Below are 56024 nucleotides of genomic sequence, written 5' to 3'. Positions count from 1 at the left end.
TAGCTTTTCCATAGCCCACACCAACTAAACCTTTTCTATTTCCAACGATAACTAAAGCAGTAAATCTAAATCTTCTACCACCTTTAACAACCTTAGTAACCCTGCCGATATCGACGATTACTTCTTCAAATTCTTCTCTATTATATTTTTCCATCGATCTTCCTTTTGGGTTATAGTTTGATTCCGTTTTCTCTTAGTGCTTCAGCTAAAGCTGCAATCACACCATGGTATAAATAACCATTTCTATCAAACACTGCTTCTTCTATGTTTTTAGCTTTTAAAACTTTTGCAAATTCAGCTGCTATTTTTTTAGCGCCTTCTTTATTTGCTTTAACACCAATTTTTCTTCCATCTACTGCTGCTAAAGTTACTGCTTTAACATCATCGATAGCTTGGATATATAAAGTTCTGTTTGATTTGAAAACAGAAACTCTTGGAAGAGCTTGTGTTCCTGAAATTTTTGCTCTAATTCTTTTTTTTCTTTTAATTCTTAAAGATATTTTTCTTTTTAATACATTTGCTCTCATATTCTATCCTTACTTCTTAGATGTCTTACCAGCTTTGCGGATAATACGCTCATCTGAATATTTAACACCTTTTCCTTTGTAAGGCTCAGGTGGTCTAAATTCACGAATTTGAGCAGCAACTTGACCTACCACTTGTTTATCACTACCTTTGATAATAACATTGTTTTTATCAACAGTAATTTCTATGCCTTCTGGAATAGCATAGTTGATAGGATGAGAAAAACCTAAAGCAAGTTCAAGAACTTTACCTTTTAACGCAGCTTTATAACCAACACCGTTGATTTCTAAAGTTTTGCTAAAACCATCAGTTAAACCGATGATGATGTTTTGAGCTAAAGCTCTATAAGTTCCCCAATAAGCTCTACTTTGTCTATCTTCACCTTTAGGAGAGAAAAGAATTTGTCCTTCTTTAATCTCAACATTAACATTTGCTTTTGTATCAAGCTCTTTTGCTAAATTTCCTTTTTTGAATTTTAGCAAGTTACCTTCTAATTTTACTTCTACTCCACTTGGAATAGCAACTGGTTGTTTACCTATACGAGACATTCATTTTTCCTTTTTACTTGTCTACGATATGACTACTTTATAAGAATGGATACCGAATACCATAAAAAGTAGAAACTCTTACCAAATAGTACATAAAACTTCGCCGCCAACGCCCGCTTTGTAAGCTTCGTCGTTAGCTAAAACACCTTTTGAAGTGCTTACTACGATAGTACCATAACCGTTTTTAAATCTTTTGATCTCATCTTTGCCTTTATAAACACGACGACCAGGTTTAGAAATACGCTTAACTTCGTTAATTACGCTTTTACCTTTTTCATCGTATTTTAAAACTACATTGATGAATTTCTTTTTATCCTCTTCAATAACATTAAAGCTTTCAATATAGCCTTTAGCTTGGAAAATTCCAAGTAAAGCTTCGATAACTTTAGAATGCAAAAGTTGAGTAGTTTCTAATCTTCTCATCCCTGCATTTCTAATTCTTGTTAGTGAATCTGAAATTAAATCATTTATCATGGTTCTTTCCTCTTACCAACTTGCTTTTTTAAGACCAGGAATTAAACCTTCATTTGCCATTTTTCTTAAGCAAACTCTACAAATTCCAAAATCTCTATAAACTGAATGTGGTCTTCCACAAATTTGGCATCTAGTATACCCTCTAACGCTAAATTTAGGTTTGCGGGCAGCTTTTGCAATCATTGATTTTTTAGCCATATTACTTTCCTTTTGCAAATGGCACGCCAAATAATTCTAATAATTTTTGTGCCTCTTTATCTGATTTTGCTGTTGTAACGATAGAAATGTTCATACCATGAGTTCTTAAGATTTTATCATATTCAACTTCTGGGAACATTAACTGCTCATCTAAACCAAAGTTATAGTTTCCTCTTCCATCAAAACCATCTCTTGGAAGACCTCTAAAGTCTTTAACACGAGGAAGAGCTATAGTAATAAGCTTATCTAAGAAAGCATACATATTGTCTTTTCTTAATGTTACCATTACACCTACTGGGAAGCCTTCTCTCACTTTAAAACCAGCAACTGATTTTTTAGCTTTTGTGATAACTGCTTTTTGTCCAGCGATCAATGAAATAGTATCTGCAACATTTTGTAATACTTTTTGATCTTTTGCTAATTCCCCAGCACCTACACTGATTACAACTTTTTCAATAAAAGGAATAAGCATAGGATTTTTGATGTCAAATTCTTTTACTAAAGCAGGTTTGATATTTTGATCATATTTTTCTTTCAATCTCATCATCTTATTCTCCTGCCTTTGCTACATTTGAAATATCCATTGGCATTTCTTTATTGATAAAACCGCCGTTTGGATTTTTATCACTTGGCTTAACAGCTTTTTTAGCGATTTTACAACCCTCAACAATTACTTTATTTGTTTTAGGAAATACTGCTAAAACTTTACCTGTTTTACCTTTGTCATCGCCTGCGATAACTTTTACCATATCATTCTTTTTAATTTTTAATTTCATTACAACACCTCCGGTGCTAGTGAAACAATTTTCATAAAGCCACCATATCTTACTTCACGACCTACTGGTCCAAAAATACGCGTTCCGATAGGCTCTCTTTTAGCATCAAGAATAACTGCTGCATTTTCATCAAAACGAATTAAAGAACCATTATCTCTATGAATTTCTTTTTTAGTTCTAACGATAACTGCTTTTACTACTTGACCTTTTTTAACTTTACCATTTGGTAGAGCTTTTTTTACAGATGCAACGATTACATCACCAACAGTAGCGTATCTTCTTTTACTACCACCTAAAACCTTAATACACATTAATTCTTTTGCACCGCTATTATCAGCAACTGCAAGCCTAGTAAAACTTTGAATCATTACTCAACTCCTGCTGATACTATAGTTTTTAAGCGAAATGATTTTCTCTTAGAAAGTGGTCTACATTCAATAGCAACTACAGTATTTCCCACTTTAAGTTCATTTCTTTCATCATGAATTAAATATTTTTTAAAGCGTTTTACGATTTTTCTGTATTTTGGGTGAACCACTTTTCTTTCAACCAAAATTGTTGCTGTTTTATCTCCAGCAATTTGAACAACAACGCCTTGAATTTCTCTTTTAAATGCCATTTTCTATCCTTATTTTAAAGCGCTAATTGCAGTATTGATTCTAGCGATGTCTTTTTTAACTTCGCTAATCTCTTTAGGATTAGTTAGCTGCATTGTTTTTAGCTTTTGTCTTAAAGTAAATAAAAGCACCTTTTTTTCTTTTAGCATTGTTGCAAGCTCACCTGCTGTTTTATCTTTAATCTCAGTATATTTCATTTTGGCTCTCTCTTGTAACAAACTTAGTTTTAAATGGCAATTTGTGCATCGCTAAAGTTAAAGCTTGTCTTGCCATTTCTTCATTAACCCCTGCCATTTCATAAATGATACGACCTGGTTTAATGTTCATTACCCATTCCTCAACTGCACCTTTACCTTTACCCATACGAGTTTCTAAAGGTTTTTTAGTTAGAGGTTTATCTGGGAAAACTCTAATCCAAGTTTTACCTTGTCTTTTTACAAAACGAGTTAAAGCAATACGAGCTGCTTCGATTTGACGTGAATTAATACGGCCAGCTTCAGTTGCTTTTAGGGCAAAATCACCAAAAGTAAATTCAGTCCCTCTGTTGGCATAACCTCTGTTACGCCCTTTCATCATTTTACGATATTTTGTTCTTTTTGGCATTAACATGATTATTTACCTCTTCTTGCTCTTCTAGTTTTTTTAGCTGGAGCGTTTTCTTCGGTTTTTTCAGGTTGAACACCCTTTTGTAAAACTTCACCTTTGAAGATCCATACTTTAATACCTATATTTCCATAAGTAGTATGTGCTTCTGCAAAACCATAATCGATTTTTGCTCTTAAAGTGTGAAGTGGAACACGACCTTCTAAGTACCATTCAGTTCTTGCCATTTCAGCACCACCTAAACGGCCTGAAACTGAAACTTTAATCCCTTTAGCACCTGCTTTTTGCGCTCCTTGAATTACTTTTTTCATTGCTCTTCTAAAAGCAATTCTTTTTTCAAGTTGAGTAGCAACACTTTCAGCTGCAAGCTGAGCTGAAGCACCTGCTTTTCTTTCTTCTTTGATATTGATATTAACTTCTTTTTTGATTAAATCTTGAAGTTCTTTTCTTAAAATATCAACATCACTACCTTTTTTACCAATAATAATCCCTGGTCTTGCAGCTACAACAGTTACTCTTAATTTTTTCGCTGTTCTTTCTACAAGAATTTGGCTAATTCCTGCATAATAAAGTTTTCTTTTTAAGAAAGTTCTGATTTTATAATCTTCACCAATATTTTCTGCTAAATTAGCTTTTGTAGGAAACCATCTTGATTCCCAATTTCTATTAATTCCTAGTCTTAAACCAATCGGATTTACTTTTTGTCCCATATTAGCTTTCCTTTTTCACTGATGCTTTTTTAGCTTTTGTAGTTTTTTCAGCACTTGCTTCTACTTTACTAACTTCTACCAAAATGTGTGAAGTTGGCTTTCTAATACGACTAGCACTTCCTCTAGCTCTTGGTCTAAATCTTTTTAAAACCGCACCAGCATCAACACGACAACTTGAAACAACAACTTCATTTGCTTCAAATCCGCCATTTGCTACAGCACTTGAAATAGCATTTGCTATAAATTTAGCACCTTTATTTGGCATAAATTTCAAACTAGCTAATGCAAGCTCTGCATTCATACCTTGAACTTCTCTAGCAATCAATCTCGCTTTAGTTGGAGATAATCTTATGAATTTAATTAACGCTCTACTCATAAATCTCCCTTACTTACCTATTTTTTTCTGAACAGAGCCTTTGTGACCCTTGAATGTTCTAGTAGGTGCAAATTCACCTAATTTGTAACCGATATGATTTTCAGTAACATATACTGGGATAAAGCTTTTTCCATTATGAACATTAAAAGTTAAACCTATCATATCAGGTATAATAGTGCTGCGTCTTGACCAAGTTTTAATTGGCTTACCATCGTTAGCTTTTTTAGCAGCGATGACTTTTTTCATTACATGGTCATCAACAAAAGGACCTTTTTTTAGTGACCTAGCCATCTTACTTTCCTTTTCTTCTTGAAATTATTAGCTTATCGCTAGCTTTTTTACGGCGAGTTTTAGCACCTTTAGTTGGTTTACCCCATGGAGTAACTGGATGACGGCCTGAATTTTTCTTACCTTCACCCCCACCGTGCGGGTGATCAACTGGGTTCATCGCAGAACCTCTTGTTTGAGGACGAATACCTCTATGGCGATTTCTACCAGCTTTACCAATAGTCACGTTTGACCATTCTTCATTACCAACTTCACCGATACTTGCCATACATTCAGCTAAAACTTGTCTCATTTCACCACTTGCAAGTCTTAAGATAACGTATTTTTCTTCTTTACCCATTAATTGAGCATAAGCACCTGCTGAACGGATCATTTGACCGCCTTTGCCTGGTTTTAACTCGATATTGTGTACGATAGTACCCACTGGGATATTTCTTAATTTCATTGCATTACCTGGTTTAATGTCAAGTCCGCTTTCAGCAGCACAAACAACATCACCAACACTTAAACCTTTTGGTTGTAAGATGTATCTTTTTTCACCATCTCTATAAGAGATTAATGCAATACGACAATTTCTGTATGGATCGTACTCGATTGCTTCAACTTTACCTTCAATACCAAATTTTCTTCTTTTAAAATCTATAATTCTGTAAAGTTTTTTAGCACCTGCTTCTTTATGACGGCTTGTGATTCTACCATTATTGTTACGACCTGCATGAGCTGGAAGTTTTACAAGTAATGAACGTACACTAGCTTTTGCTGTGATATCATCAGAGCTTACACCTGTGATATATCTTCTACTTGGAGTATATGGTTTATAAGTTTTAATTGCCATCTTATGCCTCCGAACTTTCTAAGCTCACACCTTCTGGTAGCTTAACATAGAATTTTTTAAAGCTATTTCTTTGACCTTCACGACCTCTAAAACGCTTTACTTTTCCATCCATTTTTAAAGAATTAATTCTTACTGGAGTTACACCAAAATATTCTCTTAAAACTTCTTTTAGACCATTTTTAGTCATTTTTGGAGAAGTTTGAATAACTACAACACCTTGCTCTTGAAGGTTTAAGCTTTTTTCAGTGTAAAGTATTGTTTTTATATCAGTAATATCTGCCATTTTAACCCTCTTTTACGATAGATTCAAGCGCTGCTTTTTCAATGATAACAGCATTAAATACAGATACTAAATAAGCATTTACTTCGCTAATATCAACTACATAGCAATTTGCTAAGTTTCTAAAAGCAAGAAGTGTTTTTTCATCTAGTAAATCTTTTACAATTAAAGCATCTTTTAAACCAAGCTTTTTAATAACTGCATTTGCATCTTTTGTTTTACCGCTTTCAATGCTTAAACTATCTACTGAGAATAATGCATTGTTTTGTGCTTTATCAGCCAATGCTCTTTCAAGCGCTAAGCGTTTTTGTTTTTTATTAACTTTTTGGAAATAGTTACGATTGTTTGTAGGACCAAATGCCACAGCACCACCAACCCAAACATTCGTTCTTGTTGAACCTGCTCTTGCACCACCACGACCTTTTTGTCTCCATGGTTTTTTACCACCACCGCTTACATCGCTTCTACCTTTAGTATGAGCTGTGTTTGCTCTAAGGCTAGCAAGATAAGATTTTACATATAAATAAAGGTTGTGAGGATTAACTTCTGCATATTTTGCTGGAAGATCGAGTTCACTAGCTTTTTCAAATTTATCATTTAAAACAGTTACTTTACTCATTTTGCAATCCTTATTTTACCCATAGCACCATTAAATCCTGGTACTGCACCTTTTACTACTAAGATGCCATTTTCTTCATCAAATGAAACTACTTCATTTTTAACAGTAACTTTTACATTACCATAGTGACCCGCCATTTTCATACCTGGTTGAACACGACCTGGCCATTCGCGGTTACCGATTGATCCGTGACGTCTGTGGAATCTTGAACCGTGACTTGCAGGACCTCCGGCAAATCCGTGTCTTTTAACAACCCCACTATAACCTCTACCTTTAGAATTAAAGCTTACTTTTAAAATAGAAGCTTCTTTTAAAGGATTAAGATCAATATCACCTGCTTCTGTATTTGCTACTTCTAAAGAAGCAAATCTATTATATTCAGCTGAAAGATTGTATTTTTTTTGCTGACCTGCAATGCATTTATTATTTGCTTTGCCTTTTACATAAGCAACCAAAGCTTTTCCATTTTCTACTTCACATACTTTAGTTTGAACAAGTTTAAGTAAGGTTACAGGAATGCTTGGTGTGCTGATTGTTCTACTCATACCAATTTTTTCTACAATGTATTCCATATTCTATCCTTATTTACCCATAGCTCTTACTTCAACATTGACCTCTGGAGCCAAGTCAAGCTTAGTGAGTGAATCTACTGTATCTGGAGTAGCTGCTACAATATCAAGCATACGAGCATGAATTCTCATCTCAAATTGTTCGCGTGAATCTTTATTGATGTGTGGAGATTTCAAAACTGTGTATCTTTTGATTTTTGTAGGCATTGGCACTGGACCTCTGATGTCAGCACCTGTTCTTTTAACAGCTTCTACAATTGCTGCAACTGTGCGATCTAGAACTCTGTGGTCATAAGCTTTTAGCTTAAGCCTGATTCTTTCCATATTTTTTCCTTTGTAAAGAACTCGTTAGACCCATAAGAATCTAACCACCATATAAAATGATGTTGAGATTATATAAAAACATATTTTGCTATGTCAAGAAATTTATGCATTTTTTTTAATTATTTTCCTTTTTAAAAGGATAAAAATTAAATTTTATAAATTTTACAAGATTTTTTATACATTAAGAAAATCTAAGAAAAAATATAGTATGATTTCAAAATCTAAAGGGGCATTAGCTCAGCTGGGAGAGCACAACGCTGGCAGCGTTGGGGTCAGCGGTTCGAACCCGCTATGCTCCACCATTTAGTATAAAGAAATCTATGAAATCACTACAATTTTTTTACGATAATTACCCAAAATTTCAAAAATTTGATGAAAGAAAAATTCAAATCCAAACCCATAAAAACATCATCATAAAAGGTGGTTTTGCAAGTGGTAAGAAAAATTTGATTTTAAATTTTTTGTCTTTATATAAAGCAGAAAATATACTCTTTATTGATTGTGATGATTTAAAATTTCAAGCAAATGCTTTAATAAATTTAAATTCGTTTTTAACTTATAATCCACAAATTAAATTTCTAGCACTTTGTAACTTTACTCATGATTTTGACTTTGCTAGTTTAAAACATCTTAATTTGCAAATCATAATAAGCGTTTGTGATAGTAATTTTTGCTTAGATCAGTTTGAAGAACTTCATTTAGATTATTTAGACTTTGAAGAATTTTTAAGCCTAAACAAAAAATATGCTGACACTAAAACCATGGTAAGTTATTTTTTACACACAGGACGCAATGTGATTTTAAATCACAACTTTAACACAAACTCATCATACTTAAAAAGCTTTTATACCCCATTAGAGCTTACTATACTCAAACAAATCGCCTTAGAACTTGGGAGTGAATTTAGCGTTAATGAGTTATTAAAAACCCTAAAAAACAGTATAAAAATTTCCAAAGATACCTTATATAAAAGCATAGAAAAACTAGAATCAAACTACACTTTGTATTTTGTAAAAAATCTTGAAAAGAATTTAAAAAAAGTATATTTTTGGGACTTTTCACTAAAAAATTCTCTAAGCATACAAAAAGACTTTAGTACTTTGTTTGAAAATTTAATTTTAAGTGAGTTGTTTAAATTTAAACAAGAAATTTTTTATACTAAGCATTTTGATTTTTACTTACCAAGTCTTAAAAATGCATTTTTATGCTCACCCTTTAAAGATAAAGATTTACTTAGCTTAAAAGTCAAAAAAATCCTTAGTAAAAATCAACTTGCACTTTCGACTATTTATATCATCACGCTTTCACAAAGAGATGAGTTTTTCGTTGAGGGGGTGCGCGTGATGATTTTACCTTTTGATGAGTGGGCTTTGGGTAATTAATCAAACTCATCAAGCTTATATTGCTCGATGATAGATAAAATAAGCTTAGTGTAATTACTTTTAATCTCTGAATATTTTTCTAAGTGGCTTGCCGCTTCTTTACCATCAAGTTTTTCATTTTGATTTATAGCATCCCACCGCCAAGCTCTAAATTCCTTATAAGCATCGTGGCGATTTAAATTAAGCAAGTATGAATCCACGCTTTCTTGCAAGCTATCAAATATACGAATTTTATGAGTTTTACCCTCGCCTCTTTCCTTTGGCACTAAACCTTTTTCACCCCAAGTCCATTCTCCAAATAAATTATTTGCCTCTTTAGCAAAACGACTTGTACCAGTTGCACTTTCAATAATAGCTTGAGCTATAGCTAAAGACTTCGGTACCTTTTGGACACGCATTTGATATTCTTTGTGATCATATAAATTTTTAACACGGTATTTTTCTTTTAAAGACCATAATTTTTGCACAGCATTAGTATTTAGCTTTCTAAAATTATTTTTTATAGCTTCTTTAAAGAAAAATTCTATAAATTCTTTTTCCTTTTCTATCTCTTTAAAAGAAATATCCAATAAAGCATTGATTTTTTTGATAAAAACCTCACGCTTTTCTTTTATACTTAAAGCATAATATTGCTCATCAAAACCTGCTATAAATTCAGCTTTTAAAAATAAAACACTACTAAGCAAAATTATAATCAGCTTCAAAACAGCACTTTACCTTTCCTCTAAAAAATATTTGATCTTCTTCTAATCTAAAATACAAACTTTCATTACTTTTTGGCTTTACCAAAATATCATCTTTTACCTCTTGATTTAAATACGCTAGATAAAAACAAGCCCCCATACCCGTACCACAAGCTAAAGTCTCATCTTCTACCCCGCGTTCATAAGTTCTAACTCTTATAAATTCATCATCTTCTACTTTAGCAAAGTTAACATTTGCATTGTATCTTTTACGCACTTCTTTGCATAAATTTACATCAAATTCGTTTAAATCATCAACAAAGGTTACTATATGCGGAACACCAGTATTACAGCCTTGCCAAATTCTACCTTTATACTCAAAAGCTTCTTTAATATCCTTTACCCCGCTAAGTTTGATTTCAACTATATCATCATCAACAAAAGATTTTATAAGTCCTGCACCGGTTAAGAAATTTAAATATTGAGATTTTTTCAAATAATGATGAGCAAAATGAGCTGCTGCGCGTGAGCCATTACCGCACATACTTGCCTTGCTCCCATCACAATTATAAAATTCCCATTCAAAATCATATCTATCATGAGGCACAACTACTATAAGCCCATCAGCGCCTATGCCTTCATAACGATTACAAAGAATTTTAGCTAATTCGCTACGATCTTTTTTTTCACTATCTGCAAACACCACAAAATCATTCCCGCTAGCACAGTACTTGTAAAATTTCATTTTTCAACCTTTAAAGTGTGTTTTAAAAAATTTAGCACATTTTTCTCAAAATTTTCATAACCTGAGGTATTTTTTATCACAAAATCTGCTTTTTTTAGTTTTTCTTCTATATCAAGTTGTAAATTAATTCTTTTTAAAGCTTCGTTTTCATCTAAATTATCTCTTTGCATTAATCTTTGAAGCAAAAGTTCTTTTGGAGCATAAATTAATATACTTTTTCCTAAATTTTGATAGTGATTGTTTTCAAAAAATAAAGGCAATTCTATAAAAAAAGCCTTGTTTTTTTTATCTAAAATTTGAGCTTTTTGTAAAATAACTTCTTTGATTTTAGGATGTAAAAAATCTTCTAGCTTTTTTTTAGCATTTAAGTCATTAAATACAATAGTTCCAAGTTTTTTTCTATCTATTTTTCCTGCTATGATTAAATCATCGTTATCAAAAAGCTTAGCTATGGAATTTGCATTTTCATTTAAAAGCTCATGAGCTATCACATCTGCGCTTAAAGTATCAAAACCCAAATTTTGAACTATTTTTATAAAGCTTGACTTTCCACCCGCTATACTTGAAGTTACAAAATAAGCATTTTGCATAATTTAGCCTTAAAACATTTTTAGTTAAAATACCTTTTAAATTCTTAAAGGAAGATAAATGAATATAAGCTATGAAGATGCGGGCGTAAGTATAGACAATGGCAATGCTTTTGTAGAAGCAATCAAGCCTTTAGTAAAAGAAACTTTTAATGAAAATGTTTTAGGTGGCATAGGCTCTTTTTCAGGTGCTTTTGCTATGCCAAGTGGTTTTAAAAATCCTGTTATGCTAGCAGCAACTGATGGAGTGGGCACGAAGTTGCGTCTTGCTATTGATAGTCAAAAATTTGACACCATAGGCGAGGACTTAGTAGCAATGTGTGTGAATGATTTAATTTGTAATTTTGCTACACCTTTGTTTTTTCTAGACTATTATGCAACTGCAAAATTAGATGTAGAAGTAGCTAAAAAAGTCGTAGCAGGAATTGCTAATGGTTGTAAAAAAGCAAATTGTGCCTTAATAGGCGGAGAAACTGCTGAAATGCCTGGAATGTATCATAGCAATGATTTTGACTTAGCAGGTTTTTCAGTGGGTATGGCCGAAAAAGATGAAATCGATAGAAGAAATTTTGTAAAAAATGGAGATATTTTACTAGCTCTACCTAGTAGCGGGCTTCATTCTAATGGATATTCTTTAGCTAGAAAAGTACTATTTGAAGCACAAAAGCTTAAGTTTGATGATAAAATAGAGGGTAAAAATTTAATCGATATTTTACTTGAACCTACAAGAATTTACGTAAAAGACTTTTTAAAATTAAAACCATTCATCAATGCACTAGCTCATATAACAGGTGGTGGTTTAGTAGAAAATTTACCTAGAGTTTTCCCAAGAGGAATAGGCGCAATTATTAGAAAACATCATCTAAAAACTCCTGAAATTTTTTACCAAATAGGCCAAAGTGTAGAAGAGGCTGAAATGTATAGAAGCTTTAATATGGGTGTGGGTTTAGTTATGGTGGTAGATCCATCTAATGTAGGAAAAGTTTTAGAAAGCTCAGATGCTTATGTAATAGGCGAAGTTGTATTAAATGAAGGGGTAATACTAGAATAATTCAACTCCCCAGAGCTTACTTAACACACATTAAGCTTAAAAGCATTAAAGCAATAAACTAAAGCTTTAAGCTTAATGTCTTAGAGTTTGCCTAATAAGGAGTTTTAATTTTAATTTAACATACTACTTAAAAGATATAAACTAATATACCTTAAACTATTACTAGATTATTTTTTTTCAAATCTTTTTTTGTTGTTTTGTAATTTTATTTCAAGCAAACTCTGGGCAATTAATTAAACACTAAGCCTTAAAAGGCTTAGTATATTTAGAATATAAAATCAAATTGCAAATACCCTGTATGAGAATGAGCATTGTTTGCAAAAGTGCCATTATAGTTAAATGACATATCTAAATCTTTTGCTAAAGAAAAGATTAAAGATGCACCAGCATATTGATAAGTTCTTGGTAAATCTAAAGTTTCACTTGCTTTTAAGTTTGCAAAGTTTACTCTTGAATCTACTTCAGGATTGAAGTTAATTCTTGCACCTGCTTCAAATGAAGTGCTAATTTGTGGGTGCCATTGATTAAACCATTTAATTGATGCTGTACTTGAGAAAAGATTTAATTTACTTTCATAATATCTTTCATGATTTAACGCACCTTCTCCATGCATACTAAATGCTTTTGTGAAACCACCTTCATAGTTTAATGATACTTCAGGTGTAATAACATTATTGATACCATCTAAATAAAAATTCATACCAGTACCTATACTTGCTCCATAACCATAAGTATCTGTATTACCATTAGCTTCTTTTTTTCCTTTATCGATGAATTTTTGTACATCATTTTTAGTATAAGCTACTTTAGTATGTGCTTTAACGAAAGCTTCTTTCATTTCATCTTCTAATAAAAGATTAGAATATTTCAAACCTGCATAAACTGTTTGCATTTTTAAAGAGAAATAATCTTTAGTATCCATATTAGCTTCTTCAGTTCCTAAATAAGCTCCTAGCATACCTATATCTCTTAAGGTATGAAAACCTGCTACTATACCTTTAGTATGTCCTTTAGAATAATCACTTGTTCCTAAAAGTTTAATACTATTTGATGAAAAATATGGCAATACAAAGCCATGATAATGTTCATCTGTGCTAAATCCCACTAAGTCTTTGTTTTTCTTATGATCATGTACTCTTGCATGTTTATATGCCATTCTTGAAGCATCATCCATTACAGTATCAATAAAGAATGATCTCATTATATAGGTATTAACTAAAGTTTGAGCCATAACAGAACCCACACCAGCACTTACATCAGCTAAGGTTTTATAAGTTCCTGAAATTGGATCATAAACTAAATTTAATAAATCATTGTTTGAACCAACATTACCAGGTTTACCTACTCCACCGCTACCGCTTGTATTATTATTAACTATATTATCAGGATTGATAGGTTTAGTTGCATCATAGTTTGGAGATGAAGTATCTACTGTGATATTGTCTATATTTGTAGAACCACTACCACTACCACCTACATTAATAACCCCATCAAAGCTACCATCTTCATTTGGCTGAACCACCCAATCACCTACATTTACATTACCACCACCATTATTAGTGATGTGATTACCATTGCTATCAGGTTTAACTGTACCTTGGTTATCTATGTTAATATCATTATTACCATTATTAACTATACCACCACCTATATTACCATTAGAACCATTTGAGATAGAAGTATTACCACCGTTTTCCCCTACAGTGATAGATCCACCTAATTCTCCATCATTTTTAATATCTAAATCACCATTGTTATTTTCAATAGAACCGCTGATAGAACCACTATTATTAATTGAGCCTAATTCTCCATCATTTTTAATACTACCACCTATATTACCATTACCGCTATTAGTGATATTACCCACAGAAGAACCTGATCCTACACTCACATCACCAGTGATTTGTCCATTGCCATCATTGACAATCTCTTCTACCTTACCACCTTCTTCTACTTTAATATCTCCACTAACTTCACCATTGCCACTATTTACAACCCCACCTACACTAGATTCTTTACCTATAGATATATTTCCTGTGATTTTTCCAAAATCACTATTAAAGATATTACCTACTTTCGATCCATTATTAACGCTAACATCACTGCTAATAAGCCCATTACCAGCATTAGAAATATTAGTAACTTCACTATTATTATCAACTTTAATACCACCTGAGATTTGTCCTTGTCCAGCATTTATAATATTTCCAACTATACTTTTATTGCCAACGCTAACATCACCAGTGATTTTACCAGTAGAAACTCCATCAGCATAAAAAGAATTTGCTAAAGTACCATTGATGATATTGCCAACTTTAGAGCTATTATTTACACTAACATTACCAGTGATTTCTCCACTTCCTGCATTGATGATATTACCTATCTCACTTGAGCTATCTACGCTAATGTTTCCTGTGATTTTTCCTGAGCCTGAATTGACTATACCAGCTATGTATGATTTATCTGTTAATTCTATAGAACCATTAATATTTCCTGTGCCTATATTATTAATATTTCCAAAAATTTTAGATTCATCGCTTAATTTTATAGAACCTTCTATTTGACCATTACCTTCGTTAATAAAATCTCCTATCATAGAAGCTTTATTTTTTAACTCTGTATCACCATAAATAATACCATTATCAGTATTTCTTATAGCAGCACCATTAGCATTATAATACATCATACCATTGCTTTCGGATGTTGCGGCTATGGTTCCACCATCTAGCTTAATACCACCTTGTTTATTAGTATTACCTAATGTTCCTTTATTGATAATACCACTACCGCCTGCTAGGGTTCCTGTTACAGTAATATCCTGTGTTAGTTTTTGCTTAGCTCCTATATAAAATCCAGCTGTACCACCACTAACTAAACCACCTAAATTGATTTTACCGATTTGGTAAGCATTTTTAGTATCGCTTAATACAATTCCATATCTTCCTGCTTGAATGGTACCTGTGTTTGATATATTATCTATAGTCATTGCAGATATATTAGCATTTGTTCTGCCATCTGAAAAAACAATACCATCGCGCTTTGCTATAATAGTTCCTGAATTATTAATGGTTTTTACATGGATTGAAGCATTAGTCCCCCAGCCTATGTCATGCAACTCAATACCATTACTTCCCGCATTAATAATACCGGAGTTGTCAATATTTCCTATTGTGACTCCTGAATATACTTTAATACCAGTAGTACCAGCTTCGATAGTGCCAGCATTTTTTATAAGATCTCCTTTAGCATAACGACCACCTCCAGTCCATGACATTCCAATACCTTCACCATTAGACTTAATAACACCATTTTCTTCATTTATAATAGTTTTAACTTCTGAAACAGAAGCCATTCCAGCAGATTTACCATCAATAAGACCTGAATTTGAAATTTGCTCAGTATTTCCTATAAAATAAATACCATATCCATTTGCAGAAGCTATAGTTCCTTTATTGTCTATTGTATTTACAGCACCACTATCGATTTGAATACCATTGCTACTACCACTTATAGTCCCACTGTTTTCTAAATTTTGCAATGTAGCACTATTAACTTTAATACCATGACTTCCATTAATAGTACCAGTATTTTTTAAGTTAGATATAGTAGTTCCACTTGCTATATTAACACCAACTCCACCTGTGGATTTAATAGTTCCACCATTAGTAAAATTAGTTATAGTAGTATTACCCAAATATATTGCTTCACCATTCCCTGATTGTATTAAACCTGAGTTTTCAAATTTTTCAATTGTTGATTTGTTGCTACCATTACCCCAAACAGTAATAGCAAATTTATTATTTCCATCACCTATTGTTCCACTATTGGTAAAATCTTTAATACTAGCACCATTTTGATTGTTTTGTCCTATATTAATTGCAGCACCATTTGATACTCCACCATTAACATTACCTGCATTATTGATAGTTACATTAGTAGCGCCTTGACTTACATTGATAGCGTTATTGTTATTATTAGTATTTATACTACCATCACTTGTAATAGTTAAAGTGCCACCATCTGTACCACTTATAGTAACACCATTATTAACAGCACTCCCTATATTACAAATTGTACTATTACATCCACCACCACTAATACTTTTAGAATTTTTTACTTGTTTGTTGTTATTGTTTGTAGTGCTTTTAGCTTTAGTGATAGTAATACTACCATTAGAAGCTTTATCACCTATAGTTGTTATACTAGCATTAGCACAAGTTGCTAAAAAAGATATAGTTGCTAAAGATAAGAAGGTTTTCTTAGTAAAAGAAATATTGTTTGATGTTTTTAAAGAGGATATGCTTGATTGAGAATTCTCAATTCCCCCCCCCCGTGAAATTTAACATTAAAACTCCTTTTGGAAATTAAAATTTGCGTAATAGTAATAAAAAATAATAAATTTTTTATAAATTTATATTATATATACATTAAAGATTTTTATAATTTATGGTTTTTTTGATAGATGAATTTAAAAGACATTAGGCTTATTTATCTTTTGTAAAATCTCTTAAATTTGCATAAATTTTCATACAAACATACTAGAGTAATAGCCTAAAGGCCATCACTCTAAATTTATGCAAAATACCAAGCTATTAGGATATTTAAAGCCATTCCTACAAGCAACATAGGAGTAGATCTTTTAACAATGGCTATAGGATCTAATTTTGCAAAGCCTGCTAAGGCTAAAATTCCACCCGATATCGGCGAGGCAGCACGCCCCAAACAAGAAGCAATCTCAAGTGGCAAAGCTAGCGAGATAGGATTAATCCCTAGTTTTTGAGCAATATCTGGAGCAAGTCTTCCAAAAGCATTAAAAGCAGCAATCCCACTACCCATAATCACACTTGCAAAATACACAATAAAGCTTAAAACTATAATAGTAAGCAACACAGCAGAAGCTCCCATAGAAGAAACTGCTAAGGCTAAATGTTCTATACCTTTTAACGCTTTAATACCTTCTGCAAAAATAGAAGCTGCAATGATAATACAAACAACACTTACAAAAATTTCTGCCATAGCTTTTAGTATCACCATCAAATCATCTGCAAGTTTTTTTGCGTCTTTATGTCTAGCATACTCTAAAATAAAAACCAAACTTATACTTAAAAAATTGGCGCTCACCACATCTAGCTTCACTTTATATCCATATAAATTTGCAAAATAAGCACCAAATAAAAACACTATAGGAAGCCAAGGCAAGAAAATATAAAATAAAGGACAATTTGGGTTTTTTATTTCCATATGTTCGATATTATCCACAACGCCTTTTGCTAAGTCTTTTTTATCCATATAACTATAATAAAACGGAATAAGCAAAGCTATCACAACAACATAAGCTATAACAGGATAAATTTGGTATTCAAAAAACATAGCAACAACATTTTCAATACCTACCATATCTGCTAAATTTATAGAATTTCCATCTTTAGGACCATAATCAAGTGCAATTAATGATAAAACCGATACAGCAGTGATAGGACGAATTCCTATGGCGATTAAAACAGGATAAATCGAAGCAAGCAATAAAAGTAACAATCCTGTGTAACTTGAAATAACTATTTTTAAAGCCATACCCACTACAAAAGTTCCACTTAAAACTAGGTATTTATTTTTAATCTTGCCTAGTGGTTTATTTGCTACAAAAGCTAACTTTGCCGAAGCATTAATGTGCTTCATATAAGCTGCAAAACCTGCAACAGACATTATAATAAGCCCCACACCAGCTAAATTTGTCTTAAAAGTTTGAGTTACAAAACCAAAGACATCAAAAACAGGATTTCCTAAGCTTTGTTTTAGCACAGACTCACCAGTCGCTAAAGAAATGATGATTAAGATAATAATACCTGAGAGAAAAAAAGTAAAGATAGGATTGTATTTTTTAAGAATAAAATAGGCTACTAAAAATACACAAAATAAAGTAGCCACGACAGAAAGAAAAACCTCCATAAAATCTCCTAATTTTTGTATTTAGTCTATTTTACGGGGTTTTTCTTAAAAAAACTTGATTATTTTACAGGGTGAAGTTCATTTGCATAAAAGCTTACTGAGTTCATGCCTTCTTTAATAGCCCATTCATAAGCTTTTGCTACAAATTCCCAGTTAATGTGCGCGTAGAATTTTTCTAAATACGCAGGGCGCGCATTGCGGTGATCTACATAGTAAGCATGCTCCCATACATCAACTACTAAAAGCGGAACTTTACCTTCAGTGATAGGTGTAGCAGCATTGCTTGTAGCTACTAATTCTAATTTTTGATTTTGAGTGTTATAAACTAACCAGAACCAACCAGAACCAAATACCCCTGTAGCTCCTTTAATAAACTCTTCTTTTAAATTTTCCATAGAGCCAAAGTCTTTTTCAACTGCTGCTTTAAACTCAGCACTCAAAGAACAGCCACAGCCACAGCATGTTTTTGGCTTAATGCAATCAAAATAAAAGTCATGATTATACACTTGAGCAGCGTTGTTAAAAACTCCACCATTTGAGTTTTGTATGATATAAACTAAATCTTTTCCCGCAAATTCAGTATCTTTGATAAGATTGTTTAGGTTATTTACATAAGTTTGATGGTGTTTGCCATGATGAAATGCAAAAGTTTCTGCACTTAAAAAGTCTCCAAAAGCGTCTGCTTCATAAGGTAGTTTTCTTAATTCAAACATATTGTTCTCCTTTTTTAAATTTATGGATATTCTAACATAGTTAAATTAAAAAAGACTAAATGAGTCTTTATTTTTCAAAAAGTATTACTTTGCCTTGCTCTAAGCTTTTTGCTACATCGATAATGCGTTGATTTTTACTACCTTTAAATTTTAAAGATAAGTCTTTTTGCTCTAAAATAAACTTCCCATCTATCAAAACATCAGCTAAGATAAGCAATTCTTTTTTTGATTTTTCTTCTAATAACTCTTCATAAGTAAAGCCTGTATATATGGTAAGATCAAGCCCTAAAGCCTTAATGTGTTTTGCTAGAATGCTTAAATTTTTTGCTTGCATAAAAGGCTCTCCACCACTAAAAGTAACACCTTGAAGCAAAGGATTTTTACAAATCTCATCATATAAACTCGCTAAATCTTGCAAATATCCTTTGTTAAAATCGTGCGTTTGTGGGTTATGACAGCCTTTGCAATGATGAGGGCAACCTTGAGTAAAAATCACATAACGCAAACCATAGCCATCGACTATGGATTCTTTTATAACACCAGCTAATCTAAGAAAAATCGTGTTTAATTCTTGCATGAACTTCAGCTTTTTTAGCGTCATTAAAACGATCAAGCGTTCCTACTAAATAGCCTGTGATTCTTCTTATGCGTTCAAATTTAATATCATCTTCTTTTCTATGGCACTTTGGACAAAACTCATCTATCACACCACTATAACCACACACTGGATCCCTATCTAGCGGGAAATTAATCGAGCCATAACCTATATTGCTTTCTTTCATACATTTTATAATGCGTTCAAAACTTTCTAAATTCTTACTCACATCGCCGTTTAATTCCACATAAGTAATATGCCCGCCATTATTTAGCTCATGATATGGGGCTTCTATTTGAATTTTTTCATATATGCTAATAGGAAAATCTACAGGAATATGAAAAGAATTGGTATAAAAATCTTTATCGGTTATGCCTTTTAAAATGCCGTATTTTTTTTGATCTAGCTTTAAAAATCTTCCACTTAAGCCTTCAGCCGGGGTAGCTATGAGTGAAAAATTAAGCTTATCTTTGAGTGCTTTTTCATCGACAAATTCACGCATAAAACGCACGATTTGTAAGCCAAGTTCTCTTGCTTCTTGGCTTTGTCCATGATGAGAACCTATCAAAGCTATTAAACTCTCACAAAGTCCTATATAACCTATAGCCAAAGTCCCATGTGCTATGATTTTTTCTACGCTATCATTTTCTTTTAAAGTATCTGAATCTATCCAAATTCCCTCGCCCATTAAAAATGGGAAATTTTTAATCTTTTTTAGACTTTGAATTTTATATCTATGAAGTAATTGCTCATACACAAGCTCTAATTTTTCTTTTAAAAGTGAGTAAAAAAGCTCTAAATTTCCTTTAGCTTCTATAGCTAAACGCACAAGGTTTATACTGGTAAAGCTTAAATTTCCCCTACCGCTTGTGATTTCTTTACTCTCATCATAAACATTTGCCATAACCCTAGTTCTACAACCCATATAAGCTACTTCACTATTATAATCGCCCTTTTTATAATATTTTGCGTTAAAACTTGCATCTAAAAAGCTAAAATTTGGAAAAAGTCTTTTAGAAGCACATTCTATAGCAAGCTTAAAAAGCTTGTAGTTTGGGTCTTTTTCATTATAATTAACACCCTCTTTTACTTTAAAAATTTGCACAGGGAAAATTGGTGTTTCGCCATTTCCTAAGCCTTTCATCGTGGCTTTGAGTAAATTTTCTATCACCATTTGCCCTTCAAAAGATATATCGGTGCCATAATTTAGCGTGCTAAAAGGCACTTGGGCTCCTGCTCTTGAATTCATAGTATTAAGATTATGCACTAAAGCCTCCATAGCTTGAAAAGTCGCATCTTGGGTTTGCTTTAATGCTCTTTTATAAGCATAAGCATTTGCTTGCTTTAAAAAATTCTCATCACTATTTAAATCAAGCCTTAAAAGCTCTTTGAAGCATTCTTTTTCGCTAAAAGCTTGAAAATTAGCATTTTTAAAGCATTGCTCATCTAAACTTTGTTCTAATTTTATTTCAAAAAAAGCATTTATAGCCTTTTTATACTCTTTTTGAAAAGTCTTTGCCACGCCTTTTGCCATAGCAAAATCAAAATTGGGTATAGACTGGCCTCCATGCATTTCATTTTGATTAGCCTGCAAGGCAATGCAAGCTAAAGAAGCATAAGATCTGATATCATTTGGCTCACGCAAGCTTCCATGTCCTGTGCTAAAACCATTTTCAAAAAGCTTTAATAAGTCTATTTGACAGCAAGTTTGTGTTAGCATATAAAAGTCTTTATCGTGTATGTGTATATCGCCGTTTTTGTGTGCATTTGCGATATGTTTTGGTAAAATACACTCATCTACATAGTATTTTGCGCCTTCTGAGCCATATTTTAACATCATACCCATAGCGCTATCTGAATTAATATTTGCATTTTCTCTTTTTAAGTCAGCTTCTTTAGAATCTTTAAAAGTTAAATCATCATATAAACTTAGCAAATCATAGCTACCATTGCGAATTTGTGCTCTTTTTTGGCGATATAAAATATAAGATTTTGCAGTATTGACTAAGGCATTTTTGATTAAAACTTCTTCAACTTTATCTTGAATTTGTTCTACTTGTATGTGTTTTTCATCCAGTAAAGCTACAACCTCATCGCAAAGTTTATCTAAAAAATCATTATTTAATTTTTCATCTGTGGAATTTATATTGGCTTTGAAAATAGCATTTTTGATTTTAAAAATATCAAATGCAACTTGGCTTTTATCTCTTTTTATAATAAATTTTATTCTCATGGAAATTTTCCTAAAAAATAATCTCTAAGCACTATAAAATAGCACTTTTAAAAGATAAGTTTAGTACAAAAACTTGATGAAAAACTTAAAGAAATAAAAGAAAAATTCACACAAAAAATGTGTGAATTTGATTATTTTAACTCCACGCCTTTTACAGCATAAAGTTTATCAATACCACGATTTCCAAACATTTTATCAGTATTACAATCTCTTTGGATATTCCACTCATCTAGCTCGTGGTGAAAATTTTTACAATTATGGAAAAGATAGGCCATGGTAATTACATTTTGCACATCCCAGCTTGCCACATTATGCTCATACGCATGGCAGTTTTCAAAACAATGTGCCATTCTGATTACATTAGAGGTTTTCCAGTGCAATAAAGAATGATTAAATTTAACACAATTAAAAAACATATAAGACATATCTTTTAAATTTTGTGTATTCCACTTTGATAAGTCTTTGTTGAAATTTTTGCAGTTAAAAAACATACTTGCCATATTCTCGACATTTGAAACATCCCAGCGTGATAAGTCTGCATTAAAACTTTCACAACAATAAAACATATAAGACATATCTTTAGCCTTAGATACATCCCAACGCTCAATACCCAAAAAATCTTTTCTAGTAGAACAATAAAAAACGAATGAAAAATCTTCTATCAAAGAAACATCAATATCTCTTAGAGAAATTCTTTCATTGTGCACCAAATTCATCAACTCATTTTTGTTTTTAACTTTATACATTTTGTCCCTCCTTTTTGTATATTTTAAAAAACAAGTGTGAAGTCAATATAAATTTAATGAAATTAAACAAAAGATTTGGAATATTAATAATTATTAATTTAAAATTAACTTAATATAAACATATATTTACAAAATAATAAATAATTATAAATAAATAGATGAATTTTGATAAAAAATGAAAAAAATAATACTGTGGAGAAAAATATAGAGTGGTGACCCATACGAGACTCGAACTCGTGTTACCGCCGTGAAAGGGCGATGTCCTAACCGCTAGACGAATGGGCCAATTTGCAGTTTGAAGACAAAATTATAGCAATTTTTACTTAATAATTATTTAAGACATCAAAAAATGCCTTAAATATCTATTTCTATCCCTACAGGAGCATGGTCTGAACCAAAAATATCATCTCTTATAAAGGCATTTTTGAGCTTATCTTTTAAGCCATTAGAAATGAAAAAATAATCAATCCTCCAGCCTACATTTCTTTCTCTTGCTTTCATTCTATAACTCCACCACGAATACTTTTCTTTAATATCACCATTTATATGTCTAAAAGTATCTACAAAGCCTAATTTTAATAAATCATCTATCCAAGCACGCTCAATCGGCAAAAAGCCTGAAGTTTTTTCATTAGCTTTTGGATGAGTTAAATCTATCTCACGGTGAGCAGTATTTACATCTCCACAGATAATAATTTCTTTACCTTCTTTTAAAAGCTTATCTAAATACACTAAAAAATCATTATAAAATTTCATTTTAAAGTTTAAACGCTCTTCATCTTTTTGACCATTTGGAAAGTAAATATTAAACAAAACTACATTTTTGAAACTATGTTCTAAAACCCTACCCTCATCATCATCAAAAAATTCACATTTTTTGACTTCACTATCAAAATTACACAAACTCATTACACCAGAATACCCTGCTCTTTTAGCACTATTTGAATACATATGTTTAAAAGGATATTCATAAATTCTTTTTGGAAATTTATCCTCGTGTGCTTTGATTTCTTGAAAACCTATAAAATCGATTTCTTCTTTTTCAATCCAATCCAGTGCGTTTTTATCACAAATTGCCCTTAGGCCATTTACATTCCATGATAATAATTTCATAAAATACCTTTACCAATCTTCTTTTGTTGCTATTTTATATGCGATTTATTAATTTTATTCAAATAGACTAAGTTTTTATTTTATTCCAAAGGAAAAAAATGCACCTAAAACTTTCATGGACAAAATTTACCCTGCTTAATACGATTTTTATCATGGCGTTTAATTTCCCGTTGTTTGAGTTTGTATATGAAAAGATAGATCAAAACACTATGCTTTTTAGTGTGTTTTTTGGAATTTATTTTTTCTTGGTTTTGGGTGTTTTATCTTTGGTATATTTTCCCTATATCACCAAAATTTTAAGCATATTTTTACTTAGCACTTGTGCTATTTGTAGTTATTTTGTTAGCAATTATGGGGTTTTAATCGATGATCATATGATACAAAATGTCGTTGAAACAGACAATAGGGAATTTTTTTCTTATTTTAATTTTTCCTTTGCTTTGTATATTTTAGTCTTTGTGATTTTTCCTAGTTTGCTTGTGATTTTTACTAAGATTGATTATCAAAGATATTTTTTCAAAAAAAGTGTATTATTTTTGACTTCTTTGGTGTTTTGCTTTGCTTTAGTGGCTCTTAGCTCAAAAATACTTTTGCCTTTTTTAAGATCACACAATATCGTTAGAATGTATAATTTGCCATTTTACCCAATATACTCAAGCATAGAATTTACAAAGAAAAAGCTAGCAGGTAAAAAAGAACTAACTATCATTTCAAATGATGCAAGTTTAAAAGATACCAATACAACTAAGCTTATGATTTTAGTCATAGGTGAAACTGCTAGAGCGAGTAATTATTCTTTAGGTGGATATAGTACAAATGATACGAATTTTTATACCAAAAATGAGCCAAATTTAGTGTATTTTAACGATGTAAGCTCATGTGGAACGGCTACTGCAAGAAGTTTGCCTTGTATGTTTTCAAGACACAAAAGAGTAAATTTTGAAGATGGATTATACGAAGAAAATGTTTTAGATATCTTGCAAAAGGTTGGAATACAAAGTGTTTGGTTTGGTAATAATTCAGGGGGTTGTAAAGGAAATTGCGATCGTATAAAACACAAACTCATTGCAAAAGACTATGATGAAAGCTTACTTGAACTTGTAAAACAAGAACTTGAAAATGCAAATTCAAATAAAATCATCGTTGTACATTTACAAGGCTCACATGGGCCAACTTACTACAAACGCTATCCAAATGCATTTAAAAAATTTATGCCAACATGTGATACAAACGAGCTAAATACCTGCTCACACGAACAAATCATCAACACCTATGATAATACTTTACTTTATACAGACTTTATTATAAAAAGCCTTATAGATATGCTTAAGCAAAATCCTACCAAAGAAGCTTCTTTACTTTATTTATCAGATCATGGGGAGAGTTTAGGTGAAAATGGAATTTATCTTCATGGTATGCCTTATTTAATAGCGCCAAAAGATCAAAAACACATACCGATGATATTTTGGAGTAAAGATAGCAAATTAAGCCAAGATTTACAAAGCAAAAAAGACTATAAACTTTCTCAAGATAATCTTTTTTCAAGCTTACTGGGGTATTTTGGTGTAAATAGCAAAGAATATGAGGCAAATTATGATATATTTAGCAAAAATTTAAAGGAAAATCCTTAATGAAGCCGAAATATTCTTTATTTAAAAATGCAAGCTATGCCTTTAGTGGAATTAAATTTTTACTCCAAGATGAAATGGCTTTTAGGATAGAATTTGCCATTATTTTACCTTTGATTTTTGCAAGCTTATTTTTACCTGTGAGTTTTTTAGAGCATTTTGTGCTTGTATTTGTTTTGGTACTAATTTTAATTGTAGAAGCGCTAAATTCTGCTATAGAAGCTTGCGTGGATCTTTGCACGAGCGAATTTCACATCTTAGCTAAAAAAGCAAAAGATTGTGCGAGTGCTGGGGTGTTTTTTAGCGTGGTTTTAGCTATAATTACTTGGAGTTTTATTCTTTTTGATTTGGTTAGAGAATGGATGATAAAGTAAAAACGCTATGCGCAAAAATCTTTGGTAAAAAACGCTTTGAAATTTTAGAATTTTTAGCCCTTCATGCTAATGAAGATGGCTTTGTCTTTGCAAACATAGAAGAACTTTCTAAACAACTAAACATCAGCAAACCAACCATCATTTCTACTTTTAAATTTTTAGAAGAAAAAGCTTTGCTTGAAAAACTCAAAAACGGCTTATATAAACTCAAATAGGAGATAAAATGACACTTAAAAACCCTTTGGATATGCATTTACATTTACGCGATGAAAGCATGCTTGAACTTGTAGCTCCATTTAGCGCAAAAGACTTTAAAGCAGGGGTTATCATGCCAAATTTAATCACCCCACTTACCGAAACAAATGCATTAAAATCTTATAAAGAACGCATTTTAAAAGCGTGTAAAAATGAAGATTTTACGCCTTTGATGACTTTATTTTTTAAAGACTATGATGAGCAATTTTTAGAAAAAATCAAAGATGAGCTTTTTGCCATAAAACTTTATCCTGCAGGTATCACTACCAACTCAGATAATGGAATTTCAAGCTTTGATATAGAAAAGTTAAAACCCACATTAAATGCTATGAGTGAGCTTGGACTGCCTTTGCTTGTGCATGGAGAAACAAATGATTTTGTAATGGATAGAGAAGCAAATTTTGCTAAAATTTATGAAAAATTAGCTAAAAACTTTCCAAAATTAAAAATCGTAATGGAGCATATTACCACTAAGGTTTCATGTGATTTGTTAGAAGATTATGAAAATTTATACGCAACTATCACTTTACACCATTTGATGATAACGCTTGATGATGTAGTGGGCGGTAAGATGGATCCGCATTTATTTTGCAAGCCTATTGCAAAACGCTATGAAGACAAAGATGCTTTATGTGAGCTTGCTTTTAGCGGTTATGAAAAGGCTATGTTTGGAAGCGATAGTGCACCTCATCCATTACACACTAAAGAATGCTGTGGGTGCGCAGCTGGTGTATTTAGTGCGCCAGTGATTTTACCTGTATTGGCTGAACTTTTTGAAAAACACTCAAATGAAGCAAATTTACAAAAATTTATTTCAGATAATGCTTGTAAAATTCATAATCTTAAATTTGAAAAAGATAAAATCATCACTTTAGAAAAACAAGAATGGCAAGTAGCGCAAAAATACGGTGATGTAGTGCCATTTATGGCAGGAAAAACTTTAAATTTCAAGGTTATTTAGCCTTGAAATTTAATTAATAATCAGAAGTTTTATCTTAGCTTCTATAAGCTCTTCTACCTCATCTTTTACAAAGCTTTCTAACTCTTGTTTATTTGCATTAACACCATTCATACTCAAATGCCACAAAGCATTTTCTATCGCACTTTCTTTATCTCTTTTTACCACTCTAGTTTCGTTAAAAACTTCATACTCATAAGGGATATTTTGCGCATTTAAAAAACTTTGTAAGTCACTTTCATAAAAACCTTTAAAATGCGTATTAAAATGCTCAAATATAGGATCTAAAAAGCTACTTTTACGCCTACTTGCCCAGCCTAAATACACCTTTTTAGAAGCTAAGCTTAAAAAAGCTTTATAGTCTTTTTCATTTTGCAAAGCAGGAGACATACTTAAAAAGGCTAAGTCAAATTTCGTGTTATTGTTTTTATAAAAGTTTTCAAAATCTAAATTTAAAGTTTTTACATTTGATATAGCATGAGTTTTTGCATCTTCTTGTAAAATTTCAAGCATAGCACTAGAGCTATCTACACCCAAAATACTTTTTGCTTTTTGTGCTAAATGCAAAGTCCAAACACCACTCCCACAGCCTATATCTACCACGCTTTTATCTTGTAAAGATCCAAGTCTTGAGAAAGTAGCTTTTTGAATTTCGTTTAAACTAGGATTATACCTTGCGTAGCTTTTTGCTTTTTTATTCCATAAATTCATCTTCACTCCTTATTTTTTCTAATATAGTATAATATTTTTTTGTTTTTAGAAAGGAAAATTATGCGTGTATTGTTTTTGTGTTTGATTTCATTTTTAAGTATATATGCCAAAGATTTGGTAAGTGTTAGTATAGCTCCACAAGCTTACTTTGTAAAGCAAATTGCCAAAGATACTTTAGATATTAATATAGTCATACCACCTAATGCAAATGAGCATACTTTCGAATTTAAACCAAGTGGTATTTTAAAACTTGAAAAAAGCGATATTTACTTCACAGCAAATTTAGAATTTGAAAAAATTTGGATTTTAAAACTTAAAGATAATCTCAAAAATACCAAAATCATCTCTACTCAAAATGGTATTGATTTTATACCTTTGCAAGAGCATGCACATGAAGGACACCATCATCATGGAGATGACCCTCACACATGGCTTGATCCACTTTTAGCAAAAACTCATGCTAAAAATATCACTTTAGCACTTATAGAACAATACCCGAAAAATAAAGCATTTTATGAGCAAAATTTAGAAAATTTCTTAAAAGAAATGGATGCATTAAATTTACAAATACAAGCTTTATTTAAAAATGCAAAAAACAAGCACTTTTTAGTCTATCATCCATCTTGGGGGTATTTTGCCAAAAGATATCATCTAAGCCAAATTCCTGTTGAAATAGAAGGAAAAGAACCTAAACCAAAAGACTTAGCTAAGCTTGCAAAACTCATACAAAAAGAGCAAATAAAAGCTATTTTTGTACCAAAAGGAGCTAATAACAATACCATTAAAGCTATGGCAAGTAATTATAATCTTAAAATCATAGAACTTGATCATTTGCCAAGTGATTATAAAAATGAGCTTTTAAAAGATGCAAAAAATATAGCAAGCGTTTTACAATGATAAAAATCAATATTAAAAATTTAAACTTTTCATATAATCAAGATGAGGTTTTAAAAAATATCAACCTAAACTATGAAAACAAAGACTTTTTAGCCATAGTAGGGCCAAATGGCGGGGGCAAATCTACACTTTTAAAACTCATACTAGGCTTACTAAATAGCCATAAAAACATAAACTTTGAAAACTTAAGTTTAAAAGATATAGGTTATGTCCCACAAAATACTTTAGCTAATCCAAACTTTCCAGTACGCGTGCTAGAAGTGGTGATGATGGGAAGGGTGGATAAAAAATTCTTTGGTTTTTATACCAAAAAAGATCAAGAGCAAGCCTTGCTAGCCTTAGAAAAAGTAGGTATGAGAAATTTTTGGGATAAAAAAATCAACGAACTAAGTGGAGGTCAAAGACAAAGAGTTTATATAGCAAGAGCTCTAGCAAGTGAATGCAAACTTTTAATCCTTGATGAGCCTACTGCAAGTATAGATACTAAAGGCTCTGTGCAGATTTTTGAGCTTTTGAAAAAATTACACGAAAGCGGGGTTGGCGTGATAGTAATATGCCATGATTTAAATGTAAGCTTAGCTTATGCAAATAAAATCGCGTATTTAAATAAAGAATTATTCTTGCATGAAAACACCCCTGAAAAAAAGGCACATTTACTAGCGCATTTAAGCCAAAATCACACGCATTTTTGTGATGTGGAGCTTAGCTTGGAGCAGTGTTGCTGTGAAGGAAAAAACCATGCTTGAACTTTTATCTAGCTCTTTTATACAAAATGCTTTTTTGGCTGCATTTTTAACTAGCATTGCTTGTGGGATTATGGGGACTTTGATCATGATCAACCGCTTAAGTTCTATGGCAGGAGGCATTACACATGGGGCTTTTGGGGGTATAGGTATAGCATTTTATTTTGGTTTACCAGTACTTGTTAGCACGAGTTTATTTACTCTTTTTTTAGCCTTGCTTGTAGCGTTTTTAGTACAAAAATATCCTTTTAGAAGTGACAATATAGTCGGTGTTATATGGGCTTTTGGAATGGCTGTTGGTATCATACTCATAGACTTAACCCCTGGGTATAATGGTGATTTAATGGGGTATTTATTTGGTAGTATTTTGTCTGTACCTACACAAGATATAGTTTTATTTGCAGTGATTGATGTGATTTTTATCATTTTAGTATTGCTTTTTTATCGTCAATTTGAAATTCTAAGCTTTGATAAAGAATTTGCAAGCTTAAGAGGGGTTAAAACCAATCTTTTTCACTATCTTTTAATCGCGATGATGGCTTTTTGTATCGTTATAAGTATCAAAGTAGTAGGACTTATACTTGTGATAGCTTTACTTAGCATACCTGCATTTATCGCTGAGAGTTTTTCTAAAAAGCTTGGTCAAATGATGATCATCTCTACACTTTTGAGCATAAGTTTTTGCGTGATAGGGCTTTTTGTGAGTTTTTATTATAATCTTGCAAGTGGAGCTTGTATTATAGCAAGTGCTTGTATAGCTTTTGTGCTTTATCTTTGTTTTAGTGCTTTTTTAAAGAAAAGTTGAAATTTACTTTTACTTTAAAATGCTATTTTCATGCACTCTTAAAAAACTAGCAAATTTTGGCTTGCCATTTTTGGTTAAGCCATTGTATTTAAAAGTGATGATAGCACCAACTGGCGGAGGGTTTAAGCGATCGCTTTCTTTAAAACCTGAGCCTATTTTAAAACTTACTTTTTTACCCTCAATCACTGCTTCACAAAGTAAAGATCCCATTTTACCTTCAAATTTTCCTTTACCTTCTAAATGCTTTTTTACAACACATTCTGTATCATCAAAAGGTTTTAGTTTAAAAGCATTGCTTGATCTTTTCTTTTCATAAGGTGCGTTGTTTAATCTTATGATCACGCCCTCGCCTTTATGCGAAATGATATCTTGGTAAAATTGCTTTAAATGATTTTTATCTTTAACGCGAATTTGTGGGATGATTTTTATAAAATCATTTGGATTTTTAGCCAAATACTTTTTTAAAATCTCTAATCTTGCTTCTAAAGTACAAGGATCAAGTTTAAATTCCTCACAAGCATTTGGCACATCAAAGACATTATAACTTACTTTTTGCCAAAGCTTTTCATCAGGATTTTCTTGGCGTATTAAAGATGAAATTTCTTCAAAAGAAGCTCTTTTTATCCAAAGTTCTCCATCTAACTCAAATTTAGGAAAGTTTTTTGTGAAAAATAAAGGAAGTTTTATGGCATTTCCTGCTCTTGTTTGCATAGACTTACCACTCCAAAGCCCTCTTACGCCATCGAGTTTTTCGCTCATGAGATAATGGCTTAAATTTATATCTTTAAATGCTTTTTCATCATAAACTTTAAAAAGTAAAATATCTTTTGCAAAAAGAGGATTTAAAAAGAGAGTAAAGAGAAAAACAAGGCTTATAAAAAGCCTTGTCATAAGATTAAAGTGCTTTTTTAGCAGCATCTGCTATTTTAGCAAAAGCAGCTGCGTCATTCATCGCTAAATCAGCTAAGATTTTTCTATCAAGCTCAATGCCTGCTTTTTTAAGACCATTTATAAATCTTGAATAACTAATATCATTTAGTCTGCAAGCTGCATTGATACGTACTATCCAAAGACGACGGAAATCACGTTTTTTGCGGCGTCTATCACGATACGCATAAACCAAACTTCTTTCTAATTGTTCTTTAGCTTTTCTAAAGTGTTTGCGGCGACCACTATAAAAACCACGCGCAAGTTTTAAAACTTTTTTATGTCTGCGGCGTCTTACAACACCAGTTTTTACTCTTGCCATATTTATCCTTTCACAAATTGGCGTTCGTTAAACGAATCTTGCCCTTTAAAATAAGGGGAGTTTGAATGACTTTCGTCAAAAACTAAATTTAAGCGAGCTTAAATTCCTAACATTTTTTCAACCGCTTTAACATTGGTTGAGTGAACATACTTAGAAGTGCGAAGATCACGCATTCTTTTAGCAGGTTTTTTAGTCAAAATGTGGCTTCTATAAGCAGCGCCTCTTTTGATTTTATTTTTACCTACTTTGAAGCGTTTAACAGCACTTTTAACGCTTTTCATTTTTGGCATGTGTATCCTTTGGATCAATTTTTTCATAAAAGAAAGCTATCATTTTACTACAACTATGCTTTAGAAAAATTAAATTCATTTCTTAAGAATTTTTCTTTAAAATTAAGTAAAATACCAAAATCAAACATTTTCAAGGAAAACCATGAACAATCTTTTAATCCTTTATAATCCTTACTATCAAGATAATGTCATCAAAGAGCATTTACAAATTTTACATGATAAAGGCCAAGTTGCTTTTGCCAAAGTAAAATCAAAAATCAACGATCAAAACAATTCTTTTGAAAAAGACCTAGATGAAATTTATACTAGCACTAGTAAAGATAGTCCTTTGCAACTTTTTTTAAGTGATTATGCGAATTTATTTGTAGCAAAGGTCATAAAGGTAAGTAAAAGTTTAGATGATGAGAATTTATTGCCAAGTTATTATAAAGAAAAGAATTTTAACATCGAGCAATATTTTATCATAGAAGATTTAAGAGAATTAGTTCGTGAAGATTTTACAACTGTTAAAAATCATTATCTATCAAATTTTACCACACCAAATTATAAAAACAACTCTTATGCTATTTATGGAAATTCTTATATATATCCTTTAATCATCAAGCAAAAAAACGAGATTGATTATTTTTTAGATGAAACAAAATATTATTTAAACGTTTATAAAAGTCAAGAGTATCTAAAAATTCAAGATATTTTTAAAAAATACATCTTTGGAAATGAACTTTTTCACCTTTTACACCCTGATAGCATTAGCAATATAATATGCGCTGAAATGGAATTTGATGAAAACAAACAAGATCCTTTGTATGATTTTACTTCTATCATCGTTAAATACTCTAAAACCTTAGAATATGAAATTTATGATTTTTGTAAAAAAGTATTTTTGCAACTTTACCAAAAAGATGAAAGCATAAAAAACATAAGCTATAGTGTGCAACAAAATGCTTATACATTAAATGATTTTTTTAAACATAAACCAAACATAGGCACGATGAAGTTTTTACTTATCAATAAACAAATTCAAGACTTACTTGAAATAAAATGTAAAAATTTTATCATTTATGAACTTTCTAAACATATAAATACTTTACAAGATATAAGAAATGTAGCAGTGCATGAAAAAATTCCCTCACTAGAGCAAACTAAAAAGTTAAGAAATCTCATTTTAGGTATAGATACTTTTAGCATTTTAAAAGGAATTTTAATACAAAAGCAAAGATTAGACGATAAACAGGTGTTATAACATCATAACACTTGTTTATCAAGAAGTGCTGATACCACCAACCCCACAAAACCACATGTGCATAAACCATAGATAAATACTTTCTCTTTTTCATTTTTATACATATAAATTCCCCATAAAAACAAAACTACCATTGATAAACTTGCCAAAACATCCCCGCCTATAAACTCAACAACTCCATACACAACACAAATACCAAATACAAACATAGCAAACATAAAAAAACATCAAAAACAAACTAATATGTAAAAACACCATTGCTACCATGCATAAAAGCGCGACTATTACCATTTTAAATCCTTTCTTTTTTTAAAATGATACAAATTTCTCATGTCAGCTTGTGTCATGACACAACCTGTCATAAAGCTAAAATATAATTCCTTTTGTAAATCAAAACAAAAGGAATTATTTATGGGAAAATTGGGTTTTATTTTAGGTGGAGTTGCTTTAGCTGCAACTGGATATGGATTAAAAAAATGGTATGACAAAACCAAAGAAGAAAATGCATACTGGACTGATGATCCAAAAGACATAGCATGTGAAATGCTTGGGCAAGCTGCTGAAAAAGTTTATAATGTAGTTGATGCGGTGGATGATAAATTTTTCAACGAGCCTTTGGTTGTTTCAGATTTATTTGGCGGAAAAGAAGCCATAGAAAACAACCCTGAACTCAAAGAAAAATACGAGCAAACATGTGCTAGCATAAAAGAGATTTTTGAAAACACAAATCCAAGTGAAATAAAAGAGCAAAAAATGGATAATTTTTAACAGCTCACAAAACAAAAAAAGGAAATTAATGATACGCCCTATGCCGTTTAAAAAAGTATGTAAAAAATGCGGGTATTCTAAAGTGATAGTTCCAAAATCTGATGTTATGTCTTTTAGTGGTGAAATTTTTTCTTGTCCAAAATGTAAAGAACCTCTCCAAAGAAAAAATGCAAACGCCTTAGAAATGGCATTTAGCGCCATACTAAGTGCTTTTAAAAGATAATGTCTTAACTTACGACACAACCTGTCATAAAGCTAAAATATAATTCCTTTTGTAAATCAAAACAAAAGGAGTTATTTATGGCGGTTGTAATTGGCATTATAGTCATGATAGCTACTGCTATATGGGTTATAGTTTGCGGAGCCTTTTGGGCTTTACTTATATTTGTAGTGTGGTGTGTTATATTACCAAGTTTATTTTTAATAGAAAAATACGGAATTACAAATGTAGCGGTGTCTTATGTGCTAATTTTAGCAGGTATAATGGTGCTTGCAAGGATCATTAAAAACAATAAAACTTAAGCAAATTTAGATACAATAAAAAATAAATTCAAAATTGAAAGGAAAAAGATGGCATATAAATATGACAAAGATTTGGAATTTTTAAGAGAATTAAATGATGAAGTTTTAAACGATTTGGTAAAAACTCTTACCCATGATGATGATGGTAAACCAAGATATACAGAGGAATTAACCAAAAATGAACTTTATAAAAAGCATTATCCACAACATGAAAAATACATAGAAGCCATAATGGAAGAATTGCAAAAATTTGGCGGTAATACTATTGCTAATAAATTCCGAGATAGTGGTATTTTATATAAAGAAATTCTGCAAGATGTTGCTGAAAAATTAAAAATAAATTTTAATAAAGATGATACAATCTTAGAAATAGAAGAAAAAATTTTAAAAGATACTTTCAAAAAATCCATTGAAAAACTATCTCCAGAAGAATTAAAAGAGCTTTCACAATCTTTGGACTTAAAAGATATCACTAATTACTCTAAAGATGTTATTTTAAAATATACAGAAGTGAATTCGAGTTTAGTTTTAATGTTTGGTATTTCGCAAATGCTAATAAAAGCAATTAATCAATCTATACTTAAATTTACTGCAGGTGCTGTCGCTCAAAGAGCTGGAGCTAGTTTTTTAGGTCCTATTGGCATGACTATAACTGGTCTTTGGACACTCAATGACATAGCCGGAACAGCCTTTAGAGTTACAATACCAGCTGTATTTCATATAATACATCTAAGACAACATTATCTTTTAGAAAAACAAGAATTAGAAAAAAGCAAAGAGAAAAAAGAACAGCTAAAAGAAAAAATAAAAGATGGTAAAAAATATAGTATTAATGAGCTATTTGATCAAAAATTAAACATTTTAATAGCTGGTCCCACTGGTGCTGGTAAAAGCTCTACTATAAAAGCACTATTTGAATATGAGGGAAAAGAACTTGATATAGAAATCGGAACAACAGCTAAGCCAGAAACTAAAGAAGTTAAAGATTTTAAACTAGACAATTTAACAATCTATGATTCGCCTGGTTTTGGAGATAGTGAAGAAAACGATAAAATATATAAAAATCAAATCGAAGAATTATTGAAAAAAAAAGGCGATGAAGAAATTGATCTTGTTTTAATCACTTTAAACGGTGCAAATCTTAGAGATTTAGGTACTTTTTATAATCTAATTAAAGATACCATTATGCCTACATTAAAAGACAAAAAAAGAATATTGATTGCTATTAATAAATGTGATAAAGCTTCAGATATACCAAATTCTTTTGATTATGAAAAAAATCAACCTAGCAGAGAACTAATAGAAAAACTAAACGAAGATGTGGAAATCATTAAAAAAAGAATTCATGATGATACTAAAATAAATGTTGACATAATATACTATGCAGCAGGATACACCGATAAAACAAAGAAAAAACAAAAATCATACAATCTTAAAAAATTGTTAGCATATATCATTGATAAAACACCTACAGAAAAAAGATTTGTTTATTTAAAATATAAATCACAAAATGAAACAAATTTTCAAGACAATGATAACATTGAAAACTACAATGAAAAAATAGGAAATTCTTTTATAGAAACGCTCAAAGAATATGCTGTAAAAGGCGTAGAAATAGCAAAAGATTTTATTGATTTTATAAAAAGTGAGCAATTTCAAAAATTCAAAAATTTTAGCAAGGAAATATTTGACATTAATTTTAGCAAGGAAATATTTGACATTTTCAAAAGTTCAAAAAAATAACAATTTTGCTAGTCTAAATATTTAGATTAGCACTTAAATTTACAAGTTTAATATTTTAAAAGAAAGTCATACCATGCTAAACAAACTACCTCAACTTTTTTCATTGCTTTTTAGCTATAAATCAAACATCTTTAATATCATCTCAAAGCCAAAGCAAGCTTATACTTACACTAAACTTGCTTTAGAGCTAAAAGAGCTTTATGAAAAAGAAAATGACAAAACAGAAGCTGCTTTTATCATCCTAGATAGAGTGCTTAAATTTAAAAAAGAAAATCCTGATGATTTTAATGATTTTTTAAAGCTTATTCAAGAGCTTTTAGCCACTTATGAAAACGATCCAAAAACAATCAAACAAAACATCAAAGATTTGCTAAAATAAACAAAAAAGGTTGTATATGGAAAAAGACAAGCTTTCTACGCGTTTAGTTTCTATACTGCAGTGTTTAAACAATGGTGAACGTTTTAGCTTAGAAGAGCTTGCGCAAGAATTTAATGTCAGCATTCGCACCATACAAAGAGACTTGCATGAGCGCCTTGCTTTTATCCCTATAAAAAAAGAAAATGGAAAATACTTTTTAGAAGGCTATGTTTTAGGAAAATTAAGCTTTAAAGATATACAAAATTTTGCTATTTTAAGCGGTATAGGTAGGCTTTATCCTAGTTTAGATAAAGAGTTTTTAAACGACTTGCTTAATGAAAAAATCAACAAAGCATTTTTAGTCAAAACCCAAAGCTATGAAACACTTGATAGAGAAGTTTTTGAAGAACTAAGTGCAGCTATCATAGCAAAACACTCCATTAGCTTTTACTACAAAGAAAAACACAGAAAAGCTAATCCATACAAACTCATCAATATTGATCACATATGGTATCTTTTAGCAGATGAAAACGATACTTTAAAAACCTTTACTTTTTCTAAAATCACACAACTAAGAGTGGAAAAGAAAGAAATTTTTACCCCAAAAGAAGAGTTTTTAAAACAAATTCAAAAAGATCAAAGTAATTGGATTAGCAAAGAAAACAAAGAAGCTATTTTAAAGCTTGATAAAAAAGCTAAAGAATATTTCTTAAGAAAAAATGCCCTTACTAAATACGAATTTATAGATGAGGATGAGAATTTCATTTATATCAAGGCATTTTATACTTATGATGATGAGCTTTTAAATTTAATAAGATATTGGATACCATATATTAAAATAAACAAACCTATTGCTTTAAAGGAAAAGCTTTTTAAGCAATTAAATACATACATGCAAGATTAGTGTTTTTTTAACACATAAAGCTGTTCTTGTATATGCATAGAGCGCTTAGAAAGGTTTCTACTAGCTCTAAAGGCATTGTATTTTTGCTCAAGCACAAAGCATTCTCCAAGACTTTGAAGTCTTTTTGTGAAATTTTCTTTTTTTACAAAACCCTCACAATTATAAGAAAGCAATACAATCTTGGCTTTTAAATCATTTATCAAATCAAACAAAGCATCTTCGGCTTTTTTTTCTTTGTTAAAAGCACTGCGGTTCCAGTCTTTTGGTATGCCAGAAACCTTTGAAATTTCCTTTGGCTTTTTATAATTAGCGATTAAATTTAACATAAAATAATTTGATCCATAAGGGTGTTGATTATAAGGTGGATCTAAATACGCCACATCAAAGCTATCAAGCTCTTTAGCTAAAATATTTGCATCTTTTTGAAAAACCTCATATTCACAAGTAAAATTTGAAAAAATAGGCATTTTTAAAGCTATATCGCCTTTTATACGACTAAGCGCATTTGCCCCATTTCCTCCAAATTTTCCCACTCCATTTTTATCTTTATAAAAGCCTTTAAAAACCCCGCTTGTATTTGCATGCACACTTGCTTCATAGATAAGTGGTGCGATGAAGTATTTTTGTATATTACTTGGCAGGCTTGAAATTTTTTCTCGCATAGAGTCTAAATACATAGCGTTTTTAAGCGTATAAAAAACTCTTTCATTCTTTTGAATATACTCATCATCATTTGGTGCATAAAGCTTGCTTATAAAGCCTTTTTTGAGTTTTAAATCAGAAATTAAAAAATTATAATATTTTTGTAATTCTTGTAAAAATTGTGCATTTTGATTGCTTAAATAACACTCATTGATGATTTTAGAATAATCTTCCAAATCATTTGCCATGATAAAACTCGCATAAGGCTTCACAAAACGCGAAACCACCCCAGAGCCACTGAATACATCACAAAAACTAAATTTGTCTTTTTTAAGCTCATTTTGTGCGAATTTAAAGCCTTGATTTAAAAAATCAAGCAAGGATCTTTTATTACCAAGGTAAGTTATGATTTGTTCTTTTAAAAATTGTGGATTTTCTTCTAGCATAAGTTTAAAATACAAGCCTTAAAAAGGCTTGTGATTATTTTTTCTTTTTAGGAGTTACTAGCATATTTACATAGCGTCCTTCGAGTAAAGGCTCTTTGTCTCTATCTGCTATATCTTCAACCATTTGCCAAATTTTTTCAAGCAACGCCACCCCTGCTTCAGGAGAGCCCATTTCACGACCTTTTAAAAACACTCTAAATTTAACATGCTTGCCTTGCTCTAAAAACTCGCTTGCATGTTTGACCTTATAATTAATGTCATTTTGAGCGATTTTCACAGAAAGTTTGATTTCTTTTATATCAATAACTTTTTGTTTTTTCTTTGCTTCTTTTTGTTTCTTTTCTTGTTGATAACGGAATTTTCCATAATCCATTATCTTACATACAGGTGGTTTGGCTTCAGGGGCTATCATCACCAAATCAAGCCCTAGTCTATTTGCTATATCTAGCGCTTCATCACTACTAATAATGCCATAAACCTTGCCATCATCACCTATACATCTGATCTCATCTGCTTGAATTTCTTCATTTAGCAATACTTCTTTTTCTTTACTCAAAAGCGTACCTCACTTAATTTCTCCTTTGTTAGGGTTATAAATTCATCTAAAGTCATTGTTTTTTGCTCTTTTGCTCTTCTATCTCTTAAAGCCACACTTTGGTTTGCTACTTCTTCATCACCTAAAACAAGTATCATAGGCACATGTGCTTTTTCGGCGGTGCGGATTTTTTTATTTAAGCTTTCATTTTTATTATACACTTCACTATCAATGCCAAGTTCTAAAAGTTTTCTTGCTATTTCTTTTGCATAATCATGATGATTTTGTGAAATAGGTACTATAGCTACTTGAGTTGGTGCTATGAAAAATGGCAACTCACCCGCACAATGCTCTACTAAAATTCCTATAAATCTTTCAAAAGAACCTAAAATAGCACGGTGAAGCATTACAGGTTGTTTTTTCTCATTATCTGCGTCTGTGTATTCGAGTTTAAAACGGCTTGGTAAGTTAAAATCTACTTGTATAGTACCACACTGCCATTTTCTTTTTAGCGCATCGGTAATTTTAATATCGATTTTTGGACCATAGAAAGCTCCACCGCCCTCATCAATGCCATATTTTAAACCTTGCTCATCTAAAGCTTCTTTTAAAGCCTTTGTAGCTATATCCCAAATTTCATCATCGCCTATTGCTTTTGCTGGGCGTGTTGAAATTTCCATTTCATAATCAAACTCAAAAGCCTTCATCAAAGTATCAACAAAGCTTAGAATTTCTAAAACTTGTTCTTTTATCTGACTTGGCATACAAAAAATATGTGCATCATCTTGAGTAAATTCTCTTACTCTAAAAAGCCCGTGTAAAACTCCACTTTTTTCATGGCGGTGTACCACACCATATTCAAAAAATTTCAAAGGCAAATCACGATAGCTTCTAACATCACTTTGATAAATTTTAATATGTCCTACACAATTCATCGGCTTAATGCCATATTCTTGCTCATCAATTTGCGTAAAATACATATTTTCTTTATAGTTTGCATAATGCCCACTAATTTTCCACGCATCAGCTTTTAAAAGCTCAGGCCCACGCACAGGCTCATAGCCTCTTAATCTATGTGCTTTATATAGCAAATGCTCTAATTTGCTTCTTAATTTTGCACCATTACTAAGCCATATAGGAAGCCCACCGCCTATTTCATCATCAAAGGCAAAAAGCTTCATTTCATTACCAAGTTTTCTATGATCTCTTTTTTTAGCTTCTTCAATGATTTTTAAGTATTCATTTAAACTTTCTTTATCTGCAAAAGCAGTACCATAAATTCTTGTGAGCATTTCTCTTTTTTCATCGCCACCCAAATACGCTCCCGCTACACGAGTAAGCTTGAAAAATCTTAAATATCTAGTATTTGGTACATGAGGTCCACGGCATAAATCTTCAAATTCGCCTTGCTTATAAATACTTACTTTTCCATCAGGAATTCTTAGTAAAACTTCTTGTTTTAAATCATCATTAGCAAATTTTTCTTTAACCTCAGTCTTTGAGAGTTCGTATTTTGTGATGTCTAACTTTGCTTCAGCTAGTTCTTTCATTTTCTTTTCGATTTTGCTTAAGTCTTCTTCTGAAATCTTACTATCAACTCTAAAATCATAATAAAACCCATCTTCTATCACAGGTCCTACGAAAAATTTAGCCTCTGGATACAAACTTTTAATCGCTTGAGCCATTAAATGCGCACAAGAGTGGCGGATAACTTCTAAACTTTCTTTAGAGTTATCAAAATAAATCGGAGTTAAATTTGTGTCATTGTTAAAACTTTGAGTATCTACCAAAGTTTCATTATTTGCATATGCAATTATATCTTTTGTCATTTCTACCCTTAACACTCACTAACCTTGTGAGCTTAAATTAAAATATAAGACTAATTTTAGCTATGAAAAACTTAAACTTTTTTTAAATAAAGGATATTTTTATATTTCAAACACCCGTTCTTGATATATCTAAAGCACCACTCATAAAAAGGTATAAAAATACAAAACCTAAAATTATCCTATAAATTCCAAAAGGTATAAAGTTTATCTTGCTGATTAATTTTAAAAATATTTTAATTACCACAAAAGCCACTATAAAAGCTGTTACAAAACCTATAGCTAAAGGAATGAAATTATTCATATTGCTTAAAACTTGTGGTTCTTTATAAATGCTATAAGCTGTTGCTATAATCATGGTAGGAATTGCAAGTAAAAATGAAAATTCAGAAGCCACTTTACGATCAAGCCCAAGCAATAAGCCACCTATAATACTTGCTCCACTTCTTGAAGTACCTGGTATGATAGCAAGAGCTTGGGTTAAACCTATCAAAAAAGCTTGTTTATAACTTACCTCATCTAAAGAATGTATATCATAGTCTTTTTTTCTATGTTTAAGCTCTATGATGATAAAAACAATCCCACCAATGATTAACATAGTAGCCACGGTATAGCCATTAAATATCTCTTTTAAAAACTTATATGCTATAAAACCCACTCCACCTGCTGGCAAAAAGCCCACAGCAAGTTTTAACCAAATATCAAGTTTTTGAGTTAGTTTATCTTTGAAAATAAAAATCACCGCTAGTATAGAACCAAGTTGAATAATGATAAAAAAACTTCTCCAGAAATCATCTATATTTAAACCCAAAATTTCAGCACCCAAGATCATATGCCCTGTAGATGAAACAGGCAAAAATTCTGTCAGACCCTCAATGATTCCTAAAATCAAAGCATAATAATAATCTAAATTCATTTTTTAAGTACTCTTCTTGCAAAAATTAGCATAATCGCTACAAAAACTACAAAACCTATAATCCCATCGTCTTTAAATGAAGTTGCAATAGCAAGTGGATCTTCAGTCCCACCTCTACTAATAGAAAGCACGGTTAAACCAGCTATTAACACTCCAAATAAACTCTCACCTACTATCAAACCAGAGGCAAATAAGGTTCCTTTTTGCTCATGCTCTTGAATGAGTTCTTTTTTATGAGCATTTTTAGCATATCTTTGCTCTAAACGCTTTTTGATTAAATACGCTAATAATCCACCTATAAACAAAGGCATATTAACAGCAGGTGGTAAATATATACCTATACCCACAGCTAAAGGTGGCAAAGACATATTTTTCTTTCTTAATAAACGATCAATGATGATTATACCAACGCCCACAAAAGCTCCCGCTATAATATAACTCCAATCGATATTAGCGTTAAAAATGCCTTGTGCTATAGTACTCATCAAATTTGCTTGTGGTGCAGCAAGTGCATTTGCCTCATCCATTCCCTCTCTTGGCATTGCACCCACAAAACCATAAGCTTGATATAATAAATTTAACACAGGAGCAATAGCCAAAGCTCCAAATACACAACCTATAATCAAAGAAACTTGCTGTTTCCAAGGAGTTGCACCCACTAAATAGCCAGTTTTTAAATCTTGTAAATTATCATTAGAAATAGCAGCAGTTGCTAAAATAACACTAGTAGTAAATATAGCAAAAGCGATGGCAAATTTAGACATTAAAGGATCGCTAAATAAATCTACTTGATAACCCAAAAGTAAAATAATCAAAGAAGAAATCATAATCCCAATAAGCCCTATACCCGAAATAGGAGAAGATGATGAACCCACTAAACCTGCCATATATCCACAAGCAGAAGCTACAAAAAAGCCTATAAAAATAGCCACTAAAGTTCCTACTAAGGCAAAAAGAATTTGATAGCCACTTGCTAAATTTGAATCAGCCACAAAAGCGTAAAATGAGACAAACAAACCTATACACATAAGTACAAATAAACCTAGCATAGCTTTTAAAGATAAATCCATATCTTTAGGATCTTGTGAGAGGTTTAATGAGGTTTTTTTAAGCATATTTTTCATGCCATCATATACAGGTTTTGCAAGTTCTATTAAAGTCCATAATGCTGCTATGGCAATAGCTCCTGTGCCTATTAAACGTACTTTTTGAGCCCAAATTTGATTAGCTATATCAAGTGCACTTAAACTCGCGTCAAAACTTTCTTTAGCAGAAAAATATGGAACAAAAACCATCCAAGCAAGCACCATACCCGCAAGCAATGCAACACCTCCAGCTATACCTACTAAGTATCCAGCACCCAAAAGTGCCACTGAATAACCCATAGAAAAGCCAAAAGTCATTTTTTGCCAAATAAATGCAAAACTACTTCCACTTGAAAGTAGTTTAAAACCACTTGAAAAAAGACTTATCACAGAAGCAAAAGCCACGCCAAGTGTGATTTCTTTTAAGCCTACTTTTCCTTTTTTATCAGCTTGATCTTTATTAGCTACTTTTAAAATTTCAGCAGCAGCTCTTCCTTCAGGATAAGCTAATTTACTCTCTACCACCATAGCTCTACGCAAAGGTATGGTAAAAAGCACGCCCAATCCACCCCCACAAAGACAGAGCATAAAAGTAAGCCAAAGTGGAAATTCAAACCAATATCCACACATAAAAAGACCTGGTATAACAAAAATCACAGCCGAAAGCGTACCTGCGGCTGAAACTTGAGTTTGAACCATATTATTTTCTAAAATATTAGAGTCTTTAAAGATTTTTAAAACAGCCATTGCAATCACAACAGCAGGAATAGAAGTAGAAAAAGTAAGACCAACTTTAAGCCCCAAATATACATTTGAGGCGGTAAAAATAATCGTTAAAATACTTCCTAGTATTATACCCCTAAGCGTAAGCTCCGGTAGTGAGTTTTTTGTATGCATTTTGTTTCTCCATTTTTATTGACAACCTTCACATTCTATAGTTCTATCAACCACATCATCATTTACTTTTTGACTATCAGGGCTTTCGCTTCTTAGATAATAAGTTGATTTAACACCTAATTCCCAAGCAAGTTGATAAATTTCATTTAAATATCCACCGCTTGCTTTATCTAAAGAAACAAAGATATTTAATGATTGACCTTGATCAATCCACTTACCACGAATCGCTGCTGCTTTTACTAAGATTTTTTGATCAAGCTCATAAGCAGGAGTATAATACTGCCAAGTATTAGCACTTAGATTTGGCACCACAGTTGGTATCATACCGCTTAAGTTTTGCTCAAACCATTTTCTTTTATATACAGGCTCAATTGTTTGAGTAGTACCTACTAAAATAGAGATAGAAGAAGTTGGCGCTATAGCCATTAAATAGCCATTTCTTATACCATCTCTTTTTAGTTTTTCTCTTAATTTTTCCCAATCACACTCACTTTGATCAAATAAACCTTCGCTTGCAGTAAGTTTTTTAGCATTTTCATTTGCTACATCAATTGGCACTATACCTTTACTCCAGTTTGATCCTTCAAAGTCAGGGTAGCTTCCTTTTTCTAAGGCTAAATTTGAGCTAGCTAAAATAGCCTCATAGCTAATCATTTCCATAATGCGATCAATTTTTTCAAAATGTTCATTAGAACCCCAATAAATTTGAGCTTCAGCTAGCATTTGCGCTTCACCCATTACACCAAGTCCTATAGCGCGTGATTTTAGGTTGGTATTTTTAACCTTTACATGGGGATAAAAATTTAAATCAATCACATTATCAAGCATTCTTATTGCCGTTGGCACTACTCTTTGGATGTCTTCTTTGGTATTGATTTTACTTAAATTTATACTTGCAAGATTACAAACTGCGGTTTTTCCTTCGTTTTTGTATTTTTCTACTATATAGACTTTTTTACCATTAATACTATCTAAAGTAGAAACTTTTTTAGCAAGCTTTTTATATCCTCCATCTATTGTAAGCTCTTCATCCTCATCTAAATGAAGTTCTGTTTTATCATCAAATACGATTTTGATTTGATAATAATTTGGTTCTGTATTTTGAAAAATTTCTGTACATAAATTTGAACTTCTTATAATTCCTGCATGGGAATTTGGATTTGTTCTATTTGCACTATCTTTAAAACACAAAAATGGCAAGCCACTTTCAAAATAAGATAAAAGTATTTTTTTCCAAAGCTCTTTTGCATCAACAATTTCTTTGACTATGCTTTCATCTTTTTCAAATTCTTCATATTTTTTCTCAAATTCTTCACCGTATAAATCGCATAAACTTGCCGTATCAGCAGGATCAAAAAGCGTCCATTTATCATTTGCTCTTACTCTTTTCATGAATAAATCATTAATCCACAAAGCAGGGAAAAGTTCATGTGCTCTTCTTCTTTCTTCACCTGAGTTTTTACGCAAATCTAAAAAGTCATTAATATCCATATGCCAAGGTTCAATATATACAGCAATTGCACCTTTTCTAGTACCAAGTTGATCAACAGCTACTGCTATATCATTGGTAATTTTTAAAAATGGTATGATCCCACCTGCTGCGTTTTTATGCCCATCTATGCTTCCGCCCATAGCACGCACCTTAGACCAATCCCAGCCTATACCACCACCAAATTTAGATAAAAGTGCCATTTCTTGATAAGAATCAAAAATCCCTTCTATATTATCAGGCGTGCTTCCTATATAACATGAACTTAATTGATGTCTTGTGGTTCTTGCATTTGAAAGGGTTGGAGTTGCAAGCATTACTTCAAAAGTTGAGATTAAATCATAAAATTTCTTAGCCCAAGTTTGAGAATCTAACTCATTTTGCGCTAAAAACATCGCAATAGCCATAAACATTTGTTGTGGTAATTCTATAGGCATACCCTTAGAATCTTTAATCAAATATCTATCATATAAAGTTTTTATACCAAGATAAGTAAATTGCAAATCGCGTTCTGGCTTGATATATGCATTAAGATCATCTAAATCATATTTTTCTTTTAAGCCAATTAAAATCCTACCTTCTTTTTCACCTTTTTCAAGGTATTCTCTTAAATGTTTATAACCACTATAACCACTTACTTTTTTATACAAATCATATAAAAATAATCTTGCAGCAACAAAGGTCCAATTAGGTCTATCAATATCTATTTTATCTACTGCTGTTTTTATAAGAGTTTGTTGGATTTCTTCTGTTGTTATGCCATCACGAAATTGAATTTTTGCATCTACTTCAAGCTCACTTTGGCTAACATTTTCTAAATTTGCCACCGCATCAGTGGTATATTTTTTAATTTTAGAAACATCTAACTCTTCAGTTCTACCATTTCTTTTTAATACTTTCACTCACAACCCCTAGTTTATTATTTAAAAGTTCTTGCAAATATTTTGTCTACATTTTTTGTGTAGTAGTTATAGTCAAAGCAATTTCTAATATCTGCTTCACTTAAAGACTTTTTCAAATCCTCATCAGCTAATAAAGCTAGCAAAAACAAACTCTCGCCTTTTTCATTTAAAGCAGGCTTACCATTTTGCAAATCAGCCCAAACTTTCATAGCATTTCTTTGAACGATTTTATAAGCTTCTTCTCTGCTTATACCTTTAAATGGAAGTTCAAGCAACACTCTTTGAGAAAATACAAGTCCTCCGGTTAAATTTAAATTTTTCATCATATTTTCTGGATATACCAAAAGCTTTTCTATCACACCACATAATCTTGAAAGCATAAAATCAGTCGTGATAAAAGCATCAGGTAATACAAATCTTTCTACACTAGAATGTGATATATCTCTTTCGTGCCACAATGCTACATTTTCTAAAGCAGGTGTTACATAAGCTCTTATCATCCTACAAAGACCAGTAATATTTTCACTCAAAACAGGATTTCTTTTATGAGGCATAGCTGAGCTTCCTTTTTGTCCTTGAGAAAAATATTCTTCAGCTTCATATACTTCTGTTCTTTGAAAATGGCGGATAGCAACAGCGATTTGCTCACAACTTGAAGCTAAAATAGCTAAAGCCGAGATAACTTGTGCGTAACGATCTCTTTGTATGACTTGGTTTGAAACTGGTGCTGACTTTAAATCTAAATTTTTACAAACTTCTTCTTCAAATTCAAGCGGAGCATGAGCAAAATTTCCCATAGCACCGCTGATTTTTCCATAGCTAATCACTTCTTTTGCATGAATGATTAAATCTTTTGCATGAACTAGCGAATCATACCAAATAGCCAAAACCAAACCAAAAGTTATAGGCTCTCCATGAATTCCATGACTTCTTCCTACCATTAAGGTGTTTTTATGCTCATACGCTCTTGTTTTAATCGCTGCTAAAACTTGATCTAAATCTTGCAAGATTAGTTCTAAACTATCTTTAATCTGCAAAGCAATTGCAGTATCAATACAATCTGAACTTGTCATCGCATAATGCACAAAACGACTTTCCTCGCCTAAACTTTCACTTACACTAGTTAAAAAAGCGATAACATCATGTTTGGTAGTTTTTTCTATCTCATCTATTCTTGCTATATCAAATTTTGCATTTTTTATAATTTTTTCACAATCATCATCTTTAATAAGACCAAGTTTATTCCACGCTTTCACAGCAGCTAATTCCACTTTTAACCATGCGTCATATTTTGCTTGCATGTCCCATTTTTTAGCCATGATTTCTCTACTATATCTTTCAACCATTTTCAAGACCTTTTTTTATATAATTTTTATGAAAAAAAATAGTTTGAATTCTATTATAAATTACCTAAGAAAGTTATTAAATGGCATATATAAAAAAGAAACTAGCAAATAATGGAAAAAAGGCATTTAGACTACTTATGGATGAGTTAAAAATCTCTATGCGTGAAGCACAAAAACTCATTGATAAAAAAAGACTATTTTGCAATGGAAATTTGGTAGAAGAAAAAAACAAATTTTTAGATGGTTTAGTAGAATTAATCGTATATGAAAATAACCCCAAAGGATTAGAAATAGTTTTTGAAAATGAAGATTTTGCCATCGTAGAAAAACCAAGTGGAGTGCTAACTCATCCTAATGGACGCAATTGCACTTATAGTCTTTGTGATGAAATTTGGCATTTATGGGGTGAAAAAGCTTGCGTGGCTCATAGACTAGATAAAGAAACAAGCGGACTTTTACTCATAGCAAAACATAAAAATGCACAAATTGAGTTAAAAACTATATTTGAAAAAAGATTAGTTCAAAAAAGCTATCTTGCTCTAGTAAAAGGAAAAACTGAAAAAGAATTTATAGTAGATAAAAGCATGAATTTAGCTAAAGACTATGATGCAGTCAAAACTAGGATGCAAATTTGTGAAAATGGCAAAGAAGCTTTAACGCAATTTTACACTTTGGAATATTTTGAAAATTTAGATGCCAGTTTAATTTTAGCTAAACCTCTAACAGGAAGACAACACCAAATAAGACTACATTTGTTTCATGTGAAACATAAAATTTTAGGTGAACCTTTATATGGTTTAGAAAAAACACAAATAGAGCAAATATTAGATGGAAAAATGAGTGATATCGAAAGAGCTCAAATCACAGGTGCTAAAAGACTGCTTTTACACTCTTTTAGCTTAGAATTTACATATAAAAATCAAAAATTTTTGATACAATCTCAAAAAGATATAAAAGATGAGTTTTTGAAAAATTTATATTAATCTTTTTCTAATTTTAAAACTTTATCAGTTTGGATTGCAATTGGAATTTTTTTGATAGGCTGACTAAAATCTCTACAATAATCACAAGATTTATAAAAATCTTGAGAATAAAATTCAAAAAATCTTTCTTTAGAATCCTCTAAATTTAAAAAATCGCCATTAAATTCTTCAAGCCCTTTTAAACGTGACAAAGAACTTGATATAGGGCAAACAAAAATAGCTCCTTTAGGTGCTAATTGTTTATTTTCTAAGCCCTCAGATGTCATCAAACTTACACATGACATTTGACAATTATAATAATTTTTAATTATATCTTCTTTGCTTCTACCGCGCTTGTAAATTTTATCTATATCATACCAATAATCTATTGTATTATAAGAAAACGCTATATTATTTTTCTTAAGCTTACTCAAAATACTCTCTTGTTTTAAAGGTATTTTTAAATTTGGTGATTTTCTATAATCTGAAATACTTATTTTTCTTGCTTTTTTTGATTTTTTAAATCTCAAAATCAAATCTTCTTTAAAGTCTATTGTTGCATTAGTTAAAATATCAAAAGTTAGTATTTTCTTTTGAGTATCTAAATAATCAATCAATTGCGGTAAATCTTTAAACAACAAAGGTTCTCCACCTATAATTCTAACTCTTGCGATAGAATCTACCTTAGATAAAAGTAGTTCCAATGATTCTATAATGCCCTCTAAAGTACAAGCATATTGATTTGATGGTGAAAAATATTGCATCAAATTATTGCATGACTCACAGCGCAAAGTGCATCTTGTAGTTAAAACTAATTCTAAATAAGGAATATCCACTTTACCTTCTAAAACTCTCTTTTCGAAGTATTTTTTCAAATAAAATTTTTTCATCAAAGCAGCATAAGGAACTTTAAAAATTCTAGCAATTCCTCTTTTGCCATTTAAATACGAAAAATACCAAGAAATATTTGGCTTTATATATCTATTTTGAAATAATTGGTTTTCTAATAATTGTTTTTTATCTATCATTATTTTTCCCTTCATTTTTTAATACATAAATAATCCCACCAAGTCCTATGATCACCACTATGCTTATAAAAATAAGCTGAGCTATATCTAAAAAAGTCATTGTTTACTCTGCCTTTCTTTAAGCTGTCCGCATGCAGCTGAAATATCAAGTCCTTTACTTTCTCTTATCGTGCAAGTAACACCTTTTGCACTTAAATAATCTTGAAATTTAACCGCATTTTCAACACTTGGTCTTTTATATAAACTTCCTTCGTGTGGATTAAAAAGTATTAAATTTACTTTAGCTTTTATACCATTTAAGAGCTTGACTAGTTCTTTTGCATGTTCTATTTTATCATTTATCCCATCAATTAAAAGATATTCAAACATCACTCTTTTGCGCTGATCTATAGGAAAATTTCTCACCGCTTCCATAATACTTGCTATATTATAAGCTTTATTAATAGGCATTAATTCACTTCTAAGCTCATCATTTACAGCATGGAGCGAAATAGCCAAAAGTACACCTAAATTCATTTCTCCAAGCTCTTTAATCTGTTTTGCTAAACCGCTAGTGCTTATAGTTTGTCTTCTAGGGCTTATCGCTAAAGCATCATTATCGGCTAAAATTTTAACTGCCTTAGAAACATTTTTAAGATTATCCAAAGGTTCTCCCATACCCATATAGACTATATTAACCCTTCTTTCATAAGGTATATTATTATGTTTTTTAATCCATAAAATTTGTCCTACTATTTCTCCTGCAGTCAAATTTCTTTTCAAACCACCTTTAGCAGTCAGACAAAAACTACACCCACTTTTGCACCCTACTTGAGAGGAAACGCAAATGGTATATCTTGCATGTTTGATGATTTTTCCATTTTCATCTACAAGTTCTTCTTTCATTGGTAGCAAAACAGCTTCTATTTTTTTACCATCTAAAAGTTCAAAAAGATATTTTATACTACCATCTTTGCTTTTTTCATCTTTCACACATTTTAGAGGTGAAAAATGAAAATTTTCTTGCAAGTACACTCTAAAATCTTTTGGCAAAGACGACATTTGTAAAAAATCATCTGTATATTTTTTATACACCCATTCAAAAATTTGCTTTGCTCTAAATTTTGGCTGGACTAAATTTTCTAATTCTTCTTTAGTAAAATCTAATATATTTTTTAATTCACTCAATTTTTTTCCTATATAAGTTTTTTATCCAACAAAAAATCTTTTAATAATTCTTTTGCATTTTGATGGTTTTTTAAAAAATCCTCATGTGCAAATTCATTACAAAAATTTGTCGCACATAAATAACAAATTCCTTCTATCTCTTGCATTTTTGCACAAGAAAGCACTGCGTATGCTTCCATATTTTCTATATGTACACCCCTTTTAAAAAATTCTTGGGCGATATTTTCATCTTTACAAATATAATTTGAAGAATTAATCATAGTTTCATGTGAAACATTTAATCTAATCTCATTTGCTATAGGCGTATAAAAACTATCAAATAAATCTGCGTATTCTAAATTCGCTGCGTTAGAACTTTCATAAATATCTAAAATTTTTCCTTCTTGGTAAATTCCACATGTACCTATAAAAATCACTCTATCTACTTTTACTTGACTTAAAATTTTACCTAAAGAAAAAGCAGAATTAACTAAACCTATGCCAATACTTTGTGCAAATTTAAAATCTTCATTTCCTCCTGCACATACTATAAGATTTTTCAAAAATTAACCTTTATAAAAAATAATTCAAATTTTATCTAATTAGCGCTTAAAATAATGCTATAATTAATATTTTTTAGATAAAATAAATTTATGATAAAAGCAAAAAAACATTTTGGGCAAAATTTTTTATGTGATAAAAGCGTGGTAGATAAAATCATCCAAGCCATACCCAAAGATACTAAAAATATAGTTGAGATTGGGCCTGGCTTAGGTGATTTAACGCAAGAACTTTTGAAAATCCCACAAGCTCATATTAGAGCTTATGAGATTGATAAAGATTTGATTCCTATTTTAAATAAAAAATTTCAAAATGAGATTGAAGGTGGAAATTTTGAGCTTATTCATCAAAATGCAAGTGATGCTTTTGATCAAGGAAGTTTAAGCGATAAAGAGTACTTTTTGGTAGCAAATTTACCATATTATATTGCTACAAATTTGATTTTAAAAGCCCTAGAAGATCAAAATTGTCTTGGGCTTATAGTAATGGTGCAAAAAGAAGTGGCACAGAAATTTTGTGCAAATGAAAAAGAAAGTAATTTTTCGGCTTTAGGGGTGCTTTGTGCATTGATATGCCAAAGACAAATGCTTTTTGATATACAACCACAAAGCTTTAATCCTCCACCAAAAGTTACTTCAGCTGTAATGAAGTTAATAAAAACTACTCATTATCAGCAAAAATGTGAAAATATAGAAGCTTTTAAAGAATTTCTTAGAGCTTGTTTTCAAAATCCTAGAAAACAACTCTTATCTAATTTTAAAAATAAAAAAGAAAAAATTCTAAAAGCATTTGAAGCACTAAATCTCTCTTCTACCTCAAGAGCTCATGAAATTAGCGTTGATTCATACCTTAAAATTTATGACTATTTAAAGGATGACTATGAGCGAAGAAAACAAAACTCAAGAGCAAAACAAAACTAAAAGATTTAATAAATTCAGAAACAAAAGAAAAAAAGATTCACAAAATCAAGATCAAAATAGTGAAACTAAAAACGGGACAAAAATAGAAAATACTCAAACTGAAGCTAGTGAAGAAAAAAAGAAAAAGAAAAAAAATAGAAATTTACCTTCTAAATTAAGTGGTAATGAAGAATGGCAAATAGAACTTGCCAAAAGCATAGAAGCTAATAAAATTATGCACGAGCTAAGACTCCACCCTTTAAAACACAACAACTCAAGCGAACATAAAATTCGTATTACACCTTTGGGTGGACTTGGAGAAATCGGTGGAAATATCACTGTTTTTGAAACCAACAACGATGCGATTATCGTTGATATAGGTATGAGTTTTCCAGATGGAACCATGCATGGAGTAGATATTATCATACCTGATTTTGACTATGTAAGAAAAATTAAAAATAAAATTCGTGCTATCATCATCACTCATGCTCATGAAGATCACATCGGTGCTGTGCCGTATTTTTTCAAAGAATTTCAATTTCCTATCTACGCAACACCTTTGGCACTAGGCATGATTTCAAATAAATTTGAAGAACATGGTTTAAAAGCTGAGCGTAAATGGTTTAGACCTATAACAAAAAGACAAATTTATGAAATAGGTGAATTTAACTTAGAATGGATTCACATAACCCACTCTATCATCGATGCTTGTGCTTTGGCTATTAAAACTAAAGCAGGAACCATCATACACACTGGCGATTTTAAAATAGATCAAACACCAATTGATGGCTATCCAACGGATTTAAGTCGTTTAGCTCAATATGGCGAAGAAGGCGTGCTTTGTCTTTTAAGTGATAGCACAAATTCATATAAAGAGGGTTATACAAAAAGTGAAAGCTCCGTAGGACCTACTTTTGATCAAATTTTTGCCAAAACTAAAGGCAGGGTGATCATGAGCACCTTTAGTTCTAATATCCACCGCGTATATCAAGCTATTAGCTATGGTTTAAAATACGGCAGAAAAGTATGTGTTATAGGGCGTTCTATGGAAAGAAATCTCTATACCACTATGGAACTTGGCTATATCAAACTTGATAGAAAAATTTTCATTGACGCTGATGAAGTAAGCAAATACAAAGACAACGAAGTGCTAATTGTCACCACAGGAAGTCAAGGTGAGACCATGAGTGCTTTATATAGAATGGCTACAGATGAGCATAAATTTATCAAAATCAAACCTAGTGATCAAATTATCATTTCAGCTAAAGCAATACCAGGTAATGAAGCAAATGTTTCTGCTGTGCTTGATTTTCTTTTAAAAGCAGGGGCTAAAGTAGCTTATCAAGAATTTAGCGAAATCCATGTAAGCGGACATGCTAGTATAGAAGAGCAAAAACTCATGCTAACTTTGGTAAAACCTAAATTTTTCTTACCAGTGCATGGAGAGTATAATCATATCAATAAACACAAAGAAACCGCTCTAAAATGTGGCATACCTGAAAGAAACATCTACTTAATGAGCGATGGGGATCAAGTAGAGCTTTGCCAAAAATACATCAAACGCGTAAAAACAGTTAAAACAGGAAAAGTCTTTGTAGATAATCAAATCAACAAACAAATCGCAGATGATGTGGTAATTGATAGACAAAAACTAGCAGATAGTGGCATAGTTGTCATCATCGCCCAGCTTGATAAAGCAAGTAAAACACTAATTAATAAACCAAGAGTATTTAGCTATGGCTTGGTAGCTGATAAACAAGATGGAGCATTCTCAAAAGAAATGAGTGATGTTTTAAGTCAATTTTTCCCAAATGTAAAAGATGAAATTTTAGATAATCCAAAAGTTTTAGAAGCTCAAATTAGACAAGTACTAAGAAAACATATTTTTAGAAAAATCAAAAAATATCCAACCATAGTACCAACTATTTTTGTAATGTAAAGAAAAATTATGAGAATTAATAAATTCATCTCACATAATAGCAAATACTCTCGCCGTGAGGCTGATGAGCTAATCAAGCAAGGCTTAGTAAAAATCAATAAAAAAACAGCCTTACTAAGTGATAGTGTAAATGCTGAAGATAAAGTTTTTATCAATGGTAAAAAACTCCATAAAAAAACACAATTTTCAGTCATTATTTATCACAAACAAAAAGGTGAAATAGTTAGTAAAAAAGATGATAGAGGTAGAAAAACCATCTATCATACCCTGCCAAAACAATTTAGCACTTGGCTTAGCGTGGGAAGGCTTGACTTTGCAAGCGAGGGATTGCTTTTGTTAACTGATTCACCTGTGATAGCAGATGCGCTTATGCATAGTGATTTAGAAAGAGAATATTACCTAAAAGTAAAAGGTAATATAGATAAAAATGTTATCGAAGCAATGCAAAATGGCTTAGAAATTCAAAATGAAAAAAAAGGAGCTCATGCTAAAACTAAAATAACCTCAATGAGTTTTGCTCCATTTTTAGGCTTTGAAATTTTTGGCTCAAGTGGTGGCTATACAAAGCTAAAAGTAATCATTAATGAAGGTAAAAATAGAGAACTAAGACGCTTTTTTGGGCATTTTGATTTAGAAGTGATGGATCTTAAAAGAGTAGCTTTTGGAGCATTAGATCTTGGTATGTTAAAAGCAGGAAAATATCGTTATTTGGAAAATGGTGAGTACGAAAAACTACGCGATTTTTTAAAGTCAAATAATATAAAATATTAAATTCACATTATTTCCACAAAGAATTTTTATAATTTTTCAAAATATTTAAAAAAGGAAAAATTAATGAAAATTCTAACTACTCTTTTTAGTGCAATTATGGTTTTTATTGCAGTCACACATGAAGAAACTCTTGCGGAAAAATTAGAAAATCAATGTCAAGATCAAAAATCTTGCATAGTAAAAGCCATGAATATGATTAATTGATACTTTAAAATTACTTAAATTAATTAAATTTTAATTTTAATCTTGTATAATTAGCAATTTAATTTATATAAAAAAGGAAAATTATGGCAAACCATAAATCTGCTGAAAAAAGAGCAAGACAAACTATCAAAAGAACTGAAAGAAATAGATTTTATAGAACAAGATTAAAAAACATTACAAAAGCGGTTCGCGAAGCAGCAGCAAACAATGACAAAGAAGCTGCACAAAATGCACTAAAAGTAGCTAATAAAAGCATTCACGCTATGGTAAGCCGTGGATTTTTGAAAAAACAAACTGCATCACGCCGTGTGAGTAGATTAGCATTATTGGTAAATAAATTAGCATAATTTTTAATGTTAGCTGATAAACTCAAACCTTTTTTAACACGCTTTGATGAGCTAAATACTCTTCTTAGCGATGTTAATATCTCTAATGATATTTCTAAAATGACAGCTCTATCTAAAGAGCAAAAGAATTTAGAACCCATAGTAGAAAAAGCAAAAGAATACCTTAAAACTTTAGATGAAATCGAAGAAAATAAAATTCTTTTATCTGATGCAGAACTAGGGGAGCTTGCAAAAGAAGAGCTTAAAAATCTCGAAGTCTTAAAGCCACAACTTGAAGAAGAATTAAAAATTCTTTTATTACCTAAAGATCCAAACGATGATAAAAATATATTTTTAGAAATTCGTGCTGGAACAGGAGGAGATGAAGCTTCTTTATTTGTTGGGGACTTAGTAAAAGCCTACATACGCTATGCTGAAAATCGTGATTACAAATACGAAATCGTAAGTTCTAGCGAGGGTAGTGTAGGGGGATTTAAAGAAATTATCATTCTCATCAAAGGAAATGGAGCTTATTCAAGGCTAAAATACGAAGGTGGAACGCACAGAGTTCAAAGAGTACCTGAAACAGAATCTCAAGGTAGAGTTCATACTTCAGCTATTACAGTGGCTATTATGCCAGAAGTTGATGATGTTGAAATTCAAATCAATTCAAGTGATTTAAAAATCGATGTAATGCGTAGTAGTGGTCATGGAGGACAAAGCGTTAATACCACAGATAGTGCTGTAAGAATCACTCATATTCCAACAGGTATAGTTGTAGTAAATCAAGATGGCAAAAGCCAACACAAAAACAAAGAAAGTGCTATGAAAGTCTTAAAAGCAAGACTTTTTGAAATGCAAGAACAAGAACGCTTAGCAAAAGAAAGCCAGGCAAGAAAATCTCAAGTTGGAAGCGGTGATAGAAGCGAACGCATACGCACTTATAATTTCCCTCAAAATAGAATTAGCGATCATAGAATAAATCTTACTTTATATAGACTTGATGCGATTTTGGAAGGTGGTCTTTTTGATGAGATCATCGAGCCATTAATCGCTTATTACCAAGCAGAAGCTTTAAAACAAGAAAATTTATAATTTCGTATTTATCACAAACAACTAA

The 56024-nt window shown here is 31.3% G+C and carries 69 protein-coding genes and 2 tRNA genes (1 of these 71 running past the window's edge); 25 read left to right on the top strand and 46 right to left on the bottom strand.

Annotation, left to right across the window (positions count from 1 at the left end; translation table 11 throughout):
* The 19 genes from rpsE to rpsJ all read right to left on the bottom strand — a co-directional run.
* A protein-coding gene (gene rpsE / locus L8T90_RS04930) for a 30S ribosomal protein S5 (protein WP_039617161.1) crosses the window boundary here: on the bottom strand, positions 1-154 show its 5' portion. Its footprint begins 290 nt before the window's first position; only the first 154 of its 444 coding nucleotides appear in the window; the start codon lies at positions 152-154; its stop codon lies beyond the left edge, outside the window.
* 16 nt (positions 155-170) lie between these two features.
* Positions 171-527: a 50S ribosomal protein L18 gene (gene rplR, locus L8T90_RS04925; RefSeq protein WP_039617157.1), complete on the bottom strand. Its 357-nt coding sequence runs from the start codon at positions 525-527 to the stop codon at positions 171-173.
* 9 nt (positions 528-536) lie between these two features.
* A complete protein-coding gene (rplF, locus tag L8T90_RS04920) occupies positions 537-1073 on the bottom strand; it encodes a 50S ribosomal protein L6 (RefSeq protein WP_039617154.1) in 537 nt (178 codons plus the stop codon).
* Positions 1074-1151: 78 nt separating this feature from the next.
* Entirely contained in the window at positions 1152-1547 is a 396-nt protein-coding gene (gene rpsH, locus L8T90_RS04915; protein WP_039617152.1) for a 30S ribosomal protein S8, read from the bottom strand.
* Positions 1548-1559: 12 nt separating this feature from the next.
* A complete protein-coding gene (locus L8T90_RS04910) occupies positions 1560-1745 on the bottom strand; it encodes a type Z 30S ribosomal protein S14 (RefSeq protein ID WP_012660824.1) in 186 nt (61 codons plus the stop codon).
* 1 nt (position 1746) lies between these two features.
* A complete protein-coding gene (gene rplE, locus L8T90_RS04905; RefSeq protein ID WP_039617150.1) occupies positions 1747-2292 on the bottom strand; it encodes a 50S ribosomal protein L5 in 546 nt (181 codons plus the stop codon).
* A 1-nt stretch (position 2293) separates the two neighbouring features.
* Positions 2294-2521, bottom strand: a complete 228-nt coding sequence (rplX, locus tag L8T90_RS04900) for a 50S ribosomal protein L24 (RefSeq protein ID WP_012660822.1) — start codon at positions 2519-2521, stop codon at positions 2294-2296.
* On the bottom strand, positions 2521-2889 hold the full coding sequence (rplN, locus tag L8T90_RS04895) for a 50S ribosomal protein L14 (protein WP_012660821.1): 369 nt from the start codon (positions 2887-2889) through the stop codon (positions 2521-2523). Before rplN ends, rplX begins: the two co-directional genes overlap by 1 nt.
* Complete coding sequence (gene rpsQ / locus L8T90_RS04890) at positions 2889-3140, bottom strand: 30S ribosomal protein S17 (protein ID WP_039617148.1); 252 nt, start codon at positions 3138-3140, stop codon at positions 2889-2891. Before rpsQ ends, rplN begins: the two co-directional genes overlap by 1 nt.
* A gap of 9 nt (positions 3141-3149) precedes the next feature.
* Positions 3150-3335, bottom strand: coding sequence for a 50S ribosomal protein L29 (rpmC, locus tag L8T90_RS04885; RefSeq protein WP_012660819.1), 186 nt, complete (start codon positions 3333-3335; stop codon positions 3150-3152).
* Positions 3322-3747: a 50S ribosomal protein L16 gene (gene rplP, locus L8T90_RS04880; RefSeq protein WP_012660818.1), complete on the bottom strand. Its 426-nt coding sequence runs from the start codon at positions 3745-3747 to the stop codon at positions 3322-3324. Before rplP ends, rpmC begins: the two co-directional genes overlap by 14 nt.
* A 2-nt stretch (positions 3748-3749) precedes the next feature.
* The gene (rpsC, locus tag L8T90_RS04875) at positions 3750-4451 is read right to left on the bottom strand and encodes a 30S ribosomal protein S3 (protein ID WP_039617145.1); all 702 of its coding nucleotides are present in this window, start codon (positions 4449-4451) and stop codon (positions 3750-3752) included.
* Position 4452: 1 nt separating this feature from the next.
* Complete coding sequence (gene rplV, locus L8T90_RS04870; RefSeq protein ID WP_039617143.1) at positions 4453-4827, bottom strand: 50S ribosomal protein L22; 375 nt, start codon at positions 4825-4827, stop codon at positions 4453-4455.
* Between the two features lie 9 nt (positions 4828-4836).
* Positions 4837-5118, bottom strand: a complete 282-nt coding sequence (gene rpsS, locus L8T90_RS04865; protein WP_039617142.1) for a 30S ribosomal protein S19 — start codon at positions 5116-5118, stop codon at positions 4837-4839.
* A 1-nt stretch (position 5119) separates the two neighbouring features.
* Positions 5120-5950 carry a 50S ribosomal protein L2 gene (rplB, locus tag L8T90_RS04860; RefSeq protein ID WP_039617141.1) on the bottom strand — a complete coding sequence of 277 codons (831 nt, stop codon included), beginning with the start codon at positions 5948-5950 and terminating at the stop codon, positions 5120-5122.
* A 1-nt stretch (position 5951) separates the two neighbouring features.
* Positions 5952-6233 carry a 50S ribosomal protein L23 gene (locus tag L8T90_RS04855; RefSeq protein ID WP_039617139.1) on the bottom strand — a complete coding sequence of 94 codons (282 nt, stop codon included), beginning with the start codon at positions 6231-6233 and terminating at the stop codon, positions 5952-5954.
* 1 nt (position 6234) lies between these two features.
* Positions 6235-6849, bottom strand: coding sequence for a 50S ribosomal protein L4 (rplD, locus tag L8T90_RS04850; RefSeq protein ID WP_039617137.1), 615 nt, complete (start codon positions 6847-6849; stop codon positions 6235-6237).
* Entirely contained in the window at positions 6846-7421 is a 576-nt protein-coding gene (gene rplC, locus L8T90_RS04845) for a 50S ribosomal protein L3 (protein ID WP_012660811.1), read from the bottom strand. Before rplC ends, rplD begins: the two co-directional genes overlap by 4 nt.
* A 9-nt stretch (positions 7422-7430) precedes the next feature.
* Positions 7431-7742, bottom strand: a complete 312-nt coding sequence (gene rpsJ / locus L8T90_RS04840; RefSeq protein WP_012660810.1) for a 30S ribosomal protein S10 — start codon at positions 7740-7742, stop codon at positions 7431-7433.
* Between the two features lie 226 nt (positions 7743-7968).
* Between rpsJ and L8T90_RS04835 the strand changes: the two genes are divergently transcribed.
* Positions 7969-8044 (top strand) — tRNA-Ala (locus L8T90_RS04835).
* A gap of 18 nt (positions 8045-8062) precedes the next feature.
* The gene (locus tag L8T90_RS04830; protein ID WP_263736879.1) at positions 8063-9124 is read left to right on the top strand and encodes an ATP-binding protein; all 1062 of its coding nucleotides are present in this window, start codon (positions 8063-8065) and stop codon (positions 9122-9124) included.
* On the opposite strand, the gene L8T90_RS04825 is transcribed toward L8T90_RS04830, so the two are convergent.
* The 3 genes from L8T90_RS04825 to coaE are packed head-to-tail and all read right to left on the bottom strand — an operon-like array spanning position 9121 to position 11142.
* Positions 9121-9828, bottom strand: a complete 708-nt coding sequence (locus L8T90_RS04825; RefSeq protein WP_263736878.1) for a glucosaminidase domain-containing protein — start codon at positions 9826-9828, stop codon at positions 9121-9123. The two genes, L8T90_RS04830 and L8T90_RS04825, sit on opposite strands and share 4 nt — an antisense overlap.
* Positions 9803-10552, bottom strand: coding sequence for a diaminopimelate epimerase (dapF, locus tag L8T90_RS04820; protein ID WP_263663716.1), 750 nt, complete (start codon positions 10550-10552; stop codon positions 9803-9805). The genes L8T90_RS04825 and dapF overlap by 26 nt, the downstream gene beginning before the upstream one ends.
* Positions 10549-11142: a dephospho-CoA kinase gene (gene coaE, locus L8T90_RS04815; RefSeq protein ID WP_263706965.1), complete on the bottom strand. Its 594-nt coding sequence runs from the start codon at positions 11140-11142 to the stop codon at positions 10549-10551. Before coaE ends, dapF begins: the two co-directional genes overlap by 4 nt.
* A 58-nt stretch (positions 11143-11200) precedes the next feature.
* Here coaE and purM point away from each other — a divergent pair, with 58 nt between their 5' ends.
* Positions 11201-12190 (top strand): phosphoribosylformylglycinamidine cyclo-ligase, encoded by a 990-nt coding sequence (gene purM, locus L8T90_RS04810; RefSeq protein WP_214098353.1) that lies wholly within the window; start codon positions 11201-11203, stop codon positions 12188-12190.
* Positions 12191-12455: 265 nt separating this feature from the next.
* Here the strand turns inward: purM and L8T90_RS04805 are convergent, their stop codons facing one another.
* Positions 12456-15884, bottom strand: a complete 3429-nt coding sequence (locus L8T90_RS04805) for a hypothetical protein (protein ID WP_263706967.1) — start codon at positions 15882-15884, stop codon at positions 12456-12458.
* 259 nt (positions 15885-16143) lie between these two features.
* Here L8T90_RS04805 and L8T90_RS04800 point away from each other — a divergent pair, with 259 nt between their 5' ends.
* On the top strand, positions 16144-16500 hold the full coding sequence (locus L8T90_RS04800) for a hypothetical protein (protein WP_263706968.1): 357 nt from the start codon (positions 16144-16146) through the stop codon (positions 16498-16500).
* 262 nt (positions 16501-16762) lie between these two features.
* On the opposite strand, the gene dcuC is transcribed toward L8T90_RS04800, so the two are convergent.
* The 7 genes from dcuC to L8T90_RS04765 form a co-directional block, all read right to left on the bottom strand.
* On the bottom strand, positions 16763-18136 hold the full coding sequence (dcuC, locus tag L8T90_RS04795) for a C4-dicarboxylate transporter DcuC (RefSeq protein ID WP_263682886.1): 1374 nt from the start codon (positions 18134-18136) through the stop codon (positions 16763-16765).
* A gap of 59 nt (positions 18137-18195) precedes the next feature.
* Positions 18196-18849, bottom strand: coding sequence for a superoxide dismutase [Fe] (gene sodB / locus L8T90_RS04790; protein WP_263706970.1), 654 nt, complete (start codon positions 18847-18849; stop codon positions 18196-18198).
* A 67-nt stretch (positions 18850-18916) separates the two neighbouring features.
* The gene (gene nrdG / locus L8T90_RS04785) at positions 18917-19426 is read right to left on the bottom strand and encodes an anaerobic ribonucleoside-triphosphate reductase activating protein (RefSeq protein WP_263706972.1); all 510 of its coding nucleotides are present in this window, start codon (positions 19424-19426) and stop codon (positions 18917-18919) included.
* A complete protein-coding gene (locus tag L8T90_RS04780; protein ID WP_263706973.1) occupies positions 19398-21677 on the bottom strand; it encodes an anaerobic ribonucleoside triphosphate reductase in 2280 nt (759 codons plus the stop codon). The genes nrdG and L8T90_RS04780 overlap by 29 nt, the downstream gene beginning before the upstream one ends.
* 131 nt (positions 21678-21808) lie before the next feature.
* Positions 21809-22423 carry a BspA family leucine-rich repeat surface protein gene (locus L8T90_RS04775; protein WP_263663709.1) on the bottom strand — a complete coding sequence of 205 codons (615 nt, stop codon included), beginning with the start codon at positions 22421-22423 and terminating at the stop codon, positions 21809-21811.
* A 210-nt stretch (positions 22424-22633) separates the two neighbouring features.
* A tRNA-Glu gene (locus L8T90_RS04770) sits at positions 22634-22708 on the bottom strand.
* Positions 22709-22777: 69 nt separating this feature from the next.
* Positions 22778-23536, bottom strand: coding sequence for an exodeoxyribonuclease III (locus L8T90_RS04765; protein WP_263706975.1), 759 nt, complete (start codon positions 23534-23536; stop codon positions 22778-22780).
* 98 nt (positions 23537-23634) lie between these two features.
* On the opposite strand from L8T90_RS04765, the gene L8T90_RS04760 reads away from it, so the two are divergent.
* Genes L8T90_RS04760 through pyrC form a run of 4 tightly spaced genes read left to right on the top strand, consistent with a single transcriptional unit; the run spans position 23635 to position 26754 of the window.
* Positions 23635-25167, top strand: a complete 1533-nt coding sequence (locus L8T90_RS04760) for a phosphoethanolamine transferase (RefSeq protein WP_263736877.1) — start codon at positions 23635-23637, stop codon at positions 25165-25167.
* The gene (locus tag L8T90_RS04755) at positions 25167-25538 is read left to right on the top strand and encodes a diacylglycerol kinase (RefSeq protein WP_087699066.1); all 372 of its coding nucleotides are present in this window, start codon (positions 25167-25169) and stop codon (positions 25536-25538) included. The genes L8T90_RS04760 and L8T90_RS04755 overlap by 1 nt, the downstream gene beginning before the upstream one ends.
* On the top strand, positions 25523-25753 hold the full coding sequence (locus tag L8T90_RS04750; protein ID WP_039617109.1) for a helix-turn-helix domain-containing protein: 231 nt from the start codon (positions 25523-25525) through the stop codon (positions 25751-25753). Before L8T90_RS04755 ends, L8T90_RS04750 begins: the two co-directional genes overlap by 16 nt.
* A gap of 8 nt (positions 25754-25761) precedes the next feature.
* Positions 25762-26754, top strand: coding sequence for a dihydroorotase (gene pyrC / locus L8T90_RS04745; RefSeq protein ID WP_263706977.1), 993 nt, complete (start codon positions 25762-25764; stop codon positions 26752-26754).
* Between the two features lie 9 nt (positions 26755-26763).
* On the opposite strand, the gene L8T90_RS04740 is transcribed toward pyrC, so the two are convergent.
* A complete protein-coding gene (locus L8T90_RS04740) occupies positions 26764-27462 on the bottom strand; it encodes a class I SAM-dependent methyltransferase (RefSeq protein ID WP_263706978.1) in 699 nt (232 codons plus the stop codon).
* 60 nt (positions 27463-27522) lie between these two features.
* On the opposite strand from L8T90_RS04740, the gene L8T90_RS04735 reads away from it, so the two are divergent.
* From L8T90_RS04735 to L8T90_RS04725, 3 genes are read left to right on the top strand one after another with little or no spacing between them, the layout of a single operon-like run.
* A complete protein-coding gene (locus L8T90_RS04735; RefSeq protein WP_263706979.1) occupies positions 27523-28359 on the top strand; it encodes a metal ABC transporter solute-binding protein, Zn/Mn family in 837 nt (278 codons plus the stop codon).
* Positions 28356-29105 (top strand): metal ABC transporter ATP-binding protein, encoded by a 750-nt coding sequence (locus L8T90_RS04730; RefSeq protein ID WP_263706981.1) that lies wholly within the window; start codon positions 28356-28358, stop codon positions 29103-29105. The genes L8T90_RS04735 and L8T90_RS04730 overlap by 4 nt, the downstream gene beginning before the upstream one ends.
* Positions 29098-29907, top strand: a complete 810-nt coding sequence (locus tag L8T90_RS04725; protein WP_039625059.1) for a zinc ABC transporter, integral membrane protein — start codon at positions 29098-29100, stop codon at positions 29905-29907. The genes L8T90_RS04730 and L8T90_RS04725 overlap by 8 nt, the downstream gene beginning before the upstream one ends.
* 9 nt (positions 29908-29916) lie before the next feature.
* On the opposite strand, the gene L8T90_RS04720 is transcribed toward L8T90_RS04725, so the two are convergent.
* From L8T90_RS04720 to rpmI, 3 genes are all read right to left on the bottom strand, one after another.
* Entirely contained in the window at positions 29917-30798 is an 882-nt protein-coding gene (locus L8T90_RS04720; protein ID WP_263736876.1) for a DNA ligase, read from the bottom strand.
* 4 nt (positions 30799-30802) lie between these two features.
* Positions 30803-31156 (bottom strand): 50S ribosomal protein L20, encoded by a 354-nt coding sequence (gene rplT / locus L8T90_RS04715; RefSeq protein WP_039617097.1) that lies wholly within the window; start codon positions 31154-31156, stop codon positions 30803-30805.
* Positions 31157-31254: 98 nt separating this feature from the next.
* Positions 31255-31446, bottom strand: coding sequence for a 50S ribosomal protein L35 (rpmI, locus tag L8T90_RS04710; protein ID WP_039617094.1), 192 nt, complete (start codon positions 31444-31446; stop codon positions 31255-31257).
* A 142-nt stretch (positions 31447-31588) separates the two neighbouring features.
* Here rpmI and L8T90_RS04705 point away from each other — a divergent pair, with 142 nt between their 5' ends.
* Positions 31589-32689: an HP0729 family protein gene (locus tag L8T90_RS04705; protein ID WP_263736875.1), complete on the top strand. Its 1101-nt coding sequence runs from the start codon at positions 31589-31591 to the stop codon at positions 32687-32689.
* 2 nt (positions 32690-32691) lie between these two features.
* Here the strand turns inward: L8T90_RS04705 and L8T90_RS04700 are convergent, their stop codons facing one another.
* Positions 32692-32907 (bottom strand): hypothetical protein, encoded by a 216-nt coding sequence (locus L8T90_RS04700; protein ID WP_263736874.1) that lies wholly within the window; start codon positions 32905-32907, stop codon positions 32692-32694.
* Between the two features lie 193 nt (positions 32908-33100).
* Between L8T90_RS04700 and L8T90_RS04695 the strand changes: the two genes are divergently transcribed.
* The 6 genes from L8T90_RS04695 to L8T90_RS04670 all read left to right on the top strand — a co-directional run bounded on the left by L8T90_RS04695 (position 33101) and on the right by L8T90_RS04670 (position 36984).
* Positions 33101-33457: a hypothetical protein gene (locus tag L8T90_RS04695; protein ID WP_214118490.1), complete on the top strand. Its 357-nt coding sequence runs from the start codon at positions 33101-33103 to the stop codon at positions 33455-33457.
* 28 nt (positions 33458-33485) lie between these two features.
* On the top strand, positions 33486-33680 hold the full coding sequence (locus tag L8T90_RS04690; protein WP_263736873.1) for a hypothetical protein: 195 nt from the start codon (positions 33486-33488) through the stop codon (positions 33678-33680).
* 77 nt (positions 33681-33757) lie between these two features.
* On the top strand, positions 33758-33979 hold the full coding sequence (locus L8T90_RS04685) for a hypothetical protein (protein ID WP_263736872.1): 222 nt from the start codon (positions 33758-33760) through the stop codon (positions 33977-33979).
* Between the two features lie 48 nt (positions 33980-34027).
* A complete protein-coding gene (locus tag L8T90_RS04680; protein WP_263736871.1) occupies positions 34028-35722 on the top strand; it encodes a DUF3944 domain-containing protein in 1695 nt (564 codons plus the stop codon).
* 73 nt (positions 35723-35795) lie between these two features.
* On the top strand, positions 35796-36101 hold the full coding sequence (locus L8T90_RS04675; RefSeq protein ID WP_257937862.1) for a hypothetical protein: 306 nt from the start codon (positions 35796-35798) through the stop codon (positions 36099-36101).
* A gap of 16 nt (positions 36102-36117) precedes the next feature.
* Positions 36118-36984 carry a helix-turn-helix transcriptional regulator gene (locus L8T90_RS04670; RefSeq protein WP_263736870.1) on the top strand — a complete coding sequence of 289 codons (867 nt, stop codon included), beginning with the start codon at positions 36118-36120 and terminating at the stop codon, positions 36982-36984.
* On the opposite strand, the gene L8T90_RS04665 is transcribed toward L8T90_RS04670, so the two are convergent.
* The 7 genes from L8T90_RS04665 to purB form a co-directional block, all read right to left on the bottom strand.
* Positions 36981-38072 carry a DNA adenine methylase gene (locus L8T90_RS04665; protein ID WP_263736869.1) on the bottom strand — a complete coding sequence of 364 codons (1092 nt, stop codon included), beginning with the start codon at positions 38070-38072 and terminating at the stop codon, positions 36981-36983. The genes L8T90_RS04670 and L8T90_RS04665 overlap by 4 nt on opposite strands.
* Positions 38073-38106: 34 nt before the next feature.
* Positions 38107-38628, bottom strand: a complete 522-nt coding sequence (infC, locus tag L8T90_RS04660) for a translation initiation factor IF-3 (RefSeq protein WP_039617082.1) — start codon at positions 38626-38628, stop codon at positions 38107-38109.
* Positions 38625-40436 carry a threonine--tRNA ligase gene (thrS, locus tag L8T90_RS04655; protein WP_263736868.1) on the bottom strand — a complete coding sequence of 604 codons (1812 nt, stop codon included), beginning with the start codon at positions 40434-40436 and terminating at the stop codon, positions 38625-38627. Before thrS ends, infC begins: the two co-directional genes overlap by 4 nt.
* A gap of 106 nt (positions 40437-40542) precedes the next feature.
* A complete protein-coding gene (locus L8T90_RS04650) occupies positions 40543-41349 on the bottom strand; it encodes an undecaprenyl-diphosphate phosphatase (protein WP_263706992.1) in 807 nt (268 codons plus the stop codon).
* Positions 41346-43331: an OPT family oligopeptide transporter gene (locus L8T90_RS04645; RefSeq protein WP_263736867.1), complete on the bottom strand. Its 1986-nt coding sequence runs from the start codon at positions 43329-43331 to the stop codon at positions 41346-41348. The genes L8T90_RS04650 and L8T90_RS04645 overlap by 4 nt, the downstream gene beginning before the upstream one ends.
* Positions 43332-43346: 15 nt before the next feature.
* Positions 43347-45722 carry a ribonucleoside-diphosphate reductase subunit alpha gene (locus tag L8T90_RS04640; RefSeq protein ID WP_263663691.1) on the bottom strand — a complete coding sequence of 792 codons (2376 nt, stop codon included), beginning with the start codon at positions 45720-45722 and terminating at the stop codon, positions 43347-43349.
* Positions 45723-45739: 17 nt separating this feature from the next.
* A complete protein-coding gene (gene purB, locus L8T90_RS04635) occupies positions 45740-47068 on the bottom strand; it encodes an adenylosuccinate lyase (RefSeq protein ID WP_263736866.1) in 1329 nt (442 codons plus the stop codon).
* 80 nt (positions 47069-47148) lie between these two features.
* Between purB and L8T90_RS04630 the strand changes: the two genes are divergently transcribed.
* Positions 47149-48051 (top strand): RluA family pseudouridine synthase, encoded by a 903-nt coding sequence (locus L8T90_RS04630; protein ID WP_263736865.1) that lies wholly within the window; start codon positions 47149-47151, stop codon positions 48049-48051.
* Here the strand turns inward: L8T90_RS04630 and L8T90_RS04625 are convergent.
* Genes L8T90_RS04625 through L8T90_RS04610 form a run of 4 tightly spaced genes read right to left on the bottom strand, consistent with a single transcriptional unit; the run spans position 48048 to position 50767 of the window.
* Positions 48048-49058, bottom strand: a complete 1011-nt coding sequence (locus L8T90_RS04625) for a radical SAM domain-containing protein (RefSeq protein WP_039627649.1) — start codon at positions 49056-49058, stop codon at positions 48048-48050. The two genes, L8T90_RS04630 and L8T90_RS04625, sit on opposite strands and share 4 nt — an antisense overlap.
* Entirely contained in the window at positions 49048-49158 is a 111-nt protein-coding gene (locus L8T90_RS04620; protein ID WP_087699086.1) for a hypothetical protein, read from the bottom strand. The genes L8T90_RS04625 and L8T90_RS04620 overlap by 11 nt, the downstream gene beginning before the upstream one ends.
* Positions 49155-50225 (bottom strand): 23S rRNA (adenine(2503)-C(2))-methyltransferase RlmN, encoded by a 1071-nt coding sequence (rlmN, locus tag L8T90_RS04615; RefSeq protein ID WP_263736864.1) that lies wholly within the window; start codon positions 50223-50225, stop codon positions 49155-49157. Before rlmN ends, L8T90_RS04620 begins: the two co-directional genes overlap by 4 nt.
* Before the next feature lie 8 nt (positions 50226-50233).
* Positions 50234-50767: a purine-nucleoside phosphorylase gene (locus L8T90_RS04610; protein ID WP_263679291.1), complete on the bottom strand. Its 534-nt coding sequence runs from the start codon at positions 50765-50767 to the stop codon at positions 50234-50236.
* A 90-nt stretch (positions 50768-50857) separates the two neighbouring features.
* Between L8T90_RS04610 and rsmA the strand changes: the two genes are divergently transcribed.
* The 6 genes from rsmA to prfA all read left to right on the top strand — a co-directional run bounded on the left by rsmA (position 50858) and on the right by prfA (position 55999).
* Positions 50858-51685 carry a 16S rRNA (adenine(1518)-N(6)/adenine(1519)-N(6))-dimethyltransferase RsmA gene (gene rsmA / locus L8T90_RS04605; protein ID WP_263679292.1) on the top strand — a complete coding sequence of 276 codons (828 nt, stop codon included), beginning with the start codon at positions 50858-50860 and terminating at the stop codon, positions 51683-51685.
* Positions 51645-53603 carry a ribonuclease J gene (locus L8T90_RS04600; protein WP_263736863.1) on the top strand — a complete coding sequence of 653 codons (1959 nt, stop codon included), beginning with the start codon at positions 51645-51647 and terminating at the stop codon, positions 53601-53603. Before rsmA ends, L8T90_RS04600 begins: the two co-directional genes overlap by 41 nt.
* 9 nt (positions 53604-53612) lie before the next feature.
* Positions 53613-54374, top strand: coding sequence for a pseudouridine synthase (locus L8T90_RS04595; RefSeq protein ID WP_263663684.1), 762 nt, complete (start codon positions 53613-53615; stop codon positions 54372-54374).
* Positions 54375-54437: 63 nt separating this feature from the next.
* Positions 54438-54578 (top strand): hypothetical protein, encoded by a 141-nt coding sequence (locus tag L8T90_RS04590; protein ID WP_187153653.1) that lies wholly within the window; start codon positions 54438-54440, stop codon positions 54576-54578.
* 83 nt (positions 54579-54661) lie between these two features.
* Positions 54662-54925, top strand: a complete 264-nt coding sequence (rpsT, locus tag L8T90_RS04585; RefSeq protein ID WP_039617063.1) for a 30S ribosomal protein S20 — start codon at positions 54662-54664, stop codon at positions 54923-54925.
* 6 nt (positions 54926-54931) lie between these two features.
* Positions 54932-55999 (top strand): peptide chain release factor 1, encoded by a 1068-nt coding sequence (prfA, locus tag L8T90_RS04580; RefSeq protein ID WP_263736862.1) that lies wholly within the window; start codon positions 54932-54934, stop codon positions 55997-55999.
* Positions 56000-56024: the final 25 nt, after the last annotated feature.

Source organism: Campylobacter sp. RKI_CA19_01121 (assembly GCF_025771295.1).
GTDB lineage: Bacteria > Campylobacterota > Campylobacteria > Campylobacterales > Campylobacteraceae > Campylobacter_D.
The sequence above is the reverse complement of the archived record's forward strand: the minus strand, read 5'-3'. Positions and strand labels throughout refer to the sequence as shown.

Excerpts from the sequence above, each read along its gene's own strand:
- dcuC (WP_263682886.1), bottom strand. The coding sequence starts at position 18,136 with ATGGAGGTTTTTCTTTCTGTCGTGGCTACTTTATTTTGTGTATTTTTA.
- L8T90_RS04910 (WP_012660824.1), bottom strand. The coding sequence starts at position 1,745 with ATGGCTAAAAAATCAATGATTGCAAAAGCTGCCCGCAAACCTAAATTT.
- rplC (WP_012660811.1), bottom strand. The coding sequence starts at position 7,421 with ATGGAATACATTGTAGAAAAAATTGGTATGAGTAGAACAATCAGCACA.
- L8T90_RS04720 (WP_263736876.1), bottom strand. The coding sequence starts at position 30,798 with ATGACAAGGCTTTTTATAAGCCTTGTTTTTCTCTTTACTCTCTTTTTA.
- L8T90_RS04630 (WP_263736865.1), top strand. The coding sequence starts at position 47,149 with ATGGCATATATAAAAAAGAAACTAGCAAATAATGGAAAAAAGGCATTT.
- L8T90_RS04775 (WP_263663709.1), bottom strand. The coding sequence starts at position 22,423 with ATGTATAAAGTTAAAAACAAAAATGAGTTGATGAATTTGGTGCACAAT.
- L8T90_RS04600 (WP_263736863.1), top strand. The coding sequence starts at position 51,645 with ATGAGCGAAGAAAACAAAACTCAAGAGCAAAACAAAACTAAAAGATTT.
- L8T90_RS04830 (WP_263736879.1), top strand. The coding sequence starts at position 8,063 with ATGAAATCACTACAATTTTTTTACGATAATTACCCAAAATTTCAAAAA.
- rplD (WP_039617137.1), bottom strand. The coding sequence starts at position 6,849 with ATGAGTAAAGTAACTGTTTTAAATGATAAATTTGAAAAAGCTAGTGAA.
- rplB (WP_039617141.1), bottom strand. The coding sequence starts at position 5,950 with ATGGCAATTAAAACTTATAAACCATATACTCCAAGTAGAAGATATATC.
- pyrC (WP_263706977.1), top strand. The coding sequence starts at position 25,762 with ATGACACTTAAAAACCCTTTGGATATGCATTTACATTTACGCGATGAA.
- purB (WP_263736866.1), bottom strand. The coding sequence starts at position 47,068 with ATGGTTGAAAGATATAGTAGAGAAATCATGGCTAAAAAATGGGACATG.
- L8T90_RS04665 (WP_263736869.1), bottom strand. The coding sequence starts at position 38,072 with ATGCTAGAAGAAAATCCACAATTTTTAAAAGAACAAATCATAACTTAC.
- L8T90_RS04730 (WP_263706981.1), top strand. The coding sequence starts at position 28,356 with ATGATAAAAATCAATATTAAAAATTTAAACTTTTCATATAATCAAGAT.
- rpsC (WP_039617145.1), bottom strand. The coding sequence starts at position 4,451 with ATGGGACAAAAAGTAAATCCGATTGGTTTAAGACTAGGAATTAATAGA.
- L8T90_RS04685 (WP_263736872.1), top strand. The coding sequence starts at position 33,758 with ATGGCGGTTGTAATTGGCATTATAGTCATGATAGCTACTGCTATATGG.
- L8T90_RS04670 (WP_263736870.1), top strand. The coding sequence starts at position 36,118 with ATGGAAAAAGACAAGCTTTCTACGCGTTTAGTTTCTATACTGCAGTGT.
- rplR (WP_039617157.1), bottom strand. The coding sequence starts at position 527 with ATGAGAGCAAATGTATTAAAAAGAAAAATATCTTTAAGAATTAAAAGA.
- L8T90_RS04765 (WP_263706975.1), bottom strand. The coding sequence starts at position 23,536 with ATGAAATTATTATCATGGAATGTAAATGGCCTAAGGGCAATTTGTGAT.
- coaE (WP_263706965.1), bottom strand. The coding sequence starts at position 11,142 with ATGCAAAATGCTTATTTTGTAACTTCAAGTATAGCGGGTGGAAAGTCA.
- L8T90_RS04645 (WP_263736867.1), bottom strand. The coding sequence starts at position 43,331 with ATGCATACAAAAAACTCACTACCGGAGCTTACGCTTAGGGGTATAATA.
- L8T90_RS04725 (WP_039625059.1), top strand. The coding sequence starts at position 29,098 with ATGCTTGAACTTTTATCTAGCTCTTTTATACAAAATGCTTTTTTGGCT.
- rplT (WP_039617097.1), bottom strand. The coding sequence starts at position 31,156 with ATGGCAAGAGTAAAAACTGGTGTTGTAAGACGCCGCAGACATAAAAAA.
- L8T90_RS04705 (WP_263736875.1), top strand. The coding sequence starts at position 31,589 with ATGAACAATCTTTTAATCCTTTATAATCCTTACTATCAAGATAATGTC.
- L8T90_RS04700 (WP_263736874.1), bottom strand. The coding sequence starts at position 32,907 with ATGTTTGCTATGTTTGTATTTGGTATTTGTGTTGTGTATGGAGTTGTT.
- L8T90_RS04590 (WP_187153653.1), top strand. The coding sequence starts at position 54,438 with ATGAAAATTCTAACTACTCTTTTTAGTGCAATTATGGTTTTTATTGCA.
- L8T90_RS04740 (WP_263706978.1), bottom strand. The coding sequence starts at position 27,462 with ATGAATTTATGGAATAAAAAAGCAAAAAGCTACGCAAGGTATAATCCT.
- nrdG (WP_263706972.1), bottom strand. The coding sequence starts at position 19,426 with ATGCAAGAATTAAACACGATTTTTCTTAGATTAGCTGGTGTTATAAAA.
- rpsJ (WP_012660810.1), bottom strand. The coding sequence starts at position 7,742 with ATGGAAAGAATCAGGCTTAAGCTAAAAGCTTATGACCACAGAGTTCTA.
- L8T90_RS04675 (WP_257937862.1), top strand. The coding sequence starts at position 35,796 with ATGCTAAACAAACTACCTCAACTTTTTTCATTGCTTTTTAGCTATAAA.
- L8T90_RS04695 (WP_214118490.1), top strand. The coding sequence starts at position 33,101 with ATGGGAAAATTGGGTTTTATTTTAGGTGGAGTTGCTTTAGCTGCAACT.
- L8T90_RS04650 (WP_263706992.1), bottom strand. The coding sequence starts at position 41,349 with ATGAATTTAGATTATTATTATGCTTTGATTTTAGGAATCATTGAGGGT.
- L8T90_RS04625 (WP_039627649.1), bottom strand. The coding sequence starts at position 49,058 with ATGATAGATAAAAAACAATTATTAGAAAACCAATTATTTCAAAATAGA.
- L8T90_RS04735 (WP_263706979.1), top strand. The coding sequence starts at position 27,523 with ATGCGTGTATTGTTTTTGTGTTTGATTTCATTTTTAAGTATATATGCC.
- rplF (WP_039617154.1), bottom strand. The coding sequence starts at position 1,073 with ATGTCTCGTATAGGTAAACAACCAGTTGCTATTCCAAGTGGAGTAGAA.
- rpsT (WP_039617063.1), top strand. The coding sequence starts at position 54,662 with ATGGCAAACCATAAATCTGCTGAAAAAAGAGCAAGACAAACTATCAAA.
- rsmA (WP_263679292.1), top strand. The coding sequence starts at position 50,858 with ATGATAAAAGCAAAAAAACATTTTGGGCAAAATTTTTTATGTGATAAA.
- rplV (WP_039617143.1), bottom strand. The coding sequence starts at position 4,827 with ATGAGTAGAGCGTTAATTAAATTCATAAGATTATCTCCAACTAAAGCG.
- rplP (WP_012660818.1), bottom strand. The coding sequence starts at position 3,747 with ATGTTAATGCCAAAAAGAACAAAATATCGTAAAATGATGAAAGGGCGT.
- thrS (WP_263736868.1), bottom strand. The coding sequence starts at position 40,436 with ATGACAAAAGATATAATTGCATATGCAAATAATGAAACTTTGGTAGAT.
- L8T90_RS04750 (WP_039617109.1), top strand. The coding sequence starts at position 25,523 with ATGGATGATAAAGTAAAAACGCTATGCGCAAAAATCTTTGGTAAAAAA.
- rpsQ (WP_039617148.1), bottom strand. The coding sequence starts at position 3,140 with ATGGCATTTAAAAGAGAAATTCAAGGCGTTGTTGTTCAAATTGCTGGA.
- L8T90_RS04690 (WP_263736873.1), top strand. The coding sequence starts at position 33,486 with ATGATACGCCCTATGCCGTTTAAAAAAGTATGTAAAAAATGCGGGTAT.
- prfA (WP_263736862.1), top strand. The coding sequence starts at position 54,932 with ATGTTAGCTGATAAACTCAAACCTTTTTTAACACGCTTTGATGAGCTA.
- rplE (WP_039617150.1), bottom strand. The coding sequence starts at position 2,292 with ATGATGAGATTGAAAGAAAAATATGATCAAAATATCAAACCTGCTTTA.
- rplN (WP_012660821.1), bottom strand. The coding sequence starts at position 2,889 with ATGATTCAAAGTTTTACTAGGCTTGCAGTTGCTGATAATAGCGGTGCA.
- L8T90_RS04595 (WP_263663684.1), top strand. The coding sequence starts at position 53,613 with ATGAGAATTAATAAATTCATCTCACATAATAGCAAATACTCTCGCCGT.
- rpmC (WP_012660819.1), bottom strand. The coding sequence starts at position 3,335 with ATGAAATATACTGAGATTAAAGATAAAACAGCAGGTGAGCTTGCAACA.
- purM (WP_214098353.1), top strand. The coding sequence starts at position 11,201 with ATGAATATAAGCTATGAAGATGCGGGCGTAAGTATAGACAATGGCAAT.
- L8T90_RS04780 (WP_263706973.1), bottom strand. The coding sequence starts at position 21,677 with ATGAGAATAAAATTTATTATAAAAAGAGATAAAAGCCAAGTTGCATTT.
- dapF (WP_263663716.1), bottom strand. The coding sequence starts at position 10,552 with ATGAAATTTTACAAGTACTGTGCTAGCGGGAATGATTTTGTGGTGTTT.
- sodB (WP_263706970.1), bottom strand. The coding sequence starts at position 18,849 with ATGTTTGAATTAAGAAAACTACCTTATGAAGCAGACGCTTTTGGAGAC.
- rpsH (WP_039617152.1), bottom strand. The coding sequence starts at position 1,547 with ATGATAAATGATTTAATTTCAGATTCACTAACAAGAATTAGAAATGCA.
- rplX (WP_012660822.1), bottom strand. The coding sequence starts at position 2,521 with ATGAAATTAAAAATTAAAAAGAATGATATGGTAAAAGTTATCGCAGGC.
- rpsS (WP_039617142.1), bottom strand. The coding sequence starts at position 5,118 with ATGGCTAGGTCACTAAAAAAAGGTCCTTTTGTTGATGACCATGTAATG.
- L8T90_RS04680 (WP_263736871.1), top strand. The coding sequence starts at position 34,028 with ATGGCATATAAATATGACAAAGATTTGGAATTTTTAAGAGAATTAAAT.
- rpmI (WP_039617094.1), bottom strand. The coding sequence starts at position 31,446 with ATGCCAAAAATGAAAAGCGTTAAAAGTGCTGTTAAACGCTTCAAAGTA.
- L8T90_RS04855 (WP_039617139.1), bottom strand. The coding sequence starts at position 6,233 with ATGGCAGATATTACTGATATAAAAACAATACTTTACACTGAAAAAAGC.
- L8T90_RS04760 (WP_263736877.1), top strand. The coding sequence starts at position 23,635 with ATGCACCTAAAACTTTCATGGACAAAATTTACCCTGCTTAATACGATT.
- L8T90_RS04755 (WP_087699066.1), top strand. The coding sequence starts at position 25,167 with ATGAAGCCGAAATATTCTTTATTTAAAAATGCAAGCTATGCCTTTAGT.
- L8T90_RS04620 (WP_087699086.1), bottom strand. The coding sequence starts at position 49,158 with ATGACTTTTTTAGATATAGCTCAGCTTATTTTTATAAGCATAGTGGTG.